General features: G+C 44.9%; 51 protein-coding genes and 1 riboswitch. Of the genes, 10 read left to right on the top strand and 41 right to left on the bottom strand.

The window, feature by feature from the left end:
* Positions 1 to 137 precede the first annotated feature (137 nt).
* From GPK60_RS03140 to GPK60_RS03115, 6 genes are all read right to left on the bottom strand, one after another.
* Complete coding sequence (locus GPK60_RS03140; protein WP_215658837.1) at positions 138 to 1,274, bottom strand: hypothetical protein; 1,137 nt, start codon at positions 1,272 to 1,274, stop codon at positions 138 to 140.
* Between the two features lie 27 nt (positions 1,275 to 1,301).
* Positions 1,302 to 1,793, bottom strand: a complete 492-nt coding sequence (locus GPK60_RS03135) for a sigma-70 family RNA polymerase sigma factor (RefSeq protein WP_215658836.1) — start codon at positions 1,791 to 1,793, stop codon at positions 1,302 to 1,304.
* Between the two features lie 80 nt (positions 1,794 to 1,873).
* On the bottom strand, positions 1,874 to 3,910 hold the full coding sequence (locus GPK60_RS03130; RefSeq protein ID WP_215658835.1) for an ABC transporter permease: 2,037 nt from the start codon (positions 3,908 to 3,910) through the stop codon (positions 1,874 to 1,876).
* A complete protein-coding gene (locus GPK60_RS03125; RefSeq protein WP_215658834.1) occupies positions 3,907 to 4,671 on the bottom strand; it encodes an ABC transporter ATP-binding protein in 765 nt (254 codons plus the stop codon). Before GPK60_RS03125 ends, GPK60_RS03130 begins: the two co-directional genes overlap by 4 nt.
* 190 nt (positions 4,672 to 4,861) lie before the next feature.
* The gene (locus GPK60_RS03120; protein ID WP_215658833.1) at positions 4,862 to 5,827 is read right to left on the bottom strand and encodes a sensor histidine kinase; all 966 of its coding nucleotides are present in this window, start codon (positions 5,825 to 5,827) and stop codon (positions 4,862 to 4,864) included.
* Positions 5,824 to 6,543, bottom strand: a complete 720-nt coding sequence (locus tag GPK60_RS03115) for a response regulator transcription factor (RefSeq protein ID WP_147630959.1) — start codon at positions 6,541 to 6,543, stop codon at positions 5,824 to 5,826. The genes GPK60_RS03120 and GPK60_RS03115 overlap by 4 nt, the downstream gene beginning before the upstream one ends.
* Positions 6,544 to 6,774: 231 nt before the next feature.
* Between GPK60_RS03115 and trxA the strand changes: the two genes are divergently transcribed.
* Positions 6,775 to 7,077, top strand: coding sequence for a thioredoxin (trxA, locus tag GPK60_RS03110; RefSeq protein ID WP_022119129.1), 303 nt, complete (start codon positions 6,775 to 6,777; stop codon positions 7,075 to 7,077).
* Positions 7,078 to 7,127: 50 nt separating this feature from the next.
* On the opposite strand, the gene spoIIR is transcribed toward trxA, so the two are convergent.
* From spoIIR to GPK60_RS03045, 13 genes are all read right to left on the bottom strand, one after another.
* On the bottom strand, positions 7,128 to 8,336 hold the full coding sequence (gene spoIIR, locus GPK60_RS03105; protein WP_215658832.1) for a stage II sporulation protein R: 1,209 nt from the start codon (positions 8,334 to 8,336) through the stop codon (positions 7,128 to 7,130).
* A gap of 77 nt (positions 8,337 to 8,413) precedes the next feature.
* Positions 8,414 to 9,559 carry a GerAB/ArcD/ProY family transporter gene (locus tag GPK60_RS03100; protein ID WP_215658831.1) on the bottom strand — a complete coding sequence of 382 codons (1,146 nt, stop codon included), beginning with the start codon at positions 9,557 to 9,559 and terminating at the stop codon, positions 8,414 to 8,416.
* Positions 9,560 to 9,625: 66 nt separating this feature from the next.
* Entirely contained in the window at positions 9,626 to 11,104 is a 1,479-nt protein-coding gene (locus GPK60_RS03095) for a spore germination protein (protein WP_252191275.1), read from the bottom strand.
* Positions 11,105 to 11,335: 231 nt separating this feature from the next.
* Positions 11,336 to 12,028 carry a GntR family transcriptional regulator gene (locus tag GPK60_RS03090; RefSeq protein ID WP_022118101.1) on the bottom strand — a complete coding sequence of 231 codons (693 nt, stop codon included), beginning with the start codon at positions 12,026 to 12,028 and terminating at the stop codon, positions 11,336 to 11,338.
* Between the two features lie 88 nt (positions 12,029 to 12,116).
* A complete protein-coding gene (ispE, locus tag GPK60_RS03085; RefSeq protein ID WP_346727704.1) occupies positions 12,117 to 13,016 on the bottom strand; it encodes a 4-(cytidine 5'-diphospho)-2-C-methyl-D-erythritol kinase in 900 nt (299 codons plus the stop codon).
* Positions 13,017 to 13,168: 152 nt separating this feature from the next.
* The gene (locus GPK60_RS03080) at positions 13,169 to 14,737 is read right to left on the bottom strand and encodes an SPOCS domain-containing protein (protein WP_022118099.1); all 1,569 of its coding nucleotides are present in this window, start codon (positions 14,735 to 14,737) and stop codon (positions 13,169 to 13,171) included.
* 62 nt (positions 14,738 to 14,799) lie between these two features.
* On the bottom strand, positions 14,800 to 15,216 hold the full coding sequence (locus GPK60_RS03075; protein WP_215658829.1) for a protease complex subunit PrcB family protein: 417 nt from the start codon (positions 15,214 to 15,216) through the stop codon (positions 14,800 to 14,802).
* A gap of 93 nt (positions 15,217 to 15,309) precedes the next feature.
* Positions 15,310 to 16,518 carry a hypothetical protein gene (locus GPK60_RS03070; RefSeq protein WP_215658828.1) on the bottom strand — a complete coding sequence of 403 codons (1,209 nt, stop codon included), beginning with the start codon at positions 16,516 to 16,518 and terminating at the stop codon, positions 15,310 to 15,312.
* The gene (locus GPK60_RS03065; protein WP_215658827.1) at positions 16,493 to 17,050 is read right to left on the bottom strand and encodes a sigma-70 family RNA polymerase sigma factor; all 558 of its coding nucleotides are present in this window, start codon (positions 17,048 to 17,050) and stop codon (positions 16,493 to 16,495) included. Before GPK60_RS03065 ends, GPK60_RS03070 begins: the two co-directional genes overlap by 26 nt.
* Before the next feature lie 235 nt (positions 17,051 to 17,285).
* The gene (locus GPK60_RS03060) at positions 17,286 to 18,053 is read right to left on the bottom strand and encodes an aminotransferase class IV (protein ID WP_215658826.1); all 768 of its coding nucleotides are present in this window, start codon (positions 18,051 to 18,053) and stop codon (positions 17,286 to 17,288) included.
* A 12-nt stretch (positions 18,054 to 18,065) separates the two neighbouring features.
* Positions 18,066 to 18,713: an HAD family hydrolase gene (locus tag GPK60_RS03055; protein WP_022118094.1), complete on the bottom strand. Its 648-nt coding sequence runs from the start codon at positions 18,711 to 18,713 to the stop codon at positions 18,066 to 18,068.
* Positions 18,691 to 20,088, bottom strand: a complete 1,398-nt coding sequence (pabB, locus tag GPK60_RS03050) for an aminodeoxychorismate synthase component I (protein WP_215658825.1) — start codon at positions 20,086 to 20,088, stop codon at positions 18,691 to 18,693. The genes GPK60_RS03055 and pabB overlap by 23 nt, the downstream gene beginning before the upstream one ends.
* The gene (locus tag GPK60_RS03045; protein WP_215658824.1) at positions 20,081 to 20,686 is read right to left on the bottom strand and encodes an aminodeoxychorismate/anthranilate synthase component II; all 606 of its coding nucleotides are present in this window, start codon (positions 20,684 to 20,686) and stop codon (positions 20,081 to 20,083) included. The genes pabB and GPK60_RS03045 overlap by 8 nt, the downstream gene beginning before the upstream one ends.
* Before the next feature lie 439 nt (positions 20,687 to 21,125).
* Here GPK60_RS03045 and malQ point away from each other — a divergent pair, with 439 nt between their 5' ends.
* A complete protein-coding gene (gene malQ / locus GPK60_RS03040) occupies positions 21,126 to 22,643 on the top strand; it encodes a 4-alpha-glucanotransferase (protein WP_215658823.1) in 1,518 nt (505 codons plus the stop codon).
* Complete coding sequence (locus tag GPK60_RS03035) at positions 22,640 to 23,380, top strand: lysophospholipid acyltransferase family protein (RefSeq protein ID WP_215658822.1); 741 nt, start codon at positions 22,640 to 22,642, stop codon at positions 23,378 to 23,380. The genes malQ and GPK60_RS03035 overlap by 4 nt, the downstream gene beginning before the upstream one ends.
* A gap of 76 nt (positions 23,381 to 23,456) precedes the next feature.
* On the opposite strand, the gene murF is transcribed toward GPK60_RS03035, so the two are convergent.
* The 12 genes from murF to GPK60_RS02975 form a co-directional block, all read right to left on the bottom strand.
* Positions 23,457 to 24,827, bottom strand: a complete 1,371-nt coding sequence (murF, locus tag GPK60_RS03030) for a UDP-N-acetylmuramoyl-tripeptide--D-alanyl-D-alanine ligase (protein WP_215658821.1) — start codon at positions 24,825 to 24,827, stop codon at positions 23,457 to 23,459.
* 23 nt (positions 24,828 to 24,850) lie between these two features.
* Positions 24,851 to 25,873 (bottom strand): D-alanine--D-alanine ligase, encoded by a 1,023-nt coding sequence (locus GPK60_RS03025; RefSeq protein ID WP_147630945.1) that lies wholly within the window; start codon positions 25,871 to 25,873, stop codon positions 24,851 to 24,853.
* Positions 25,874 to 25,926: 53 nt separating this feature from the next.
* A complete protein-coding gene (locus GPK60_RS03020) occupies positions 25,927 to 27,732 on the bottom strand; it encodes a L,D-transpeptidase family protein (RefSeq protein WP_215658820.1) in 1,806 nt (601 codons plus the stop codon).
* Positions 27,733 to 27,883: 151 nt separating this feature from the next.
* Positions 27,884 to 28,651: a sulfite exporter TauE/SafE family protein gene (locus GPK60_RS03015; protein ID WP_022118084.1), complete on the bottom strand. Its 768-nt coding sequence runs from the start codon at positions 28,649 to 28,651 to the stop codon at positions 27,884 to 27,886.
* 114 nt (positions 28,652 to 28,765) lie between these two features.
* On the bottom strand, positions 28,766 to 29,329 hold the full coding sequence (locus GPK60_RS03010) for a helix-turn-helix transcriptional regulator (RefSeq protein ID WP_173897556.1): 564 nt from the start codon (positions 29,327 to 29,329) through the stop codon (positions 28,766 to 28,768).
* Positions 29,330 to 29,338: 9 nt separating this feature from the next.
* Positions 29,339 to 30,601, bottom strand: coding sequence for a GGDEF domain-containing protein (locus tag GPK60_RS03005; RefSeq protein WP_215658819.1), 1,263 nt, complete (start codon positions 30,599 to 30,601; stop codon positions 29,339 to 29,341).
* A gap of 10 nt (positions 30,602 to 30,611) precedes the next feature.
* A complete protein-coding gene (locus tag GPK60_RS03000) occupies positions 30,612 to 31,154 on the bottom strand; it encodes a V4R domain-containing protein (protein WP_215658818.1) in 543 nt (180 codons plus the stop codon).
* A 156-nt stretch (positions 31,155 to 31,310) separates the two neighbouring features.
* Positions 31,311 to 32,597: an aminotransferase gene (locus GPK60_RS02995; RefSeq protein WP_147630939.1), complete on the bottom strand. Its 1,287-nt coding sequence runs from the start codon at positions 32,595 to 32,597 to the stop codon at positions 31,311 to 31,313.
* A 117-nt stretch (positions 32,598 to 32,714) separates the two neighbouring features.
* The gene (locus tag GPK60_RS02990) at positions 32,715 to 33,893 is read right to left on the bottom strand and encodes a phosphoribosylaminoimidazolecarboxamide formyltransferase (RefSeq protein WP_173866260.1); all 1,179 of its coding nucleotides are present in this window, start codon (positions 33,891 to 33,893) and stop codon (positions 32,715 to 32,717) included.
* A gap of 99 nt (positions 33,894 to 33,992) precedes the next feature.
* A complete protein-coding gene (locus GPK60_RS02985; protein WP_022118078.1) occupies positions 33,993 to 34,706 on the bottom strand; it encodes an IMP cyclohydrolase in 714 nt (237 codons plus the stop codon).
* A gap of 128 nt (positions 34,707 to 34,834) precedes the next feature.
* Positions 34,835 to 34,914, bottom strand: a riboswitch (ZMP/ZTP riboswitch).
* A 27-nt stretch (positions 34,915 to 34,941) separates the two neighbouring features.
* Entirely contained in the window at positions 34,942 to 35,424 is a 483-nt protein-coding gene (locus tag GPK60_RS02980) for an 8-oxo-dGTP diphosphatase (RefSeq protein WP_173866262.1), read from the bottom strand.
* Positions 35,425 to 35,521: 97 nt separating this feature from the next.
* The gene (locus GPK60_RS02975; protein ID WP_022118076.1) at positions 35,522 to 35,698 is read right to left on the bottom strand and encodes a DUF6472 family protein; all 177 of its coding nucleotides are present in this window, start codon (positions 35,696 to 35,698) and stop codon (positions 35,522 to 35,524) included.
* 408 nt (positions 35,699 to 36,106) lie between these two features.
* Here GPK60_RS02975 and GPK60_RS02970 point away from each other — a divergent pair, with 408 nt between their 5' ends.
* The gene (locus GPK60_RS02970) at positions 36,107 to 36,343 is read left to right on the top strand and encodes a helix-turn-helix transcriptional regulator (protein WP_022118075.1); all 237 of its coding nucleotides are present in this window, start codon (positions 36,107 to 36,109) and stop codon (positions 36,341 to 36,343) included.
* A 162-nt stretch (positions 36,344 to 36,505) separates the two neighbouring features.
* A complete protein-coding gene (locus GPK60_RS02965) occupies positions 36,506 to 36,907 on the top strand; it encodes an amino acid-binding protein (protein ID WP_179966580.1) in 402 nt (133 codons plus the stop codon).
* A gap of 521 nt (positions 36,908 to 37,428) precedes the next feature.
* Here GPK60_RS02965 and GPK60_RS02960 read toward each other — a convergent pair.
* Together GPK60_RS02960 and GPK60_RS02955 are read right to left on the bottom strand one after the other, a co-directional pair.
* On the bottom strand, positions 37,429 to 38,184 hold the full coding sequence (locus GPK60_RS02960; protein ID WP_022118432.1) for a copper homeostasis protein CutC: 756 nt from the start codon (positions 38,182 to 38,184) through the stop codon (positions 37,429 to 37,431).
* Positions 38,181 to 39,590 carry a putative ABC transporter permease gene (locus GPK60_RS02955; RefSeq protein ID WP_173866264.1) on the bottom strand — a complete coding sequence of 470 codons (1,410 nt, stop codon included), beginning with the start codon at positions 39,588 to 39,590 and terminating at the stop codon, positions 38,181 to 38,183. Before GPK60_RS02955 ends, GPK60_RS02960 begins: the two co-directional genes overlap by 4 nt.
* 354 nt (positions 39,591 to 39,944) lie before the next feature.
* Here GPK60_RS02955 and GPK60_RS02950 point away from each other — a divergent pair, with 354 nt between their 5' ends.
* Entirely contained in the window at positions 39,945 to 40,697 is a 753-nt protein-coding gene (locus GPK60_RS02950) for a YoaK family protein (RefSeq protein WP_173866265.1), read from the top strand.
* A 118-nt stretch (positions 40,698 to 40,815) separates the two neighbouring features.
* Here GPK60_RS02950 and GPK60_RS02945 read toward each other — a convergent pair whose 3' ends face one another.
* Positions 40,816 to 41,817 carry an aldo/keto reductase gene (locus GPK60_RS02945; protein WP_022118435.1) on the bottom strand — a complete coding sequence of 334 codons (1,002 nt, stop codon included), beginning with the start codon at positions 41,815 to 41,817 and terminating at the stop codon, positions 40,816 to 40,818.
* A gap of 140 nt (positions 41,818 to 41,957) precedes the next feature.
* On the opposite strand from GPK60_RS02945, the gene GPK60_RS02940 reads away from it, so the two are divergent.
* The 3 genes from GPK60_RS02940 (at position 41,958) to GPK60_RS02930 (ending at position 44,209) form a co-directional block, all read left to right on the top strand.
* Positions 41,958 to 42,386 carry a MerR family transcriptional regulator gene (locus tag GPK60_RS02940; RefSeq protein ID WP_173866266.1) on the top strand — a complete coding sequence of 143 codons (429 nt, stop codon included), beginning with the start codon at positions 41,958 to 41,960 and terminating at the stop codon, positions 42,384 to 42,386.
* Positions 42,387 to 42,435: 49 nt separating this feature from the next.
* Complete coding sequence (locus GPK60_RS02935; protein WP_022118437.1) at positions 42,436 to 42,714, top strand: type II toxin-antitoxin system HicB family antitoxin; 279 nt, start codon at positions 42,436 to 42,438, stop codon at positions 42,712 to 42,714.
* Positions 42,715 to 42,838: 124 nt separating this feature from the next.
* A complete protein-coding gene (locus tag GPK60_RS02930) occupies positions 42,839 to 44,209 on the top strand; it encodes an NCS2 family permease (RefSeq protein ID WP_173866267.1) in 1,371 nt (456 codons plus the stop codon).
* A gap of 148 nt (positions 44,210 to 44,357) precedes the next feature.
* Here GPK60_RS02930 and GPK60_RS02925 read toward each other — a convergent pair whose 3' ends face one another.
* From GPK60_RS02925 to GPK60_RS02895, 7 genes are all read right to left on the bottom strand, one after another.
* Positions 44,358 to 45,065: an HAD family phosphatase gene (locus GPK60_RS02925; RefSeq protein ID WP_022118439.1), complete on the bottom strand. Its 708-nt coding sequence runs from the start codon at positions 45,063 to 45,065 to the stop codon at positions 44,358 to 44,360.
* The gene (locus GPK60_RS02920) at positions 45,062 to 45,613 is read right to left on the bottom strand and encodes a prolyl-tRNA synthetase associated domain-containing protein (protein WP_215658817.1); all 552 of its coding nucleotides are present in this window, start codon (positions 45,611 to 45,613) and stop codon (positions 45,062 to 45,064) included. Before GPK60_RS02920 ends, GPK60_RS02925 begins: the two co-directional genes overlap by 4 nt.
* Positions 45,614 to 45,683: 70 nt before the next feature.
* Positions 45,684 to 46,166, bottom strand: coding sequence for a low molecular weight protein-tyrosine-phosphatase (locus GPK60_RS02915; RefSeq protein WP_173866270.1), 483 nt, complete (start codon positions 46,164 to 46,166; stop codon positions 45,684 to 45,686).
* 181 nt (positions 46,167 to 46,347) lie between these two features.
* Positions 46,348 to 48,480, bottom strand: a complete 2,133-nt coding sequence (locus GPK60_RS02910) for a hypothetical protein (RefSeq protein ID WP_215658816.1) — start codon at positions 48,478 to 48,480, stop codon at positions 46,348 to 46,350.
* Between the two features lie 114 nt (positions 48,481 to 48,594).
* The gene (locus GPK60_RS02905) at positions 48,595 to 49,875 is read right to left on the bottom strand and encodes a site-specific integrase (RefSeq protein WP_215658815.1); all 1,281 of its coding nucleotides are present in this window, start codon (positions 49,873 to 49,875) and stop codon (positions 48,595 to 48,597) included.
* A complete protein-coding gene (locus GPK60_RS02900) occupies positions 49,875 to 50,084 on the bottom strand; it encodes an excisionase (RefSeq protein WP_044941017.1) in 210 nt (69 codons plus the stop codon). Before GPK60_RS02900 ends, GPK60_RS02905 begins: the two co-directional genes overlap by 1 nt.
* A 109-nt stretch (positions 50,085 to 50,193) precedes the next feature.
* Positions 50,194 to 50,403, bottom strand: a complete 210-nt coding sequence (locus GPK60_RS02895; RefSeq protein ID WP_117449272.1) for an excisionase — start codon at positions 50,401 to 50,403, stop codon at positions 50,194 to 50,196.
* 227 nt (positions 50,404 to 50,630) lie between these two features.
* On the opposite strand from GPK60_RS02895, the gene GPK60_RS02890 reads away from it, so the two are divergent.
* Positions 50,631 to 50,851, top strand: a 221-nt coding sequence (locus tag GPK60_RS02890; protein ID WP_215658814.1) for a transposase, incomplete at its 3' end; no start/stop codon positions are given.

The following is a 50,851-nucleotide window of genomic DNA, read 5'->3' as shown; positions in this document are numbered from 1 at the left end:
GCGTGTCAGGAGATTGTTTTCGAATCATCATGGCGTTATATATTTTATAAAATCATTTCTATGGCGTTCATTTGCACATTTACACAAACCTCCGCCACAACTTTTTATTGTTCTTTCTTTGGCATCTCTTTTTTATACTACTGAACCGAAATTTCCACATCATTTACAACAAGCGTCTCCACCTGGCTCCAGTCCACCATGCGGTTAAACACGATCTTGATGGTATCTCCGTTTTCCATTTCGCCGCAGACATAGTTTGTGTTGTCCACATTTTCATCCAGAACGGTGTATTCGCTTCCGTCTTTGTATTTCAGCACCAGTTTTTTCAGATAATATGGATCTACAAAGGTCTGTCCATCTTCTTTCTGGATCTCATCGTCCAGTCCAAATCCATTTGCCAGATTTAGGGAAAGTGAGATTGCTGAATAAGCAAACTGTTCTTTGTTGTTTTCTGGATTCACTGCACTGGTCAGCGGCATTTTTCCGATACCAAGTGCAATGTCTTCTTTCTGCGTAGCCATATCATTATCTTTCAGTTCTGAAACTGGTTTTCCATACTGCTCCAGATGAAATTTAAGATCGGTATTCTTAGCAGAGCAGACATAGCTGGAATAAAGATAATAACAGGTGTCGCTGCTCTTTTTGCTGTCGATCGTCATTTTGTCTGCTACAAGGCTCTCATCTGCACCTTCCAGATAGAAATAGAAGTCACGATCCTGTGTAAAATAAGCACCTTTTGCCTCATTTGTTCCTTCATCTGCATGAATGGCTTTGATTCCGTTTGGATTTTCCAGTTTCAGAGACAGAACACCTGCATTTCCATCCGAAATATTATTGATGATCGTCAGTGTGTAATCTCCGATTTTTCTTGTGATATTTAAATCTTCTACGTAAGGCTCCACCATTTTTTCTGCCTGTGCCTCATCGACTGCCACATATTCTCTTGATGGCATCGTTACGGTCGTGCCGCCTTTTCCATTATCTACGACCGTATCATAAGCTTCTTTTGTCGTACGGCTCTGCTGTCCGAACACATTGCCAAGCAGATCGGTATGTGCACTGATATACGCAGCTCCTGCGGTTGTGCCAGAGATCAGAATCACGGCAAGTGCCACAGCGGCTGCCATACTGGTATGCTTTCTGCCCCGCTTTTTTGATGTTTTTGTATCTCTTCTGATCTGTGCATAAGTTTCCTGCATCCGCTTTTCTGTTTCTTTTGATATCGTAACGTCTTTTTTTAATGTATCCTGTAATTCTTTTTCTGTATATAACATATACTCCCGGCCTCCTTATAAGTATTTTCAAAGTATTAACTGACTTTTCAGACTTTCCCTGCCCCTTCTAAGTCTGCTCTTCACCGTGTTCTCACTGAGATCCAGAATCTCTGCGATCTCCCTTGTTCGAAATCCCTGTCCATAATACAGAAGAAATATATGTTTATATTTCTCCGGCAGACAGGAAAGCATCTCATAAAATTCTGCATCGGTCTTTGCCTGCGGCTCTTCGCCCTGCATGGAAAAATCTTCCGTGGCAATGCAGCGTTTCCGTTCTCTTAACACGTTGTTGCAGTTGTTGATCAGGATTCTGGTCAGCCACGTCTTAAAATAAGCTGCCTTTTTCAGCTCGCCTATGTGTTCCCACGCCGAAAGTGTCGTCTCCTGCATCACATCTGCCACATCTTCTTCATTTTTCAGACAGGCTTTTGCGACTTTGTAGAGATCCATTTTATATTTTTCGATCAGAGCGACAAAGGCATCGGCATCTCCCCTCTGTGCCTGCTTTACCAGAAACATTTCTGTTCCCCCTTTCATTTGCGTCTTTCACTTATTAGACGAGGCTGTATATCATTTGGGTGCATATACAGAAAAGTTTTTTACTCACTTACAATTTTATAGTATTCTCTGGCAGTGAGCAGATACACGATCACATAAAATACGGCAAATGCCAGGAACGTAAGGACTGCACTGAGAACCAGAAGTTTCATATCCCAAAGCCCAAAACCACCCATCAGGATTTCTTTGACCAGATGGAAAGCAAAACAACTGTGGATTCCGGCTAAAACAAGCGGCAGGAAGAACACCATCAGAACCTGGCTGTGGATAGAGGCGTTGATCTCACCCCGTTCCATACCGATCTTTTTAAGGATTGCAAAGCGTTCTTTGTCTTCATAACCTTCGGATATCTGTTTGTAATAGATGATCAGGACGGTTGCCATGACAAAGAGAAGCCCCAGAAAAATTCCAAGGAAAAACAATCCGCCGTACAGGCTGTAAAATTCTGCTCTGCCTTCTGTCCTGTTCTCGATTCCATACACAAAAGCGTGTGGTGCATCTTTTTGTTCTCCAAGATAAGCATGCAGACTGCTTGTCAGTTTCTGTATTTTTTCTTCCGGAAAATCCACATCAAAGCTGTATTCATATTTTACTTTCGATGCGTTTTCTCTGTATACTTCTTTGTTTATTTTCCAGAGTTCCTGCAGCTGTGCAAAATCTTTTACCACGATACGGTATACCGGATTTGCATAAAATTCCAGTCCGGTATCTCCCATCCTGGTATCCTCCGGCAGGTGTTTCACTTTCCACTTCATATTGTTGACAGAGAAAGTGTCCTGCTGCAGTGGGACATCTTCCAGAAATACCAGTGCTTCTCCATCCTTTAATGTCTCGTTCTTTTTTGTTTCCCGGTTATAATCTTCCAGCGTGACTGCCTGCAGCATGCACAGATTTTCAAAATCTTCAGAGCCGTAGATTCTGCTCGATGTAATCTGCACGTTTCCATCCTTCTGCAATGCAGCCACATCGATCACGGTCTGACTTTCTTCGTTTTTTACGTCAATTTTGTTATCTTTCAGGTAATTTTCTGCATAAGTACCGATTTCTTTTAATTCTTTTTCAAACTGTGCACTGTCATCCGGTTCCGTTCCAAGACTGAGTGAAATTCTGAATTCCTTCGGATAATGCATATACAGCGAATGCTCCTGTCCGACATAAAGACTTGTTGTAGAAGAGATCAGGAGCAGGACTCCGGTTGACATGATGCAGATCAGAGAAAGACTGGCCGCATTCTGCTTCATGCGATAAATCATTCCGGAAACCGAAATAAAATGATTTGTTTTATAATAGTAGCGTTTGTTTTTCTGCAGCAGTTTCAGAAAAGCAATGCTCCCTGCCGTAAACAGGGAAAACGTTCCGACGATAACGAGAAGTACTGCCACAAAAAAAGTATTCAGCCCGGTCATAACATTATCTGCCTTCAGTGCAAGGATATAGCCGCCTGCAAGTGTCACGATACCAAGCACTGCCAATGGCCATTTTGTTTTCGGCATTTTTTCACCGATCTGACCTCCTTTTAGCAGTTCAGCCGGCCGTACCATATAGATCAGGCGGACGCTGTTAAAGAAGATCAAAAGAAAGATCACTGTAAAAAGTCCGATGGTTTCTGCCAGCGTAAAAGCACTGACTTCCACACCGATCACAACCTCCATCTTCAGGATTTTCAGAAGTCCCAGAAAAACCAGCTTGGAAAACAGGATTCCGCATGCGATTCCAAACAGGAGCGAGAGTATTGCCGTATAGATTGTTTCCCACAGCATCACACGGCTGATGTGGCGTTTTTCCATACCTAAAATGTAATAAAGACCAAACTCTTTTTTTCTGCGTTTCACAAGAAAACTGTTTGTATAAAATAAAAACAAAACTGCAAAAATCCCAACTATAACGCTTCCAAATATCAGCACAATTTTCATCGTTTCCCCGCCCCGCATTTTATTCAGTGCAGAATTCGTGGAAAGGCTGGACATGATATAAAACATCATGATCGTTGCAATGCAGGTCAGAAGATACGGAAAACAGGTCTGTCTGTTTTTTTTCAGATTTGTCAGTGCTATTTTCACATAAAAGAATCGTTTCATGCCTCTTCCCTCCCTGCTGTGATCAGGGTCAGTGTATCTGAAATCTTCTGCAGCATTTCCCTCTGTCCGGACATTCCGCGGTAGATCTGATGATATACCTCGCCATCTTTGATAAACAAAACCCTGGATGCATGGCTTGCCGCCTGAATGCTGTGCGTTACCAGCAAGATGGTCTGTCCTTCCCGGTTGATGGACTCAAACAGATCCATCACACCTGCCGCCGCTCTGGAATCCAGTGCCCCGGTCGGTTCGTCCGCCAGGATGATCTTCGGTTCTGTGATCAGTGCTCTTGCGATCGCTGCACGCTGTTTCTGACCGCCGGACACTTCATATGGATATTTCTCCAGAAGCTCTTCAATGGACAGTCTGCGTGAAAGTTCCATCATTTTCGGTGCCATTTCACTGTAAGTTTTTCCGGATAAGACCAGCGGAAGCATGATGTTGTCTTTCAGCGAAAACGTATCCAGCAAGTTGAAATCCTGAAAAACAAATCCAAGATTGTTTCTGCGGTACATGGCAAGCTGCTTCTCCGGAATACTGCCCATATCCACTCCAGAAAGCAGAACTTCTCCGGCTGTCGGTTTGTCGAGTGTTGCCAGAATGTTCAGAAGCGTCGTTTTTCCTGAGCCGCTCTCCCCCATGATCGCCACAAATTCTCCTTCTTCGACGGAAAAATTCACATCCGAAAGTGCCTGCACCTGCGTGCCGCCGAATCTTGTGGTATATATTTTTTTCAAGTGTGAAACATTTAGTAATTCCATTTCCAGTCCTCCTGCCATTTTTTACTGTGTCTTATAATACCCTGCGGATCGCTTTGTATTTGATACTCCACCATCCACATGATCGTTTCAGGTTTTCATTCCTGACATCCGTTATTGTATAAAAACAGGAACTGCAAATCCATCGAAATGGCTTACAATTCCTTTTTTAACCTTACATCTGTGTAAGTTTTCAGTAATCCCGGACTGGATCGACTGCAAGATCCAGATAAATACATGTCCCTTTTCCCGGCTCGGATTTTGCCGAAATACGATGTCCCAGCATTTCCATGGTCTGTCTGCACAGGGCCAGTCCGATGCCGGTGGCACGGTTCTTGATCCTTCCGTTGTACCCGGTATATCCCCATTCAAAGATACGCGGCAGATCTTCCGGACGGATTCCCATGCCGGTATCTTCCACGACCAGCGTTTTTTCTTTTTCCGGATCCAGATAAATGGAAATTTTTCCTTTCCTGGTATATTTCACAGCATTGGTAAGTACCTGCTCCAGCACAAAGACCAGCCATTTTTCATCGGTCAGCACATCTGTCTGCAGATTGCCCAGCTCCAGGGCAAGCTTTGTCCGGCTAAAGAGAACGCCTGTTTTTTTCAGGGCTTTTTTGACAATACTTTCCAGGCTGTAATGGGCAAATACCAGATCTTTGTGCCCGCCTTCCAAACGTTGATACTGGAGTGCAAATTCCACATACTGTTCGATCCGGTAGATTTCTCCTTCCATGGCAGCACGATCCGGCTCCTCTTCCTCCAGAAGCAGGCGGAGGGCAGCGATCGGCGTCTTGATCTGATGTGACCACCTTATGTAATAACGATTTGCTTCACTGATCTGACATCTTGCTTCCTGCCTGGCATTTTCCCACTGTCTTCCCAGCATCTCTGCAAGATTCTGATATTCTTTTTCAACAGCGTTTTCCGGCTTTCCAAAATGTTCCGTTTCCAGATAAACTTCTGCTTCTTTTTGGATATTTTTCAGTTGTTTATATTTTTTTCTTTGCTGCACTTCATCCAGAATGATCCATCCGCCAAAAATCAAAAGAATAAACACACTGCTGTAAGCCCATGCCTCCAGCGGCATTTCATAGAGATAAAACAAGAGCGTCTCTATCAGAAACAATATCAGGGCAGCCATAGCCTTTTTCATCTAACCTGCTCCTCCCTGATCTGATAGCCAATCCCTTTTCGCGTCTTAATAAATTCGCAAAGTCCGATTTCTTCCAGTTTTTTTCGAAGTCTTGTCACATTGACCGTCAGCGTATTGTCATCAATAAAATGTTCTGATTCCCACAGCGAACGCATCAGTTCTTCCCTGGAGACGGGTCTTTTTGGATTTTTCATCAATATTTTTAAAATTCCAAATTCATTTCCGGACAGCTTCAGCTCTTTCTCCTTGTAATGCAGAACGGCTTCTGTCAGATCCAATGTCACGTTTCCGACACAGCAGAGTGCTTTTTCCGATACAAATGCATAAGAACGACGAAGCACTGCCTGTATTTTGGCTACAACCACTTCCATGCCGAACGGCTTTGCCAGAAAATCATCTGCTCCCATGTTGATCGCCATGACAAGATTCATGTCATCCCCTGCAGATGAGATCACAATGATCGGTACATCGCTTACTTTTCGTATCTCGCTGCACCAGTAATAGCCATTGAAAAACGGAAGCGTCAGATCCATCAGCACCAGATCCGGTTTCCACCCGGCAAATGCTTCCATCACATGTTCAAAATCCACCGTGTCAAATACTTCATATCCCCATCGCTCCAGCTGCCGTTTCAGAACATGTGTGATCGTCGTATCATCCTCCACCAGCATGATCCGATCATGATTCTTTTTCTCATCTTCTTGAAAATCCTGCATATGCTTTCTTTCCTCTCTTCGAAAAATGCCCATATATTGCTTTATTGCAGCACAATCCCCGCAATTTTCTCTCTGTTTGGTATTTGCATTTTTGTTGCAAAAGTCACTATTATTTTTTACCGATTGTGGTATACTAACCATGAAGATATCGAATTCTTCTTCGCATCTTCCGGCATTTCAAAGCCAGTATAACATGAATTACAGATCTGCAAAAGAAAGGAATGATTTTTTATGTTGATTTTTACAAGCGAAAACTTTGAAAAAGAAGTACTTCAATCAGATAAACCTGTTCTTGTTGATTTTTTTGCCACCTGGTGCGGCCCGTGTAAGGCTATGCATCCGGTTCTGGAAGAGCTTGACCTGGAAGAAGATTTTAAGGTCGGACAGGTCGATATTGATGAGTACCCGGAACTGGTAAGCAAATATCGTATCATGTCCGTCCCGTTTTTTATTGTATTTAAAAATGGAGAAGTTGCCGGAAAAACGATCGGAGTTCAGTCAAAAGAAGAGCTTCTGGCACTGATCCGCGGCTGATAAATATTACCTTGATTTTGAAAAAGAGGATACTTTTCCGGTATCCTCTTTTATGCAAAAAGTTTTCTCCACAATCTCAAAAATCCGGATCGGATCTGATAATCATCTTCCCGCCAGTCAAACAGACTTTCGTATTCTTCTTCGGTGAGGATGTTTTTCAGTTCCTGTTTTTTCTCATCCGGCACGATGACATTTACGCTGTCAGCAAAGCAGAGACCGGGGTAGAGTACACACCACCAGTTTCTGCCTTTTGCTTTCCCGATGCAGACTCGCAGTGCCTCATAAGTTCCTGCCGGAAAGGTGCAGTCCCCATAGGTTTTCATTGGAAAATAGCACTTTTCCAGATTTACACTCACTGGATAAGTATAGCCTCGTTTCTGGATCTCCTGTTCTGCCACAAGACAGATCGTTTCCTGATTTTCTGTGATACGTTTTTTTGTTTCCTTAACATCTTCTGCTCCGTCCAGAAGGTCTTTCATATAATCTACCAGCCGGTCTTTGACTTCCAGTTTCAGTTTCTGGTCTTCTTCGCTGTCGCTGTTTGCCAGCACATGAAAACGCAGGATTTCCTTTGCGATCCCCTGTTGGATCTGATCTGCTGTCTCTTTTGTTGTCTGTTTCTCTATTCCATGGATTGTTTTTGTTGTTTTTGTTTTCTTTGCCGTACTTTCGTTTTCTGTTTTCTTTAAAACATTGAGATAGTTTTGCGGCACAAGTTTGCCATCCTCTTCTTTGAGCTTTAAAATTTTATGTTCCCCGCTTCCGTTGTGCAGACGGTACAAAAGGCTTCCCAGTGTGGCAGCTTCTCTTTTATGGTCTGTGCTTTTCTGATAAAATCCGGTTAAATCCTGCGATTCTTCTTTCTGTTTCTCCTGCTGTTCCAGTGCTTTGCCATCTGCTGTGAAAAAATAGATATTTCTCGAAAAAGCCGGCCGTTTTTCCAGTGCCAGCAATACTTCTCCCAGTTTTTCATCATCCTCTGCCAGATCATCTTCCAGCAGGACACAGCGTACCTGTCCATAATCCAGGTATTTGCTGCTTTTATCCTGCTCTGTCTGCAAAGATTTTTCAAACGGGACCGCACTGTCCCGGATCACTAGTGTATCCGGAAATTCCCGCTCCTCCAGCTCTCTTCCGCAGCTGTTAAGACAAAGGAGCACTAAAACACTCAGAATACCCAGGATTGCTTTCCGGGTTCTGTTTCCGTGCTTCCGGTCTGCTTTTTTGTCTTCTTTTTGTTTTATCCTCTTTTTCTTCATACTCTTTCCCTTCTTTCTTGCTCAAAACGCTATCTGCAACAAAGAGCAATGGTCCTAGATATTATTTTTTACTTTTTTTATTTGCAGTGTATTTTTCTTATAATTTTCAATAACGCCACCAGCATAGTGATCCCAAGAAATCCCAGGCTCACCAGCTCATACAGCTGTACACTTTTTTCATAAGACGGGCTTACGCACGCCGCAGCACTTGCTGCCGCTGCCATCAGCCACCACTTCCACTTCTTCTTTTTTCCGGGCAGAAGTCGTTCACTGCAAGTCCCAAGAACGGTGAATCCTGATACCAATGCCCCACAGACCATGCCAAGAAAGAACACTGCAAATAAAACATCCCACCGCTGCAAAAAAATCCCCTTAATTTTGGAATTGCTCATCGCAGTAATGACAGAAAATGGCAGGGCACGGATGCCGCCGGCTCCAAAAACAGCCTGTAAAAGAAACAAAAGCAACAGACTTCCGATCAGCATGCTACCTGTTGTTTTCTCGAAAACACTTCTGCTTTGCTGCTCTTTGGTTGCCCTTTGCAGAAATACATCAGACCCCAGACCTGCAAAAACAGACAGCATGGCGATACCTGCGATCCATATGCTACCCGGAGCAGATGGCCGCATCATTTCTCCAAGTGTCCCAAACTGTCCGCCTCGGATCGTAAGCACCGCCAGAACCAGAAGAAGCAGCATTACCGGAAAGGTCAGGATCGGACAGAGCACTTCCAGAAATTTTGCCCGGACTTCCAGTCTGTGATCTGCCGCAAAACTGCAGACGGCTGCCGCCGGCAAAATCAGCATCCATATTTTCTGTTCCGGCAGAAGGAAACACTGTGCCACTTCAGCAAACAGACAAAGTAAAAAAAATACATCTGCCAAACCGTAGATCCCATATACAACGGTCAGGATTGCGATTTCCGCCTGGCCTGTGCCATCCTTTCTGTTTTCTGCTGCTTTATTCTCCATTCCTTTTTTTCTGTCTGTGGCAGGATACTCCGGCAGTTTTTTACTAAAATCCAGCATGATTTTCAGATAGAGAAAGGTCAGAGCCGCCGTCAGAATCCATGGCCAGATGGAAAATCCGCCCTCCGGGATCTGTGCCGGCAAAGGCAGCAGTAAACCAATCTTTGCAGCCTGCTCCAGGATCAGGATTCTTCTGATCTGTCTTTTTGAAATTTTTCCATTTCTGCCAAACATAATCCCTTCCCCTTCTGACATTTTCTATATTTTGCATCTGGATATTTTACATCCAAAATGCCAGTGACATTCTTGAATTTCTGTATTTCAGGATTTTCTGCGAAACCGGATGCGATTTCCCCATTTTGCAAAGATCGGTCTGCGTTTCCGTTTCCTCGCTGCTGCCAGAAACATGGAATCTTTTTCATCTGCCCTTTCATTGAGATTGCCGCCCACATAAGGATAAAGCCAGGGAATTCCGTAACTTTCCTGCTCTGCCATCAGCATCAGCAGAAGAAAACAGCCAAGCATCACGCCCAGAATCCCAAAGCAGCTGCCCAAAAGCAGGATTCCATATTTCCAGAGCCGGAATACTTCGGAGAGTTCTTCGTTTGGTATGGAAAAGGAGCCAAGTGCCGTCAGAGCCGCCACCGTCACCGTGATCGGACTGACCAGATTGGCACTGACCGCCGCCTGTCCGACGATCAGGCCGCCTACGATGCCGATCGTATTGCCCGCCGGTCCCGGCATGCGAAGCCCGGCTTCCCGCAGAAGTTCAAAGGACAGTTCCATCAGAAGGACTTCCGCTGCCGTCGGAAACGGCACGCCGCTTCTTGCCTCCGCCATGGAGCGGATCAAATTGCCCGGCAGAAGCTGCGGATGAAACGTTGCCGCCGCCACATAAAGCCCCGGAAGAGCAAGTGCCAGAAAAGCCGCCACGTAACGGATCAGCCGCAGAAAAGTGACGATCCGTTCATTACGGTAGTAATCGTCCGCCGTCTGAAACAGGCTGTTTAACGTTGCCGGAAAGATCAGGGCTTCCGGCGAATTGTCCGTCAGCAGTACCACGCGTCCTTCCAGAATTGCCTGAGCTGCCCTGTCCGGGCGTTCCGTTGTCTGATAAACCGGAAATCGCCCTTCTTTCTTTTTCCTTGTCAGATATTCGATCATTCCGCCATCCTCGATGCCATCCACCTCAAATGCATTCAGCCGCTTTCTCATCTCTTCACAGATCGGCAGATAAACGACACCGTCCAGATACAAAAGTGCCGTTGTAGTGGCAGAGTAACGCCCCACCTGTTTTTCTTCCGCTTTCATTTTTGCATTGCGTATTCGTTTTCTTATCAGTGCCGTATTCATCTTTACAGACTCAGAAAATGCTTCTTTGGAGCCTCGCAGACCTTTTTCTGAATCCGTTTTCTGGACACCGCTTCCCGGATAGCCTTTGCTTCCGATCTTGATCGCCCGGTCGTAACCATCCACAAACAGTACTGCATTCCCGGCAAACATGGCCGCCATCGCTTCTTCCAGCGTAAAAAGCTCTTTTGTATCAGAAATCCCGAGGCTGTTGTTTTCCAGCGTGCCGTAGATTTCTTTTGTATCCATCGAAAGCAGTCGGTTTAAAAGTTTTCCGATGACCGAATCCTCCAGCATCAGATTGCTGACCGCCACCTCGATGTAAATCAGAAAGGCTTCTGTTTTCTCCTTTTCTCCAATCAGCAAAGGGCGAAAAAGGATGTCGGCACAGTTTTCGATCTGCTTTTGCACCTCATTTTGATTTTCCGAAAGATGTAGTGAAATTCGCATCCGCCTATCCTCCTGGCTCATGTTTGACTTCTCTTTTTTCACACAAATTGATGCATATACTATTTTGATGTCCTACAGCAGGCAAGAATGACATTCTGACCTTTCAACCCTGGACATCATATTTGATACCTACGGATTGTTTCGTACTCCGTACTCTCACAATCCTTCCAAAAAAATAGGAAAGAGTGTTTTCCTGTTCACTCTTTCCTATTATTTACCAGTTTTCTTTTTTTATACCTGTTCTGTGATTCTTCCCGCATCTCGAAGGCTGCTGATGATCGAACGTCTCTGGTTTTCGATATGAATACGGATCGCACTGCCCGCCTCTGCCTTGTCGTGCTTTTTAAGTGCACTGTAAATCGCCTCGTGCTCTTTTAAAAGCAATTTATGTGTGCCTGGCTCTTTGAGATATTCCATGCGGTAACGATACATCTGCTCCCTTAAATTATTCAGGATCTGCAAAAGACGTTTGTTGTTGGTCGCACTGTAAATGATCTCATGGAATGCCATATCGGTTTCCGCACATTTTACCAGGTCATCGGATTCCAGAGCTGCCTGAAAGTTATCTGCTGCTTCTTTTAATGCCAGTATCTGCTCTTCTGTGATATTCTCACAGGCATCGCAGACTGCCAGTTCTTCCAGTGCGGCACGCACTTCCAGTACATCTTCCAGATCTTTGATCGTGATCTCTGCAACTTCCGCACCTTTTCGCGGAATCATCAGCACCAGACCTTCCAGCTCCAGCTTGCGGATTGCCTCTCGCACCGGAGTGCGGCTCACGCCCAGTTTCTGTGCCAGCTGGATCTCCATCAGTCGCTCGCCCGGTTTTAGTTCTCCTTTTAAAATCGCCTGCCGCAAAGTCTGGAACACAACATCCCGAAGTGGAAGGTATTCATTCATCTCCAGTTGAAAATCACCTGTCATTTATTTTCCTCCGTATCTTTCTGATTTTTCCATATCTTTTATCTGGATACCCTGCGAATGGTTTCCTGTGCCCACAATCCAGCCATCTTTACATAGCTGTGGTTACGAACATCTGTCGGATCTTGTCTTCTTCACGCAGAAGTTCGGCCGCCTTTTCTGCCTGCTCACGCTCGTTAAAAATGCCGAATACTGTCGGACCGCTGCCGCTCATCATGGCGTTTACCGCACCGCACTGCATCATTTTATCTTTGATTGTCTGGATGATCGGATAAGCCGGTATGGTAACCGTTTCCAGCACATTTCCCATTTTTTTACAGACTGCTTCCAGGTCTCCATCCTGCAAAGCCCGGATCTGTCCGTCGATATCCGGATGACAGGTAAGCTCGTTGGCTCTCAGGTTGGTGTAAACAAACTTCGTGGACACGTTGATCGGCGGTTTTGCGATCAGAACAAAACATTTCGGCAGAGACGGAAGCGGGGTTAAAATCTCACCGATTCCTTCCGCAAGTGCCGTTCCACGCAGCACACAGAACGGTACATCCGCACCGATCGCCACAGAACGCTCCATCAGCTCCCGTTTGGTCAGCCCAAGCTGAAACATACGGTTCACACCGACCAGAACCGCTGCCGCATCCGAACTTCCGCCACCCATTCCGGCTGCAGTCGGAATGAATTTTCGAAGGTCGATCTCCACACCGGAAGTGACCTGAAATTCATCCATCAGAAGCTTCGCTGCTTTGTAAACCAGATTGTCTTCATTGACCGGCAAAAAACTGACATTGGTCTTCACACGAATCTGCGGTTCTTCCAAAGGACTGAGCCTGATCTGGTCATACATGTTAATGCTCTGCATGATCATGCGGACTTCATGGTAGCCATCTTCCCTTTTTCTTGTGACATCCAGTCCAAGATTGATTTTTGCCATTGCTTTCAGTTTGATTTCTTTCATTTGCACCTCTGTATCTCTCTGAATTACTTTTATTTTCATGATGCCAGATTCAAAGGAATGTTCTGTTTTTCCATAAAATGCATATCTGAATTTGATTCTTAGCATCATTTTTTGCATTTTGTATACAATTTCCTCTATATTGTATCACTAAAAATACAAAATCGTCAATAGGATGTTTTGCTGTTCTTTTCTCAGGAGGCCGTATGAAGGACCGCTGATTTCACGATCAGCAGTTTCTGTCCTGCCCGGATTTCTTCTGTCAGATGGTTCATGTTTCTGATATGTTCGGATGTGGTGTAATACTTTTTCGCAATGTCCCACAAGGTATCCTCCGGCTGTACCACATAGCAGACGATCCCCGGGCGTTCCTGCAGTTTTTTCAGATCCAGCTCTTTCTCTTCGATATCCAGAATACAGTTCTGGTGCATGATCCGAACAGCAAACAGATTCAGGCTCAGGGTTCCTTTGATCTCCACTTCTTCCCCTGACATGGATGCGGAAAGCTGCTCGATCTGCGGATGCAGATGGAAACGGCATTCACTGGTGATGCCTTCTGCTTCCATCAGATGTGAAAACGGGATCATACCGGTCACGAGTGCAAAGGGATGCTCGTCGTCCGCTGTGATATACAGAACGGAAATCTCGATGGCTCCCTCCATTTTGATGCCCTGTTCAGTCTTTGCGATTTCATCCACTTTGACCTCTCCGCGGCAATGGCAGATCTGCAGCAGACGTGGACTGTTCTCTGAAATACGGATTCGATCTGAAATTCTGCTCTTTGCATAATTTCGGATCAGCAGGCTTTCATAAGATTCTTCCCCGAAGACCGGCGTCAGCTCTTTTGACGGTGCATAGACATCTTCTAAAATCTGCACGGTATCTTCTTCATAAATGCGGATGTCAAGCTCCAGAACGGCATCGAGCTGCAGGATTCTTTCCTCTCCATCGTAATCCGGCCGCACTTCCAGCGTCCGTTCTGCAAGCGTCACCTCGATATCCGGCACCATCTCCGGCCGACAGCCGGTACAATCAATCTGTCCCTGAAACGGAAGGGCGGATTCGATCCACTGTCTGCTTCCATTTTCATCATCCGCAGCATAAAGTACGAACACGAACAATTCTCCCCGGATATCCAGCACGCCGTCTCCCGGTCTTACATCCCACGATCGAAGCTGCACGCTGTCCCATAAAATCTCACCGATGTTCGGTTTGTTGGAAGATAAGCTGATCTCTTCTTTGATCCGGAAAATGTCTTTTTTCTGTACTGCCATGGAGAGCGGCTCAATCTTCTTTGTACGCACACTGACATCCGGCATCTCTTTCACTTCCACGGCCGCCTGCGTATCATAAAGCTCCTCAACGGATGCTTCAAACGTCACGAGTGCCTGGATACTGATCTTTCTGGAATTGATCAGACTGATCCGAATATCCTCGGTTTTCCATTTCAGACTGACATTATCTCCCGGCTTTGCCCCTTCCAGGTTCAGCTTTTCCGAAAACGGCAGTTTTGCCTGAAGACGGTAAACGGGATGCTGTTCTCCTTCTGCCAGGCAGAGCATCCACACTTCCAGATTTCCGCTTACCAGAATCTGATTTTCCATGATCTTGCTCTCTTCTACCCGGACTTTTGCACGGTGCTGGATGATTCCTGTGACATCTGCTTTACTGTCCGGGACATTCAGATCTTCTTCCAGCGTGATCTGATTCATTGCCTGACTTCTCTGACGGCTCATCCGAATTTTCTTTTTGACGATTTCCATAAAAAACTCCTCTCGCATCATCTCAAATCAATGTATGCGAAAGGAGTTCCCCTTATTACGCTTTATGGTTCAAACGTGACCTCCTGATCCATGTTCTCGATCAACAGGATGATGCATGGATACGATGCCTCCGCTGCCGCCTGCTCTTTCTGTGGCGGGATCAGTGTGGTCGTCACATGCAGCCCGTCGCCCATAAGCTCCACGGCATCGGCACGGATGCTGTATCCGCCGGTCGGCTGCTCGCCGTATCCCCGGATGATGTATCTGCCTTCATCGCCCTCCCAGGTCATTTTGATCTCTTCTTTTTTATGCTCTTCGATGATCTCCTGTAACTTCTGCGGTGCTTTGTCAAAAGCAACCACCTGAAATGCAACGGAAATCCGCTCTTCCTGTGCTCCACCCGAGAGACATCCGCTCATCCCGGCAAAAAGAAGTATCCAGCATAACAATACGATGACCTTTTTTACTGTTCTGATCATTTTTTGCCCTTTTCGCTTCCTTGGAACAGTATACGGTCTGTCTTTTTTATTTATGCCTGAACGAAATATTTCCGCTTTGATCTGCACGGAATATTATTTGCATGCCTCAACTTCGATGGATTCACCGAAAATCTCGATCGCCTTTACCTGACTGATGTCGATCGGCACGCGAAAGTCAAAATCGAGTTCTCTGGAAACTTTCACAGCATCTGCTGCTTCGTCATCACCGGAAAGTTCACAGTCCGCAATCCCCATTTCATAGTATTCTTCGGATAACAGACTGCCGTTTTTCAGGCGGATATGGACGTTGTCAAAATACTTGCCGGAATCTTTCTGCGACTGCGGCAGTGTCATATAAATCGAACATCCCATCGGAGAGAGCACTATGCGATTAATCTTGACGTCATCTTCTCCATCAGAGACGGTCTGATCACAGACCTTCTTATAGGAAATATCCTTTGCCTGATCCATATCCACAGTAAACTTCCAGGTTCCGGAACAGATGGAAACCGGATTCTCCAATATCCCGGAATCTTCCAAAGCAGAATAAGCAGATACTTCATCATCGGTACTTTCTGCCTCGTCTTCTGTCCCATCCTCCTGATAGTAACCGAAATCCTCGAAGGTAAATTCATACTGATCGCTGTCAAACCCGGCTTCTGCCGAATAATTTGTCACATAAACAAACTGGTTTGAGGCAAGACTCTTATCGTCCTCCTGATAATAATAAGCACCACTTGCCATCAGATCCTGCTCTGCATTCACATCGGTATTCAGAAAGCCGTAAGCATGTTCCTCCTGCGGTCCGCCTGCTGTCACAATCTGATCCTGCTGCTTTAACGTCCCCTCCACGATCATGGAAAAACGGTTGCCGCTCTTGATCAGCCCTTTCAGATCCAGACGGATATTATCGTCCTCGTAGACTGTACCTGCGGTTGTCACAGCCATGTCTGTCAGCTGTTCCAGATCCATCACCGCACTGTCTGCGACATGGTATTCTTTTGCATGTTTTTTAAAGAATGCTTTGAAATTCTCCGCTCCCATAAGTGCATAAGCAGCCGCTCCGACCGTACCGAAGGTAAACAGCAGAAAGCTTGCCGCAACTGCCCCATAGCGTACAAAGCGATATTGCCACCGGCGTTTCTGTTTTTTAACCAGCCCGTCCATTTTCCGGTAAAAATCATCGGACAGCTGAATATCCTGTAACTCTTCTTCTGAAGGCAGAGCATCCATCTCCTCTTTATGGTAGCTGCAAACTGCTTCTTTTAATAATTTCTCAAATTTTCTGTCGCTCTCTTTCATATTGCAGCACCTCCTTCATTTTCTTTTTGGCACGATACAGGCGAATCTCCACGTTCTTTTTGCTGATATCCAGAATCTTTGCAATCTCGCCGTTGCTGTATTCATGAAAATAGCGAAGCTCCAGCACCAGACGAAGCTTCTCCGGCAGAATCTTCATTGCCTCTAAAAGCTCCTTTTCTCCCTCTTCCTGTATCACATTTTCCAGCGGCTGATCCTTCTCGCCATGGAGTGCATAATCCACTTTCTCCAAATCGGACTGGAGACCGCTTTTGGATACACGCAGCATATCCAGACATTTGTTTTTTACAATGATCACACACAAGCTTGTCATCTCCTGCGATGTCAGATGCCGATAAGTGTCATATTTCTCTGCGAGTTTTACAAATGCACCGTGAACGGCATCCTCCGCTTCTTCTTTGTTTTTCAGAATTTTCAGAGCTACATAATACATGGTGCGGTAATTCTTCTCATAAATCTGCCCAAACTCCAGTTTTGTGTTTTCGTCACCAAGCCCGCTTATCAGTAGTAACATTTTTTCTCCCCTTGCAGCCACGCTGCTTCTTATTATTCAAGAGTGCCTCTGGCATTCTTACTGCGAGGTGCACGTCATGCATCGCATGAGATATTCTTCTGTGCACCTCTGCAATCCGCCGGAGGCTATATCAGATGGGAGATGGATTCCCGTTACTGATACAAGCTTGCTACCCGCCGCCGACAGAAACGGGAGTCATCTTTCATCTGATATAACGATCCCTGTTCTTATTTTGCTACAAAATTTGTTCTATAAAGTGTAAAACTTTCGCTGTGTCAAACTTTTGTTCTCCAAAACTTGCTGCCGGCATCATGCCAAGCAGTGAATTTGTCACAAAGCATCCGTTAAACTTACTGATTTCCTCCGGATACAGTTCTTTTTCTTCCAGAAGTACTCCCCTTCTTCCGGCTTCTTTTATAACATATCTCCGCATCACTCCCGGCAGCATCCCGCTGCTGACGGGCGGTGTGACCAGTTTATCATCCTGAATAAAAAAGATGTTTGTCGTACAGCCCTCGCTGATCTGCCCTTTCTGATTGAGAAAAATCTTTTCATCCAGCCCGCTTTTTTTTGCATTTCGCTTTTCCATAATGTTGTCTGCAATCCCAAGCGTCTTATGGTATGTGAGCGGTGAAGTCTCATTTCGTCTGATTTCGGAAAATCCAAGCCGAAATCCTTTCTGATACTGTTCTTCTGAGTAAGTGTTTTTTCTCAGTCCAAACAACTTATTCTGTGCCGTCACTGTGATCTTGAGTGCTCCGTGCTGCTTTTCTTCCGACTGTGGACAGGCATTCAGATAAGCAAGCACTTCCTGATCCTCTACGCTCTGGTCAATTCCGAAAAATGCAAGGCTGTCACGCAGCCGCTCCAGATGCCAGGCAAGAAGCTGCGGTATGCCTTCTTCCACAGCGATCGTCTCAAAGGCTCCGATGCCAAAGTAAAACCCGTCATCCGCCAGAACCGTTGATCCGCCACTTTTCTTTTCTTCTGTTTTATTCTGCATTTCCTGCCCCTTTCAGATACGCTCCAGAAAAGCTTCGAGGTCTTCGACCGTATCCACGATCCATTTTGCACCGCACGTTTCCAGTTCTTCCCTGCTGCCGTATCCATAGAGTACACCGACACAGGAAATCCCGAATTTGCCGGAGCCGAGGACATCGTGTTTGCGATCCCCGATCATCAGCACTTCCTGCATATCCGTGATCTGATTGTCCGAAAGTGCCGACTGTATCACATCTTCTTTGTGGATTTTGCTTCCATCCATGGAACTTCCCTGAATATCATCAAAATACTCTGCCAGTTCAAAATGCTTAAGTATCTGTTTTGCGTAAATCTGCGGCTTGGAGGTCGCCAGAATCACTTTTTTGCCCTGTTCTCTGCATTTTTTCAGCAAATGCGTGATTCCCGGATAAACTTTATTTTCGAAAATACCTTTCACGGCATAATATTCACGGTAAAGACGCACGCCTTCCTCTGCTTTTTTTTCATCAAACCCATAAAATTCTTTAAAAGAATCTACAAGAGGAGGACCCACGAAACGGTAAAGATTGCTCTTTTCTTCGGAAATCCCCAGATTTCCAAGTGCATAGGAAACGGAATTCGTGATCCCGTCTGCGGAGTCCGTGATCGTTCCGTCCAGGTCAAACAACAGATATTTTATCACTTTCTTTTCTCCCTTCCAACGCCTGCAGAACAGCTTTTGCTTTCTGAAGCGTCTCTTCGTATTCAAACTCTGTCTCCGATTCGCAGGTGATGCCGCCTCCGACTCCGAGATAGTACTTTCCGTTTTTATGTACTGCTGTGCGGATCACAATATTGAAATCGCAGTCACCGTCGAGCGTCAGATAACCGATCGAGCCGGTATAAAGATTGCGTCGGCTGTGCTCCAGTTCTTCAATGATCTCCATCGCACGCAGTTTCGGTGCCCCGGTGATGGATCCGCCCGGAAAGGCTGCTTCCAGAAGATCCACAACATTTTTATCTTCCGCAAGTCTTCCCTGAACTTCCGATACCAGATGAAAGACCGTCGCATACGTCTCGATGCTGTACATTTCCGTCACTTTGACGCTGCCCGGCATACAGACACGGTTCAGATCATTTCGCTCCAGATCAACGATCATAAGAAGTTCGCTCTTATCCTTATCGGACTCTTCCAGTTCTTTTCTCATCGCCGCATCTTCTTCTCTGGTGGCTCCGCGTTTTCTGGTACCTTTGATTGGTCTGGTCGCCACAACACCGTCACGCATCTGCAAGAAACGCTCCGGAGATGCACTGACGATCTGCAGATCCCCATAATTTAAATAGCCGCCAAACGGAGAAGGATTGTCTCTGCGAAGTGAGCAGAAAACATCGTAAGGTGTACGAGTACTTTCCACAGTAAGATGCTGCGTCATATTTGCAATATAGATATCACCCTCGACGATATAGTCGATCATATCCTGCACCGCCTGCTTATAGTCTTCTTTTGTGAAATTTGGCGTGACTCTGATCTCACTGTGATCATCCTTTGTTCCCGGAATCTGACCGTTTTTCCACAGAGTATACGTTTCTGCAACTGTGTTTTCCACATCGTCAAGCAGCGTATCCACCTCTTTGGTCTGACCGTTTGCCACAAGATAAAAACGTTTTTCCTGATGATCCTCAATGATAAAATTACCATAAAAACAGAGGATCACATCTGGCATATCCACCTCTTTTGGATGTCTGGCCGCTACGTTTTCTTTCTCTCTTCCGTAATCATATGAAACATAGCCCATCGCACCGGAAACGATCGGCAGGTCACTCTCATTGCTGTCCGGATGTTCCTTCAAATAAGTGCGAAGATAATTCTCAAAAGTCATTTTCTGCTTTTCGTCATTCACACAAAAGCTATCTCCGTCCTGTACCAGCTTCTGATATGGCAGACGCCCGATGATGGAGTAGCGCCCCAGCCTATTTTCCAGAGAAGAATCCAAAAAAACGATGTCCTTTTCCTCTTTCCATCTGGAAAATAAAACATGGATTGGCGGATATTCTCTGATTTCCCGGATCTTATGCATAACACACCTCCGTTCTTTCCTGCTGCCACAGCTGACAGATGCAGTGGAAATTCTCCAGAAGTTCGTGACCGTACTGTGTCAGCACCGCCTCCGGATGAAACTGCACGCCGTAGATCGGATACGTGCGGTGAGAAATCGCCATCACAGCCTGATCTTCTGTCCTTGCATCCACCTGGTACTCCTGCGGCAGCGTCGCCTCATCGATCACCAGCGAATGATATCTTGTCACCAGGAAATCCTGCGGCAGTCCCCGAAAAAGCCCCTCCCCTGAGTGTGTCAGAGGGCTTAATTTGCCGTGCATCGGGCGTGTCCCCTTTTTCACAGTCGCACCTGCCACGTAGCCGATCGTCTGATGACCGAGACAGACGCCAAGGATCGGGATCTCACCTGCAAACTTTCGGATCACCTCTGCTGAAATGCCCGCATCCTTCGGTGTTTTCGGTCCCGGGGAGATGATGATCCCCTCCGGTTTCATCTGACGGATCTGACCAATCGTAATGCCGTCATTTTCCACAACAAGAATCTCATGTCCAGCCTCCTCAAAATAGGCTCTGAGATTGTACACAAAAGAATCATAATTATCAATCATTAAGTACATAGACCTTACCTGCTTTCCGCGCAGTCGTTATCCCCGCCGAAAAGGAGAGGTCCGTAACTCGCTGTTAATTTTTATTTTCTATATTTCTGATGTCCGTCCAGTATATCATATCTCCCCCTAAAAGAAAAGAATCCTTTGTGCATTTTCACAAATTCTACCTTGCACTTCTCTATACCATACGGTATACTGGATACATAGGTCTGAAAACACAGACACTGTTCCTGCTTGCAGGATAAAGTGGCTGTATTGGCAGACCGTGAAAACATGAGGAAGTAACGATTTACGCAGTAAATCCGTGGATTCCGAATGTTTGCAGGATTGCGAAAGCTGCATGGCAGCGGAGCAATCCGTATGTATCCAGTATTCAAGATGCCAGAAGTAAAAGCTGCATGGCATCTTTTTATAAAAAACTATTATATCTTAAAGAGAGGGCATACCAATGAATACACTGCACACAAGACTTTCGGGTGTACTTGTTCACCCGACTTCCTTCCCTTCCCCATATGGTATCGGAGATCTCGGCCAGGGGGCTTATGACTTTATCGACTTTCTGAAAGCTTCCGGTCAGAGTTTATGGCAGGTTCTGCCGCTTGGACCGACCGGTTTCGGCGATTCTCCTTATCAGAGCTTTTCTGCCTTTGCCGGACAGTCTCTGCTGATCAGCCCGGATGACCTGGTTGATCTGGAACTGATCACAAAGGACGATCTCTATCCGATCCCGGAGTTTGATGCAGCGAAAGTCGATTACGGTGCTGTACTGAACTACAAGAACGGTCTGTTTAAAAAGGCTTTCCAGACCTTCCATCACACACCGAACAAATTCCTGCTGGAAGAGTTCGATGATTTCTGTCTGGAAAACAAAAAATGGCTGAACGATTATGCCGTATTTATGGCATGTAAAGATGCTCATGAGGGAAGATCCTGGCAGGAATGGGATGACGAGATGACCACTCCGACCGCAAAGGTGCGTCTTGCTTTTGAGACAGAATACAAAGAACAGATCAAATACTATAAATTCATCCAGTTCCTGTTTTTCCGTGAATGGATGAAACTGAAAAAATATGCAAATGAAGCTGACATCGAGATCATCGGCGATATTCCGTTTTTCGTATCTTTCGACAGTGCCGATGTCTGGGCAAACAAAGAGCTCTATCAGCTCGATACAAAAGGTCATCCTCTTCAGGTTTCCGGAGTTCCGCCAGACTATTTCAGTGCAACCGGACAGCTCTGGGGCAATCCGCTCTACGACTGGAAACACCATGAAGCTGACGGCTATTCCTGGTGGATCGACCGTATCAAAATGCAGATGAAGCTGACTGACTACCTGCGTATCGACCATTTCCGCGGCTTCGAAGCTTACTGGTCCGTACCGGCTGATGAAGAGACTGCTGTAAACGGTAAATGGAAAAAAGGCCCGGGCAAAAAACTGTTCGAGGCTATCCAGAAAGAGCTCGGCGAGGATCTTCCGATCTGGGCAGAAGATCTTGGTGTGATCACTCCGGAAGTGGAAGAACTGCGTGATGAGTTTTCTTTCCCTGGTATGAAGATCCTTCAGTTTGCTTTTGAGGGACTGGATGAGAGTGATTATCATCCGCACAATCTTACAACAACCAACTGTATCTGCTACACCGGAACACATGACAACGACACGACAACCGGCTGGTATCAGAATCTTCCAGAACCGCAGAAAGACAAAATCCGCCGCTACTGCAACTGCGACGGCGGCATCATCAGTCTGGATTTCATCCGGATGTGCATGGGCAGCATTGCAAAATATGCGATTTTCCCAATCCAGGATCTGTTTATGCAGGATTCTTCCTGCCGCATGAACACACCGGGTTCTGCTTTCGCAAACTGGGCTTATCGCTATGAAGCATCCGCTCTTACGCAGGATCGTGTGAACTGGCTGAAGAGTACTACTGAATTATTCGGTCGCGGAAGGAGCAAAAGTTTATGATCCGTTCTCTGCTCATTGTAATTCTGATCGTTGCCTTTCTGATCCTGTCCATCCCGATTCTGATCGTTGAGTGGATCATTGGAAAGTTCAACCCTTACGCCCGTGATATTTCTTCACTGCGTATTGTTCAGTTTATGTTTAAACTGATCTTATTTGTTTCCGGTACGAAAGTAACTGTGATCGGCGAAGATCGTATTCCAAAAGATACACCTGTTCTGTACGTTGGCAACCACAGAAGCTATTTTGACGTGGTTCTGACTTACGCAAGATGCCCGGGACTGACCGGTTACGTTGCAAAAGACAGTATGAAAAAAATCCCGCTTCTTTCCAGCTGGATGAAACGGCTGCATTGTTTATTCCTGAACAGATCTGATATCAAAGAAGGGCTGAAGACGATCTTACAAGGAATCGATCAGATGAAAAATGGTGTTTCCATGTGTATCTTCCCGGAAGGCACACGCAACGAAGCATCGGATGATACACTGCTTCTTCCATTTAAAGAAGGAAGTCTGAAAATGGCAGAAAAGACCGGATATCCGATCATTCCAATGTCAATCAACAATACGAGAAATATTTTCGAAGCCCATAGACCGTTTATCCGTTCTGCACATGTGGTTCTGGAATACGGCGAGCCGATCTATCCGAAGGATCTGCCAAAGGAACAGAAAAAATTCCTCGGTGCCCACTGTCAGGAGATCATTCAGAATACCATATCCAAAAATCAGTCACTGGTATAACAACAAACATAAGCCAAAAAAGCTCCGGCGAGAATGTAATCACATTCCGCCGGAGCTTTTTCTGTTTTATTTGTTTCTATATTTCCTGTAATTTTTCCACTACTTTTTCAAAATGCATGAAATGCGATGCCTTTACCAGCACGGTATCCCCGCTCTGGATCAGAGACGGCAGACAGGTCAGCAGTGCCTCCATCGTCGGAACCTGCAGCACTTCGCCACAGCCGCCGCTTGCCATGGCTGCTTCTGCCATATGGCTGCTGATTTTTCCGGTGCAGATCAGAAGATCGATCTTGTTCTTTGCCGCATGGTATCCGACTTCTGCATGCATCTGTTCTTCGTTTTCTCCAAGCTCCCCCATGTCACCAAGGATCGCCACTTTACGGCCTTTTGCATCTCGCAGCACGTCCAGAGATGCTTTCATGGAAACCGGATTTGCATTGTAGCAGTCATCGATGATCTGGATATCTCCATGGTTAATGATATGGAATCTTCCGCCAACCGGCTCCAGTGCCTCGATGCCGGCTTTGATCTCCTGCATGGTCAGTCCCAGTGCCCTGCCGACAGCCGTCGCTGCCAGTGCATTGAGTACCATGTGCCATCCCGGGATCGGAACGGTAACACGGATGCTCTCTCCGTCTGCATGGATCGTGCAGGCAATACCGGAAAGCCCCAGGCTCTCGATCTCATCGGCATAGACCGGCTTCTGTCCTTCCACACCGAAAAATATCGGTTTGATGCCTTTTACTTCCTCGATCGTATCCAGCTTGTCATCGTCCCCATTTAAAATGATGCAGCCGTCTTCTTTCAGAAAATCAAAGATTTCCGTCTTTGCTCTTAAAATACCGTCGCGGTCTTTTAAAAACTCCAGATGACACTGTCCGATATTGGTGATCACGCAGATATCCGGTCTGGCTACTTTGGCAAGACGATGCATCTCTCCAAAATGGCTGATGCCCATCTCAAGGACTGCGATCTGATGTTCATCTCGCAGACGGAAAACGGTAAGCGGCAGCCCCAGCTCGTTATTGAAATTGCCAAGGGTCTTCAGCACATTGTATTTCTGAGCTAAAACCGATGCGATCACTTCTTTTGTGCTGGTCTTTCCGACACTTCCGGTGATACCGACTACTTTGATATCGAGCTGCTGCCGGTAGTACTCGGCGATCCCTTTGACTGCCTCCAGAGAAGATGCAACCTGAATGTACGGTCCTGCCGGGTTTTCCAGCTCTTTTTCACTTAAAACAGCCAGTGCACCTTTCTCAAAAACAGATGGGATAAAGTCGTGTCCGTCTACACGCTCTCCCGGAATTGCCACAAACAGGCAGCCCTTTGCTGCCTGCCTGCTGTCTGTGGTAATACTCTCTACAATACTCTGTTTCATCTCTTCGCTTCCGTGGTAAACACCTCCGCAAGCCTGAGCTATTTTTTCAAGGGACATATTTTTCATGTTAAAAATACCTCTCTGTTCTTTTATTTTGCTGATACAGCGATCAGTTTCTCGCAGAGGTCTGCAAAATCCATGCCAAGTGCCTGTGCTTCCTGCGGCAGAAGGCTGGTCGGTGTCATGCCCGGAAGTGTATTGGCTTCCAGACAGTACATTTTGCCGTCCTTGGACATCATAAAGTCCAGTCTTCCGTAATTGTCAAGCTGCAGTGCCTTAAACCCTTTCACCGCATACGCCTGCATCTGCTCTGTCTGTTCTTTCGTCAAAACGGCCGGACAGGTCTCAACGGTGCTTCCGGCTTTGTATTTGTTCGTGTAATCATAAAAGCCTTCAATCGGTGCGATCTCAATGATCGGATAAGCTATTCCGTCCACGACACCGACTGAAAATTCACGACCTTTGATATATTCTTCCACAACGATCACATCTTCATAAGAAAATGCATCTGCAACTGCTGCTTCGTATTCTTCCTGTGTTTTCGGAATCGTAACGCCGACGCTGGAACCTCCGCAACACGGTTTTACAACACACGGAAGTGTCATGCCATGTGCCTCAAGCGAAATATCCTCGCCTTTTCTCAGGATAAATCCTGCCGGTGTCGGAACTTCATTCTGCCAGAAAAGCTGTTTGGAAAGTCCCTTATCCATGGCAATCGCACTTCCCAGATAACCACTTCCCGTATAACGGATACCAAGCAGGTCAAAAGCTGCCTGTACTTTTCCGTTCTCACCGTTCTCGCCGTGCAGTGCCAGGAACACAACATCTGCTGCCTGACACAGTGCGATCACATTGGTGCCAAAGAATGCTTTTCCTTCCTGAATGCTCTTCTCTACCTGACCGTCAAAACTTCTCGCATAAGCGGCTGCGGCATCGACATCGTACTCATCGGTAAATGCCTGCATCGGATCTGCATCTTCTCTTCCGAAATAGACATCCACCAGGATAGCCTGATGACCTCTGCTTCGAAGTGCCTTGCATACCTGTGTACCGGATACGATCGATATCTCACGCTCGGTACTGATACCTCCTGCTAAAACAACAATTTTCATAATGTTCCTCCTCATGCCGCAGTTCTGCGGTCTTTTTCTTTCTATATAGCTCATCACTGCCCATCTATGGCTGTATACGACGTCGGATCACTCATGGTATCGGTTGTGGTGCCTGTCGTTGTATCAGCCGCACTGCTCTCCGGGGTGACTTCCACTCCCTGCTCGTTGATCACACGGGTCTCAGCCGGCTGTGAGATTGCCACAGAGCCGGTGCCCTGATTGATCGAAGACTTATAAACAACGATCGGTGTTCCGATCTCGATATTGTCAAAAATAATACCTGCCTGATCCCACGGTGTATTGACACATCCATGCGAACCATTTCCCTGATAAAGCGTTCCGCCAAAGCTTGCACGCCATTTTGCATCGTGGATACCGACACCGCCGTTGAACGGCATCCAGTAATCAACCGGTGTATTGTAGCTCTTGCCGGTCAGGTTGTCGGCTCCCCGAAGGATCGCCTTTGCTTCCTTGTCAAACAGGCAATAAAGTCCTAGCGGAGTCTCGTAACCGTCTTTTGTCGCATCGCCGGTAACGACCGGAGTATCAACCAGACACTGTCCGTCTTTGTAGAACCACATACGCTGGTTGGTGATATCAATCTCCACATAGGTATCGCCGATATCGTTTTCTTCCCCTCTTGCCATGGCACTTTCCAGCCACTGTGGCTGTCTTGTCGCAGATTCGCCTGATTTAAGTGTCTCATCCAGCCATGCCGCCTCGGTCTCCTCATCCATCTTCCAGCCGTAATTCATGCTGGTTACGGTCACGGTCTCTCCAAGTGAGGTATGGAATGTCTCATCGGTACCGAATGTATCGTACTTGTCTGCCAGCTGTCCGATCCAGTCTGCGATATGATTCCAGTCAAAAGAAACATTTCCGCTGGAATCTACTGTCATCCAGTCTTTGAATGTCTGGTAATCCAGCACATCGGAAGCATCTCCGATCTCATATGTAACCGTCATATCCCAGTATTTCTGCAAAGATGCCAGTTTCTTTTTCAGTTTTTTATTGTCACTGGTCTTCTTTGGTTTCAGATAGCAGTCGCTCTCTTCCAGATTTACTTCGGTCTTGCCGTCCGTCACTGCCTGACAGAGCAGCTCATAGACTTTATCTTCATCCAGCTGATTGCCTTCCACTTCCTCCACAATCTCAAATCCGGAAGACGTTTCATCAATATAGGCATCTTTCGGTTCGGTAACTTTATCGCTGTCAAAAGCATCCAGTTTTTCCATCGCTTCTTTGAGCTTTGCCTTATTGTAAACCGTCGGAGTCGTCATCGTATACTCCTGCGGATGGAAGTATGCATTGATCCATAAAAAAGAGTTCTGTGAATATTTCAGCTGCTGTGCCGCACCGTCTGATACATACTCAAACTGAATATCCGCACCGTCGATCTGTTCGGTCTTGTTGTCTTTTTCATGCACCCGCAGTACATAATCCTGCACCTGGTTTGCAACCAGATTTTCTACTTCTTTTACGGTCTTGCCGGACACATCAATGCCGTTTACCGTCGTCCCCGGAAAGAAACGGTCCATATAGTAAACGCCAAATCCCAGATAAACAGCAACCATGATCAGGACAACAATGCCGGCCACGATAAGAGGTGTTCTGGAATGTTTCTTTTTCGGCAGTTCCGGTTTTACCGGATGCTGCTCATATCTTCCTGGTCTTCCCTGGCTTCCCTGGCTTCCTTCTCTCCGGCTTCTTTCTGATCCCGGTGTTCTCTGCGGCTGTTCCAGTCCTTCGGCTCTTCTGTGCCGTTCTTCTCTTGAGCCTTCCCGTCTTGAACCTTCTGTTCTTGAACGGTCTCTTCTTCTTTTTCTTTTTGGTCCATCGTTTAATGTGATTTCCTTCATATACTTTTCCTTTGCCTCTTAAAAATACTGTTATCATCCCCGGTATTTTGCAGCAGAGCAGACATTTGCGTTCCGCTTTCAAAATACATTCCTATTTTAGCACGTATCCAAAAAAAGTAAACACCTACCTGTCAAGAAAAACAGACCGAAATTACAACATTTTAAATGCGATCAGTACAATCCCCAGAATCACAAGTACCACTCCGGTTGCACGGTTTAACGTTTCCGGTTTTGCCCTGTTTGCAAAACGTGCCGCAATCCTTGCCCACAGGAACGTGAACAGCACGCACAGCACCAGACAGGTGATATCCGGCATGCCGCCGATCGCAAAATGAGAAGCCGCACCGGTAAATGCCGTAAACGCCATGATAAACACGCTCGTTCCGACTGCGGTCTTCAATTCATAGCCAAGCACACTTGTCAGGATCAGAAGCATCATCAGTCCGCCGCCCGCTCCGACAAAGCCGCAGATAAATCCGATCAGCATGCCGCAGATCACAGACTGGATAAAACGCTTCTTTTTTGAGACTGCCTGCATGGCTTCTTTGGTCGTCATAACCGGTTTTACGATAAATTTGACACCAAGCAACAGTGTCATGACCATCGAAAATCCGCCCATGGTCCTACTCGGGAGCAGACTTGCGATATAGCTGCCCACCAGCGTAAATAAAAGTACCGTGACCATCATCACGATTCCGTTTGCCACATCCAGGTTTTTGTTTTTGCCGTAAGTATAAGCTGAGACCGCACTGGCGAGCACATCGCTGGCAAGTGCGATACCGACTGCCTGATACGGATCCATGCCAAGAAAAGTGATCAGCATCGGACTGATCACAGCTGCCGCACTCATGCCGGCAAACCCGGTTCCGATGCCGGCTCCCATTCCGGCAAAGAAACAGACTAAAATCGTAAAAATCATATTTTGCCCTCTTTTCTTTTTTTGTGTTAAAGCCCATTATAAAACATCTTCTCCACAAAAATCAATACCGCAGGAAACGCTTCTTTCGCTTCCTGCGGTATTTTATCTTTTCTTTCAATATCTTTTATGGCAGTCCGGAAAAAAACAGATCAGACTGATCCGTTTTGCCGTGTCGTTACGGTAACTGTGCTGCCGGTCCATCTCCAGGCAAAACACATCCTCTTTTCCGACCAGGTATGCTTCCTCGCCGCACCGGATCTTTACTTCGCCTTCCAGCACAGAAATGTATGCTCTTGTCTTTTTCCCCTGACTGCTGCCGGTATATTCTGCCCCCGGTTCCATATCAATCCGGTAAATCTTTGCCACACAGTTATTTTCATAAGGAAAACAGTTCCATATTTTATATTCGCCCCTTACTTCCTTTGTCGGCTCCATTTCTTTTATATGCACCAGTCTGGACCCTGGAGACACATCCTCTATCAACTCCTGAAATTCAATGTGAAGTCCGCCGATAATCTTTCCGATCACACCAAGAGAAGGGTTTGCAATCCCTTTTTCGATCTGAGCCAGCATACTTTTGCTCACCCCGGTCTGTTCAGCCATTCCCTCAAGACTCATCCCTTTTTCCCTGCGGATCCGCTTTAAATTAACTGCAACGTTATAATTCAGATCGTCCATAACTGCTCCCTAGTCCTCCGATATACTGATCACACTCAGTTCTTTCCGGTACTTTTTTTTATGTTCTTTTTTCTGGAGGTACATTTCATGATCTGCCTGTTTTATAATATCCCTGACCTGCAGCTCCTCATTTCCGCCCTCTACTTCTACGATACCGCAACTGAAACTCTTCGGATATTCCTTTGTCTGCCCGGATGAAAATTCTTTCTGTATTTTCCTTATTTTCCGCTCTGCCATCTCGTAGGGACAGTTATACAGAATCACGCAGAACTCATCTCCTCCAATCCTTGCAAACACATCTTCTTTTCGGATGTGTTTTTGGATCGTCTCAACAAAAAACGTGATATACCAGTCCCCTTCTGTGTGTCCGTATTGATCATTGATATATTTCAGATGATCCAGATCGCAGTAACAGAAAGTCAGACTGCTCTCTTCTTTCAGCATATCCCCTGCCTTCTCCAGGAAATAGTGACGGTTTCCGATCTGTGTCAGCCCATCTCGGTTCGCTTCCATCCTCAGACGTTCTTCCCGCAGCTTCTCTTTCGTCACGTCCCGGATAATATAAAGAAAGGCCTGTTCCCCCTGCCACTGCATATATCCGGTAATGATCCTATAAAAATGATGTCTTGAATCCTCTGCTTCCCATATCCATTCAAAAGAATCTCTGCTCTCTTCCGACCGGTGTTTTTGTGCGAACCGAATACACATCTGGTAAACTTCATTCCGGTCAATACTTCTGTCATTCCTCTTTTTACAGTACAGAATCCTCCTGCCGTCGGCACTGGTCACGAAAATCTCCTCTTCGCTGCGGTCGATCATCTCTACCAGAAGCTGATTGTAAGTTTCTACCATCCCGGCATGTATTTTTTCCCGCTCTGCTTCCTGTTTCAGTTTTAATTCCCGCTCCTTCAGCTGCTGCGTCATCGTATTGAATGCCTCTGAAAATTCCCCGAGATAAGATACTGTCTGAGAATAGTCACCCTTTGCCACCTGTTTTGCCTGCCAGGTCAGATGATTTAGATTTGCATGGATATTTTTTAAATTTTCGCACAAAAAATTCTCCCGCGGAGGCGGCTGCACCGACAGATTTCCTCTCGAAAGGGCTGCTGCGTACTGTTTTGTTTCTGTAAACGTCTCTGCAAAATACTGCAGTCCCCTGCCAAGCTTCCGAAAAGGCTCATCGAGTTGTTCCACATCAAGCGGCTGAATTTTTTTATCATACAGGATGCTTCTGAGGTATTCAAACAATAATTCGCTGTTTTTATCCTCCATGACTATGCTCCTATTTTTCGTCTTCTATATTTGCATGAAATCTGCACACGCGGTCACCGGTTGCCCAGCAGTCTACCTCTACTGCCGTATAGAACTTTCCAGAATACATGCTTAAAATACCGCCGATAAATCCTTCGTCGTAATTGCATACCGTCTCGCCAAGGATCGGAAGTCCGGAACAGTCCGCATCCTCTGACACATTGAGAATGATCTTTCCGCTCTCCTCATCTACCTTTTCGATACGCAGCACACCGATCTTTAATTCCTGCATTTTACTCTGAAGCTCACTTACAAACTGATCCAGCGGCTGATCCAGATTCAGCATTTTCTTTGCAAAATATTCTCCCGCCTTGCGTCCGGCATTGCGGAAAATCTCAATCTGCTTTTCCTTTCCAAACTGTCCGATCAGCTCCTCTTTCAGGGAATATTCCAGCAGACGGTAAACCATCACCGGAAGCTCTTCTCCGAGATTGCCTCTGCTGCCCGCATCATACTGCAGATAATCCTCCAGTGTAAGAACTTTCCCTCCCGTCATAAAAACATTTTCTTCCATTGTATTCTCCTCTGCCCGTGTCCATTTATTCCTTGACTCATCATTCTATGTATTTCAGTATAACATCTCTTTTTTCTCAGTTCAACCAATTTTCCGATAAAAAGAGCCATAACCAACTTCATTTAAAGTCAGCCATGGCTCTGTTTTCTCAAATTTTTATTTATCTTCCAGAATCTTATCGATACTTACCAGTTTTACGCTCAGTACAAAGATTTCTGTTGCCGTTTTCAGCTCTTCCGGTGTCGGGTAAGACGGTGCGATACGAATATTGGAATCCTGCGGATCTTTTCCATACGGGAATGTTGCACCGGCATCGGTCATAACAACACCCGCTTCTTTTGCTTTGGCTACGATTGCTTTTGCACAGCCAGGCAGTGAATCAAAGGAAATGAAGTATCCTCCGCGCGGTTCAAGCCAGCTTCCGATCTCCAGTCCGCCCAGCTCATTTTTCAGTCCGCTCAATACAGTTTCAAATTTCGGACGCAGGATGTCTGCATGCTTTCTCATATGCAGCACCATGCCGTGGATATCTTTGAAGAATCTTACGTGACGCAGCTGGTTCAGCTTGTCATGACCGATGGTCTGGATGGTCATCTGCTTTTTAATATCTGCAATGTTTGCTTTGGAAGTACCGATTGCAGCTACACCGGAACCCGGGAAGCTTACTTTGGATGTAGAGCAGAATTTGTAAACCATGTCCGGATTACCTTCTTTTTTACATTCCATCAGGATCTCAACCAGGTTGTCCTGTTTATCCTCATATAAATGATGGATACCATATGCATTGTCCCAGTAAATACGGAAGTCTTCTGCTGCCGGTTTCAGTCTTGCGAAACGACGTACTGTCTCATCAGAATAGGTGATACCCTGTGGGTTGGAATATTTCGGCACACACCAGATACCTTTGACTGCCGGATCGTTGTTGACATATTCTTCAACCATATCCATATCCGGTCCATCTTCATGCATCGGAATGTTGATCATCTCAATACCGAAGTGCTCTGTAATCTTGAAGTGACGGTCATATCCAGGAACCGGGCACAGGAATTTTACTTTATCCAGTTTGCACCACGGAGTGCTGCCCATTACACCATGAGTCATGGAACGTGCCACCGTATCGTACATAACGTTCAGACTTGAGTTTCCATAAATAATAATATTGTCCGGAGATACCTCTGTCATATCAGCCAGAAGCTCTTTTGCTTCTTTAATACCATCAAGTACGCCATAGTTTCTGCAGTCAACGCCTTCTTCACATACCAGATCTGCATTGCTGTCCAGTACATCCATCATTCCCATTGACAGATTCAGCTGTGCGGTAGAAGGTTTTCCTCTGGACATATCCAGCTTCAATCCTTTGGCCTTTATCTCTGCGAACTGCTGTTCCAGGTTCTCTTTTTCCTTAAGCAGCTCTTCTCTGCTCAAATCCTTGTACGGTGTCATAGTAATCCTCCTCATCTTTCATGTCCATACGCAAAATACACTTGTTTGCCCTGCACGTATCCTGCTCTATCAGCTATTTTATTACGCACCTTGGGTTTCGTCAAGCTTTTTTCGATTTTAGTGATGGAACAGACGGATTCCTGTAAATGCCATTGCCATATTATATTTATCGCATGTCTCGATCACCAGGTCATCTCTTACGGATCCGCCCGGCTCTGCAATATATTTTACACCGCTCTTATGAGCACGCTCGATGTTGTCGCTGAACGGGAAGAATGCATCAGAACCAAGTGTTACGTCCTGCATCTGATCCAGCCATGCACGTTTCTCTTCTTTTGTGAATACTTCCGGTTTTTCGGTAAATACTTTCTGCCATGCTCCGTCAGCCAGTACATCCATATACTCGTCTCCGATGTAAACGTCGATCGCATTGTCACGGTCTGCACGGCGGATGCCTTCGATGAACGGCAGGTTCAGAACTTTCGGGCACTGACGCAGCCACCAGTTGTCAGCCTTCTGTCCGGCAAGGCGTGTGCAGTGTACACGGGACTGCTGTCCGGCACCGATACCGATCGCCTGTCCGTCTTTTACATAGCATACGGAGTTGGACTGTGTGTATTTCAGTGTGATCAGAGAAATCTTCAGGTCATTTAATGCATTCTGCGGAATGTCTTTGTTTTTTGTCACGATGTTGGAGAGCAGCTCATCGTCAATCTTCAGATCCTGACGTCCCTGCTCAAAGGTAACACCAAATACCTGTTTGTGCTCCAGTTTTGCCGGCACATAATTTTCGTCGATCTGGATTACGTTGTAATTTCCTTTTTTCTTCTGTGCCAGGATCTCCAGTGCTTCTTCGCTATAACCCGGAGCGATCACGCCGTCGGATACTTCACGTTTGATCAGCATGGCAGTGTCTTTGTCGCAGACATCGGACAGTGCAATAAAATCTCCGAAAGAAGACATACGGTCTGCACCTCTTGCTCTTGCATAAGCACATGCCAGCGGTGAAAGATCACCCATGTCATCTACCCAGTAGATTTTTTTCAGGACATCAGACATCGGCAGACCGATTGCTGCACCTGCCGGTGAAACATGTTTAAAAGAAGTCGCTGCCGGCAGTCCGGTTGCCTCTTTCAATTCTCTTACCAGCTGCCAGCCGTTAAATGCATCCAGGAAATTGATGTATCCAGGTCTTCCCATCAGCACTTTGATCGGAAGGTCACTGCCGTCTGCCATATAGATCTTAGATGGTTTCTGATTCGGGTTACAGCCATATTTCAGTTCTAATTCTTTCATTCTGATTTCCTCCTGACGTTTCATAATATACGTTAATTCATAAGAGTTAATTCATAAGATGCCATACGAATTGTTCCGTACTTCGTACTCTCACAATTCTTATCTGTTTTTATTTACGATCTTTGTCTCATATTTTCCGGTTGCGATGTCGATGTAACGTACAAACAGGGAGACTTTGTTATCCTCATTCAGACTGTTCCACAGGGTTTCGGTAAATGCTTCCATATCATCCGGAATTGCGATCAGTTTCGGTTCTCCTTCGAAACTTGGCAGCGGATTGCCGTCGCACTTATAAGTATGGATGAAATGTCCTTCGCCTGCCACACAGTTTTCATATGCAAACGTGTAGCGGTTGCAGGAATCCGGATTTCCGTTATTGCTCTTTAAAATCGACATTGCATAGCTGTATTTTCCGTTTTCGATGTGCATGATACCGGAGATACGCGGTGTATAGTTCGGTGCATCCGGCTCAAACTCACGGCTTCGAAGAGACTGTTCAAATGTAAGCTGACGATCCATGCCTTCGTAGATGGTATCGGTCTGATCTCCGTTTGTAACGATCGTCTTGTTTCCCAGCACACGTACCGGTGCGTAGATGATCAGGCTCGGGTCAACCAGCTTGGAAGGATCAAATGCCTGTGTTCGGATGCCTTCTCCATCCTCCACAAAGATACGGTTGCGGCTGTTCTCGCTTCTTCCCATGATAAAATAAGCGGTCACTGCCTTTGTACCATCCTTGGATCTTCCAATGATGATACCTCTTCCCGGATAAGAATTTTCCTGAAGTTCTTTTTCAATCGATAACATTTCCATGTTTGCATTCTCCTTTTCTTTTCACTCTCAACCTGCTTTAAAGCACTGTGCCAATCCACAGAACATTTCATTTTGCCAAAAATCCGAATTCAGACCAAGGCAAAAAAAATGTGCCGCACACTCCAAGCAAGATCTGCCCAGACGGTCGACACTTTTACCCTTATACTCCCTGTGGTCTATTCCACTTCCGTCAGTCGTATAATTATTTAAACCTTACCATTTCCCTGAAAAAAAGTCAACCTTGATTTTCGGTTTTCAGCCTTTTTCCATCCAGCACTGCCTCGGTCAGCACATCGCCCCGGTATTTCAGTTTCAGAGAAAAAAACGGATGCTCTTCTTTTAAAAGTTTAAAAAAGATTTTATCGCCTTCCCAGAGGTTCAGCCTTTCAAGCTCACTTTTCTTTACCCACTCCAGCGTTCCTTCATCGCAGGTGATCATATCCCCTTCAAAGCCATCCGCCGTGTAAAGACACATATATTCCGTTTCCCATGCATCTGAAAGAAACGTGACCAGTCCCCGGAAACGCCAGGAAGTGAGCGTAAGCCCTGTTTCTTCCTTTACTTCACGGAGCAGACATTCTTCCGGCGTCTCGTCCTTCTCAAAATGCCCGCCGACCCCGATCCACTTGTCTTTATTGACATCCACCTCTTTTTTGATGCGGTGCAGCATCAGATAGCGGTCATCCTTTTCCAGATAACAAAGTGTTGTAAGTCCCATTTTCTGTCTTTTCCTCCCTTTCCCGGTGCATGACGTGCACCTCGCAGCAAGAATGCCAGAGGCATTCTTGAATTAAGTTTCATACCTGCATATTTCCCTACATCTGCTTGCGGACAACTGCATATTCATCATCCAGCCGATAATATGGGCAACAATAGTGGCTGTCCTCCATAAAACGCACCAGCTCATCCTCATCAAGATTCACTGTACAGATGGATTCTTCACAGTCCTCGTCATATACATAATTCACACAGGTTTCACAGTCATTACGCATCGCTTTCTCCCTTTCTCAATTTCCGTAAAACTGATACAGGCATCCCGTCTGATTTTTATACTTTCTGTTCTCGGTTCTGGAATTGCCTGCTCTGTGTTCATCTTATCTTTTTTTCTTTTTTCTGTCAATGCCAGGAATCCAGGGTATCATGTTTCTGCTTTTTGGCTCTTTTACGACATATTTTGTCCTGTAAAGGCACATGCTGTCCTTTAACGGGACAGCCCTTTTTCAATTTTCGTTTACCATGTGTTTGACCAAACAATTTCCGCATGAATTCAAGTCGAACGCACGTGAGACTTGGCACGCGATTCTGGTCAGCCTGGCTGACATTTGCCTGACAGAATCGCTGTGCAATAAAGGGTTCAAGGAGACCTTATGAATTGTTTTACCAAAAAAAGGAGGACTTATATGCCGCGAATTATAGAAGGAAAAGAAATGAACCTGATCGGCGACCGACTCCGGGTTCTGCGAAAAAAACATCACTTAAGCCAGCAACAGCTTTCCGAACGTCTGGAAACACAGGCTGTTTATATCTGCCGCGGTTCCATTTCAAGAATTGAGGACAAAAGTCGAACCGTCACTGACATTGAACTAATGGGACTTGCAAAAGTACTTGGTGTAAAAATTCAGGATCTGTTTGAATAGTGTTATTTTCCCACTGCAAAGCATTAACTTATTGACTTATTGTGCAGAAACTCTTACAATGGATAGATGAGCAGGATGCGAATTTTTCTTTACTCGAGAGCCATTCGCATACATCAAAACTACGATATATTCATTTATTCTTGAATTAGGAGGATTTTTATTATGCAGCAAGTATCTGTATTTGCAGAAAACCAAAGAGGTATGATGGAAAAGATCACAGGTGTTCTTCGCAGTGAAGATATCAATATCCTGGGATCGGTAACAAATGACAGTGCCGAATACGGTATCGTCCGCATGGTCGTATCCAATCCGGCAGCAGCCGTAGATGCTCTGACAAAAGCCGGTCTTCTGTGCCATCTTACGGAAGTAGTCGGCGTGGAACTGATGGATGAAGTCGGAAATCTGAACCAGCTGCTCCAGGCACTTTCCGAGAGCAATATCAATGTAAATTACCTGTACCTTTCCTTTAACCGCGAGACAGGCATGCCGATCATGGTATTCCATTCCGAGGATATTATGGAAGTGAAAGCCTGTATCGAACGCAAAGGGTATACAGTATTGTAAAGATTTACCGTTGGTTTCCTGGCAGATGTAAAGAATTGAAATGCCGGGTGTTTTAAAATACTGTTTGCAAATGAATAGTATTGCATATGCAAATGAACGAATTCCCCGAAGGGCACGTAAAAGTGCCTTCTTGGGAATTGTTCATTTTGCACATTGCCGTACATTTTTGAACAGCCATAGTTTTTAAAATCATAGCGTTCCGCTTCAGAAACAGCGGTCAGGCCAGGAGCTTTTGGCAATGTGCAGACGAACTGCATTGCAAAATATAGTGCATAAAATAATATAGCCATGATGAATTCGAAAACAAATCGCTCTGACGGTAGCGAGGCTTCCGTCGTGAGGTTTGCGATGCTGCCGCCCCAAGGAGCCGCTGTCTGAGCCTCGAAGAGGCGAGTTTAGGCGAAGGGCGGCTAACAGGCGAGCGAACAGAACAGGAAACGCAGCGTGTCAGGAGATTGTTTTTGGATCATCATGGCGTTATATATTTTATAAAATCATTTCTATGGCGTTCATTTGCACATTTAAAAACTCGCCGTAAATTGATCCAGCACTTCTCTGGCTTCTTCCACCTTCTTTTCATCAGTTCTCCAGATTTCGAATTCACTCATCGACGGCAGTCCCATATTGATCCCTTCTTTTCGATAAACCATACGGCTGTCCAGTGTCATTTTCCCAGACATATGGAAGGTCGTGATCCCGGTCTTTGGTGCCAGATAGCGAATCGCATCTGCATCGATTCCGGCTCCTGCCATGATATCAACTTTTCCGTCTGCTTTCAGGGCAAGCTGTTTTAAGATTTCTACGCCTTCTTTTGCACTTTTTCTCTGACCGGATGTAAGAATGGTATTTACACCCAGTTCTTTTGCCGTCTCCAGAGCTTCAAACGGATCACGGCACACATCAAATGCACGATGCAGTGTGATGCTCATATCTCCTGCTGCATCGATCATGCGTTTCATCGCTTCGACATCCAGTGTTCCATCCGGCTTTAAAGCTCCGATCACGGCCGCATCTGCACCAAGCTTTCGGAAAGTACGGATATCTTCGCATAAAATATCAATTTCATGTCTGGTGTAACAGAAATCTCCAAAACGCGGACGCATCAGTGCATGGATGCGAATATCCATCTGATTTTTAATTTCCTGAAACAGGGCTGTCCCCGGAGTCACTCCGCCGATCACAAGTCCCTGACAGAGTTCCAGTCTGTCTGCTCCGCCGTTTTTTGCTGCGATTGCAGATTCTACGCTGTCTACACAGCACTCTAAAATACCCTTCATGACGATTTCCTCTTTTCTTTCATATCTTTCTGTGATACCGGTTTACCATCTACCACGGTCTTTGCATTCGGATAAATCTGCTCCATTCGTTTATCCGGGAAATGTTTGTCTAAAAATTTTTCCAGATCCGTACGGCTGTCCTCTACCGCCGCTGTCATCTGCGGCGTTTTCTGAAGACTCCCCTGCTGTCTTTGATTGTAACGGTTTAGAGCCAACGTTGACATGCCGGCATTGAAGATCATAAACAGGATCAGTATCCAGGTCAGAATATTTCCTGTTTTTATCGGAATTTTTTCGATCAGATTCGAAAGTTTCGGATAGATGATCTTCAGCCAGACTACTGCGGCAATCCCCCAGAAAAAGCAGAACAGCAGATTGATCCTGCCGCCAAGATTAAAAGGCAGCTTACTGTAATCCCAAAAAACCGTCCCGAAAACCAGCTCGGTAAATACGCTGCAGGCATATTCATAAGCCCCGCCAAGCACCGTTCCAAGCATAAAAATATAACGGTCACTTTTCTCTTTATATTTATAAAGCAATGCCGTGAACATCGCACAGCCAAGTCCCCATACAATACTGAATGGACCATAGACCACGCTGCTTCTGCTCATCCATCGCCCCATGGAATAACGGCAGAAAAGCGTCTCCACAAGATCTCCGATAAAAGCCCCGATCAGAAACAGCCAGAAAATCTTGAAAAAGCAGCAGCCTTCCGCAAATACCGTCTTTTCTTTTTTCGTATTTTTCCTGACGGATTCTTTGATATTCTCTGTCTTAATATTCGGATATGCCCGCATCATACGCTTCTGTATCCGGACAGTTATGGCATTGCCAACGTTTTCCGATACTTTTTGCATATTTTCATTGAGCTGCATGATCCTTCGAAGTTTGATCTTCAGCTGTAAAACAGCGATCACAGAACCAAGGAAATCAATCCCCATCAGAATATACGCTACGATCAGGATAATCCTTCCAATAAAATGCGGGATCTGTTTTAAAATCTGCAGGATCAGAGGATTGGCAAATTTCATCGTCACAACGATCGCCGCACCGAAGATCAGCAGATGCCAGATTCCAAAATATCCCTCGTACTGAAAACGATTCTTACTGTAATCCCACCATTTCCGATGAAAAATATGCTCCAGGATCAGCCCTGTCATAATGGACACGAACGCTGCCAGAAGTGCTCCTCCTATAAACAAGAAAAAAATCCGATGCCGCAGTTCCGGCAGGAAAATACAGCACAGTACGGCACAGACACCATACGACAGGCAGAACGGCATGTTCATAAAACCGGTATTTACAAATTTTCGGTTACGTACGGCATTTGCCACAACGCCTGCACACCAGCCGGCAAAAGAATAAATCAGAAAGAACCAGCAAAGTTCGTAAAATGTATAGACCAATTTATTTTCCCCTTTTCTCTTTTTCTTATGTGTGTTACTATATAAAGATGCCAGGGTCAAAATGTCGTTCTTTTTTATAACGAAACAATTCACAGGCATCATTGATGTCAAAAGATTTTTGACTCTGACAGACAGTATACCTGTAAACAGGATTGCTTGCAAGAGAAAAACCGATTCGTTTTATTTTTATATAAAAATAATATAACTGTTATTTTAAATATACATTTTACATTTTTCTATTTCTCTGTATACTAAGGGACGGACTTTGAAGCGATGTCCCTGAATCCTGATGATCCCAACACAGATGCGTGAGCATCTTTATACCCCCGAACCAAGAAAGGATGGCGGCAGCTTATGTTTGATAAGTTATTTTTTACAAAAAACGGTCAAATATCGGAATCACTGGCTTTAGGAATTTTTCTGACTCTGGCAGGCGGTTTCCAGGATGCGTATTCTTACAACGTGCGTGATCACGTGTTTGCAAATGCTCAGACTGGAAACATTGTATTGCTCGGACAGAATATCGCTTCCGGAAACCTGATGCATGCCCTGCGTTATCTTCTGCCGCTTGCCGCTTTTTTTCTTGGTGTATACCTTACGGAATGGATCAAGCATTTTTATAAAACCAGCGTCAAGATCCATTGGAGGCAGATTGTTCTGATCATAGAAATCCTGATCCTCGGGATCACCGGATTTCTGCCGAATGAACCTACCCTCAATGTGATCGCGAACATCATGCTTTCTTTCGCCTGTGCCATGCAGGTCGATACCTTCCGCAAATTCCGCAGTATTCCATGTGCAACAACCATGTGCATCGGAAATATGCGAAGTGCGACCGAATATCTCTGCCTGTACCATATCAGCAAAGATCCGGCGATGAAATACAAAAGCATACACTGTGGATTTATTATTCTGGTTTTTGCGATCGGTGCCGCTTTCGGTGCCTCCTGCTCCGCCTGGTTTGGCGTAAAGGCAATCTGGATCGCCATGGCCATGCAGGTAGTCGGATTCTTTATGATGTTTGCACATCAGGATATAGAAGCATTCGAGAAATTCGAAGAAGAAGAAAAAGAAAAGATCCGTCAGACACACGCCAGAAAAAAATAAACATGAAACTATGTTTATTGCTTACCTGCATATATGTTTACTACTTACTCACACGAAAAAAGGAACTGCCGACTGTAGTTCCTTTTTTCGTTTTCAAACTTTCTACCTTCCCGGTATTTTATTTTGCGTGAGGCAGACTCAGCTCATCGATCTTCTTCCGTTCTTCTTCTGTGAAATCTGCACTTTCCAGAACTTTCAGATTATCAAGGATCTGTGTTGTCTTGGATGCACCGATCAGCACGCTGGTCACTACATGGTCTTTTAATACCCATTTCAGTGCCATCTGTGCCAGGCTCTCACCTCTCTGTTTTGCCAGTTCGTTCAGTCCACGGATACTTGCCAGTTTTTCTTCCGTCAGCTGATCTGCTTTTAAAAATCTTCCGTCCGTTGCAATACGGCTGTCAGCCGGGATACCGTTCAGGTAACGGTCTGTCAGAGTTCCCTGTGCCAGAGGGCTGAATGCGATGATCCCTTTCTTTGCTTCTGCTGCTGCCTGTTTCAGTCCGTTCTTCTCGATCGTACGGTCAAAGATGGAATAACGGTTCTGGTTGATGATATACGGGCAGTGCAGGTCTTTCAGAATTGCTTCTGCCTGCTTCATATGCTCTCCGTCATAATTGGAAATGCCTGCATAGAGTGCTTTTCCGCTGCGGACGATCTGTGCCAGTGTCTCCATGGTCTCCTCAAGCGGTGTCTCCGGATCCATGCGATGATGATAGAAGATATCAACGTATTCCAGCCCCATTCTTTTAAGGCTCTGATCCAGACTTGCGATCAGATACTTTTTGCTTCCCCAGTTTCCGTAAGGGCCATCCCACATCACATAACCGGCTTTTGTACTTACCAGGATCTCATCACGGTAAGCACCGAGATCTTCTTTTAAAATTCTTCCGAAATTGCGTTCTGCACTTCCCGGTTCCGGTCCGTAATTGTTTGCAAGGTCAAAATGTGTGATTCCATGGTCAAATGCAGTAAAACACAGTGCTTTCATATTTTTGTAATCGCAGTGTGTTCCAAAATTGTGCCACAGTCCGAGAGACAGCTCCGGAAGCAGCAGTCCGCTGTTGCCGCATCGGTTATACTGCATGGTTTCATAACGTTTTTCGTCTGCCTGATACATAGTAATTTCCTCCTTATGATCTCATGGCAATGTCTGCCAGTTCTTTGCAATCTTTCTTTTTACTCTTTACAAACGATAACACTTCAAGTACACTTGAAGTCAAGAACTTTTTCTATATTTTTGCATAAAGGAGACGCGTCATGGATACCTATACAATAAAAGAAGTTTCTGAAATGTTCCATCTGCCTTCTTCTACCCTTCGCTATTACGAAGATCTTGGCATCCTTACAAACGTCGGACGCAGCAAATCCGGCCAGCGTGTCTATATACAGGGACATATCAACCGTCTGAAGACCATCTGCTGCTTTAAGAAAACCGGCATGTCGATTGCCAAACTGCAGCAGTTTTTTGCCTGCGAAGAAGACGAATCTGCTCATATCGATGAGATTTTAAGTCTGCTGAATGACCAGCAGGAACACATTCTGAATGAGATCAGCCAATATCAGGCTTCTCTTACACATCTGCAGCGAAAACTTCATTATTATACAGACATCAAGACAAGTCTGGAAAATGGAACTCCGCTGCCAAAATGGGCAGATTACCGAGAGTATGCAGAACAGGCAAAATAACGGCTTGACCTTAACATTATTAAATTTATTTATCCGGAGGTATTTTACTATGAAATTTATTTATCCTGCTATTTTCAGCAAAACAACCGAAGGCACCTTCGAGGCCCGTTTCCCGGACCTGGAATGCTGCACGGCAACCGGCGAGACACTTGACGACTGCATTGAAAATGCAAATCAGGCTGCCTATGACTGGATCTATGTCGAACTGACCGAGTTTGATTCTGAGCTTCCGCCGATCACCGACCCGGATGATCTGGTGCTCTCTGACAACGAAACATTGCGAAATATTTCCGTAAATATTCGCCTCACCGATGGCTGGGACGAATAAATACTCTGACAGTTCCATACTATTTATAAAACAGTTGACATAACTTCTTGCAAAATCTTTCCCTATCCATTAAGATAAAAAGGTATGTTAATTCAAACCTGAGGAAAGGAAAGGTAGAAAACACATGGAAAAGTTCTTCAAACTGAAGGAAAATGGTACAAATGTCAGTACCGAAATCATGGCCGGAATCACAACATTCATGACGATGGCCTACATTCTCGCAGTAAATCCTAACATCCTGTCTGCATCCGGCATGGATCGCGGTGCGGTATTTACTGCAACGGCATTATCAGCTTTCATCGCCACCTGCCTGATGGCACTGCTGTCAAACTATCCGTTTGTTCTGGCTCCTGGTATGGGACTGAATGCTTACTTTGCCTACACCGTTGTCCTTGGTATGGGATATACCTGGCAGGCAGCACTCGCAGCCGTATTTGTAGAGGGTATTATTTTCATCGTTCTCTCTCTTACAAACGTACGTGAAGCGATCTTCAATGCAATCCCGATGAATCTGAAACACGCCGTATCGGTAGGTATCGGTCTGTTTATCGCATTTATCGGTCTGCAGAATGCAAAAATCGTTGTAAACAATGACTCCACACTGCTTGGTCTGTTCTCTTTCAAGGGTTCTGTTCAGGCCGGAACTTTCAATTACGAAGGTATCACCGTCTTGCTTGCTCTGATCGGTATTCTGATCACTGCGATCTTCCTGATCAAGAACGTAAAAGGCGGTATTCTCTGGGGTATTTTGATCACCTGGGGACTTGGAATCATCTGTCAGTTCACCGGACTTTATGTTCCGAATGCAGACGCTGGTTTTTACAGCCTGCTGCCTGACTTCTCAAGCGGTTTTTCCATTCCGGCTCTGACACCAACCCTGATGAAAATGGACTTTTCCATTGTATTCTCCCTTGACTTTGTTGTCATCATGTTTGCATTCTTGTTTGTAGATATGTTTGACACTCTTGGAACCCTGATCGGTGTTGCTTCCAAAGCAGATATGCTGGATAAAGACGGAAAGCTGCCGAACATCCGCGGTGCCCTGCTCGCTGATGCCGTTGGTACTTCCGTAGGTGCTATGTTCGGTACTTCTACCGTTACCACATTCGTAGAAAGTGCATCCGGTGTAGCAGAAGGCGGACGTACCGGTCTGACTTCCCTGACAGCAGCGATCCTGTTCGGACTGTCCCTGTTCCTGTCCCCGATCTTCCTAGCAATCCCGTCTTTCGCAACGGCTCCTGCCCTGATCATGGTTGGATTCTTAATGCTGACCTCTATCACGAAGATTGATTTTTCTGACTACACAGAGGCTATTCCATGCTTTATCGCAATCATTGCCATGCCGTTCATGTACAGTATTTCAGAAGGTATCGCTATGGGCGTTATCTCCTACGTTGTACTGAATATTGCGACCGGAAAGGCAAAAGAAAAGAAGATCAGTATTCTGATGTATGTTCTGGCTGTGCTGTTCATACTGAAGTATGTTGTTCTGTAATGTAAATGATGTTGGGATCAAAAGTCCCAAACTATGATGCCTGCGGATTGTTCCGTGCGTCGCACTCCCACAATCTTTCTACGCTCCGCTTCGGCCGGCACAAAACCATTGTCCACCGGACAATGTGTGCCCTCGCGGAGCGTTTATCTTAGTCGGAGATTGCACTCCCACTAAGACAAATTTGTTGCTCGCCACTTATATCTTCTCCGACTAAGATAAACTGTTTTAGATCCGTCAGTGTCGGCACACATGCATACAGCATATCTTTGATCTCTTCATCCGGCTGTGTCAGATCCGGAACCATAACCACTTTACATCCGGCCGCACAGGCACTTTTGATGCCGTTTGGTGAATCCTCAACCGCCATACATTCTTCCGGGGCAAGTCCGATCTGACTGCATGCATATTCATAGACATCCGGTGCCGGTTTTCCGTGTTCCACCATCGGTGCACAGACAATCTTGTCAAAATACTCATACAGTCCAAACTGTTTCAGATAACGTGTCGTTCTCTCCAGATCACTGGCCGTTGCAACTGCACGGTGTATATTCTTATCTTTCAGATAAGTAAGAATCTCAACTGCCCCCGGTTTTATATCCACTTTGACTGTCTTCAGATATTCTTCCATAATTTTTCTTCGGTAACTTCTTACTGCTTCATAATCCAGGTTCGGATCATTCACCATTTTTTTCAAATACTCGGGTGCATATGGCCTCCCCAGAGACCTCAGTGTCAGAACCTGTTCCCTCGTAACCTTATATCCGAAATGTTCCAGAGCCTTTGGCCAGAACATAATATAATATTTCTCCGTGTCCAGTAACGTGCCGTCCATATCAAAAATAACTGCTTTTATCATTTGTTCTCTTCCCCCGTCAGTTTTACGACCGTCATCTTATGATGCATCGCTTTCATCACTGTATCAAACATATCTTTTGTTTTCACACGGATACTGGAAGTATTCACACACGGATGACATCCGATCCATTCTTCCTTGAGCAGATCCTCATCCACCAGAAGACGTACTGCATTGTCTTTGTCATTCATCAGTCCCATAATGCTGACCGATCCCGGCGTAATATCCAGATATTTTTCCATATATTCCGCCCCCGCAAACGAAAGTCTCGCACTCCCGATCTGTTTTGAGAGTTCTTTCGTCTTGAACACCTTGTCCCCCGGTATCAAAAGCAGATAAAAATCCGTCTTCTGCCGGTTGCACAGAAACAGATTTTTGCACATTTCCACGCCAAGTGCCTCATCGACCTCTTTGCATGCTTCCATTGTAAAAGCTGCCTCATGATCCATCCTCTGATAATCTACACCAAGACCATCCAGAAAATCATAAGTACGGATCTCCTTGTCCATTCTGCCTGCTGCATCGGCAGGTCTTCCATTCTGTAATTCCATGTTGTTGTCTCCTGTTATTCCTCTGTATACCTCCGCGATCCGCCGGAGGATACAGCAATCCTGTGAAAAATCAAATCCCTCCACTGATATAAGCTAAAAGTCCCCTGCATCCACGCAGAATATCATCGTAAGTTGCATCAAAATCCCCTGTATACCACGGATCTGCCACGTCACGTGCCGCTGACAGCTGATGCGTCTTCTCATAATCCGCAAAAGAAAGCATCTTATAAATCTTATGCTCCTCATCACCGCCCACAATCCGTGTCATGTTTCTTATATTAGCAGAATCCATTCCAATAAGAAAGTCAAAATTTTCATAATCCTGCCGCGTCATCTGCCTCGCATGATGTGCAATCAGCGGAATCTGCACCTGTCGCAGCTTGTTTCTCGTTCCATAATGCGGCGGATTGCCGATCTCCTCACGGCTGGTCGCCGCAGAATCAATCTCAAAGCAGTCTTCAAGCCCTGCCTGACGGACCAGGTAAGTGAAGACACTCTGGGACATTGTGCTGCGGCAGATGTTGCCGTGGCAAACAAATAGTACTTTTATCATTGTTTTGTTTCTCCTTGTTTTGCCCCGGAATGCCCTGTTTTGCAAGGGATTCTGAGAATTTGTAAAATGTGTGTTTTAGCTGGCATCTTGGCAAAACAGAGCAAGATGGAGCAAGTTATTGCGGGCTGTTAGTAGTAAAGTTGGTAATAAAACGAGGTATACTCACTACTAAGGATTATTTTCAATCTAATAATAATTCTCCTTCTGGATAATATGCACTGCGATTTGTCCAAGTCATACCTATTTGCTCGTATTCAATATGATTCTCCGAAACATCCTCATCAATAAATTTAACACACTTGCATCTCAAATAGTCGGCACCACATTTAGTACACTTACTATTTTTTACCCACTTAATCGGTGCACAAATTATCTTATTATCTTTAAGATATGATGCTTCTTCCTTAGAAACAGCTAATTCTACTATTTCCTCTTTCCCTTCCCACCTAGTTCCAGAAATATATTTTGGATGAACTACATATCTATCAAAGCAAACTACATCTCCATAAATCAATGTGAATTTATTAGGTCTATCCCCTGCGTTTCCAAAATTATTATTTTCAGTGTATAGTCTTTCTACCAAATCATTAAAAGTATCTTTTCTCTCTTCCAATGAATCTTTCAAAGTAGAAACATAATCTGACACATGCCCCGCAAATGATAATTGTACAGCTTCATCATGCTCGTTAAGCATAATTCCAACCGATAGTAATCTGTTGTCGCCATTTTTGTTCCAAGCATTACATAAATCATATATTGCTTCCAACACTGTATATATAGTTTCCAGAGTTCCACAACATATCGTGGGAAAATTAGTTACTGTATCCCCAAACTCTATCATTGTAGTAAATGGCATTCTTAGCTTAATTCCCTTTCTTATAAGTAGCTTAAAAAAGGTAATTGAATCTGCTTCTAATATCTTTACTCGTTTTTCCTCATTACATATAAACTCATCCTTGTTTATAATTCGTACATCATAACTATCTGAAATATCTATTTTGGGTGAATATCTAAAGAAAATTCTCAATCCATCTCCTTTATTCAAATCAACTGGAATAAACTTGTTTGATCTATCTACTATAGAATTTCTTTGTGCACTCTCTTTTTTTATTTGTTCATATTTCTCATCTATTCCACCAAAATACTGGCCAATCAATGAATTTTCTCTATAAAAGCTACTAATCAATTCTTTCCATAGTGATACCGAAAAATCATTGTCAATTCTCCAAAGTTTAATATACTTCGAATTTTTTCCACATTTACTAATATCATTTTTTTTATCAATACGTTCAAGAATATTTTCTTCATTATATAATCTTATTGCACCATCAAGATGCGTAGGTAATCCTGTACTTGGATTCAACATGCTATGAACATATCTACACCCCCAAAGCATAGTATTTCCACCGTCAAATGAAACATTTTCTCTATCACATAATTCCTCACATTCAAAAGTTCTAGTTCCATCTTGCTTATGCCAATAAAATTGTGTTCCCACAATGTTCGAAAAAAGATTGTCATAATGTTCATTTTCATAACAAGTCACACCCTCTGGTATTAATTTCAAATCTTCACTAAAATAAGGCCCCCTAATATATTGATATTCTATTTCAGGATGCTCTGTTCCCGGAAGTCCTACCATATCCATATCTAGTGCAACTTTAACATTTAGGTTAGGAATATCTCTTAACTTCTCAAATGAAACAAAAAATTCTTCATTGGTAGAATTTAATATCGATAATGTTCTTCTAAAAAACTGATGTGCAAACAACAGATACCCATCTTTAAAATATACACCTGGAATCAAAACTCCTTTTTCTCCATCCGTTGTGGTTGAATATACAGATTCCAATTCATTAATATCCGTAAGACCATCTTTAAAGTTATTTATCCACTCTGGAAATAATCTTTTTACTATATCATTATCTTTTATTGCTACCGCTTGTCCTATAGGAGCTACCCGGAACGAATCCGTAATTACATCTTTTAACTTTCCAACTAATGAATCAATTTCATCTCTATGAGCCTCGCAAAACTGTTGATAATCATTTACCTCTATCATTTTTCGTAACATCTCATGTTCTTCAGTCGTTTCCATGATAGCACCTTCATTAGTAACATACGCTTTACCTGGTTCCATATAAACTCCAGTTAGCCTTGTATATCCTATAGGTTTCGTTCTATCGTGTCCTATATTCATAGGTATCGTTCTATCCCAAGTATCGCGATATGCTTTTAAAATTGTACTTAATGGAATAAAATGGTTTTTTCTATTAAGTCCATCTGTCATAGCAACTCCCTGATACACTTCCATTTATCACCATCTCTTTTCATATAATTATCTAAATTATATTATATCGTCATTTTCACTTCTTTTCCACAGAAAAATAACGCCCTAGCCTAAGCCAGAGCGTCATCCTTTTCCATATTAAACTACCTTAAACATTTTCTGCGACATTGGTTTCTCTTTCTTCTGCTCAACCTCCGGCTGTGCTTTCCTAAACTCTTCCATCCGTTTCAATTCTTCCTCAGCGTCATCGAATCCGATATGCGTGTACACATTCATTGTGACTGATATATCCGAATGCCCCATGAGGTACTGCAGCGTCTTTGGATTCATTCCCGATTTTGCCATATTCGAGCAATAGGTATGTCGGCATACATGAGGCGTAATGTTTGGCATCTGCACCCGGTAAATGTCATTGTACCTTCCAACCATATGATTAAAACGATGTTGCCAGTGCATTGCCACAAGTGGCATTCCATTATCATCGTAAAACAGGAATCCGCTATATCCATCTATGGACTTCTCCACTTTCGGTGCATTTCTGTCCTCGATGATTGCCTGAAACATCTGTGCCACATCCTCCGTGATTGGTAATACTCTTGTTCCGGCATCCGTCTTTGTAGTTTCTATGATGTATCGCATATCCGATGTTCGTTGCAACTGGTGGTCAATATTTACAGTTCTGTTCTCAAGATCAATGTCCTTCAGCGTCAAGCCACAAAATTCTGATATTCGCATTCCCGTATGAAATAATATGTACACCACTTCATAATATTTACAGTACACCACATCGTCATGCACAAACTTTAAGAACTTTCTCATCTGATCTTTTATGATTGCCTCTCTTGTAACTGCATCATTTACCAATACTCCGGCAAGCTGAAATCCGAATGGATTCTTTACCAGAATGTCATCATCCACCGCCATCTGAAAGGCCGGGCGCAGCACTCCTCGGATGGTATGAATGGAACTGTAGCTTTTCCTATCTTCCTGCTGCAATTTAATAAGGAATAGCTTTGCATCGGAAGTTTTCACACTTCGTATCGCCTTTTTGCCAAATGCTTCCTTCGCAAGTAATCTCTGCACTATTACATATCCCTGTTTTGTGCTTTGCCTTACTCCGGTCTTTGTTTTCAAATATCGGTCTACCAGTTCACATACTGTCATCTGTCCGTCTACGATATTTACAAGCAAATCCAAGTCTGTATTTACCTGTTTTTCCAATTCACGAAGGGAAAGGCATGGTTTCTTGCCCTTTGGAAGTTTGTCCGTAGGCTCTAGTTTCCAACTGTATACAAAATGTGGTTTTCCATCAATGTGATATTTATATTGATATTTTCCGTCTGCTCTTATGCTTTCTCCCGGTCTTAATACTCTGCGTTTGGAGTCCCGCCTTGTCTGTCCTCTTCCTGCCTTTGCCATTATACCCGCCTCCTTAGTTCTGGATGGTTACGCAGATACCTTTCAAAGGCTACACGAAGAATCAGCTTGCGTTCTCCGTAGTATGCTAGAAAATCTTCCCCATCCGTATTATTCAATAAATCATAAAATTTTCTCCGGCTCAGAACAAAATATTCAATTGCCTCAGAAGGATTCAAAATATCCTTTTCTGCTAAACTTGGTCTTGCCATAAAAGTACTTCCTTTCTGCCAAAAGTGGCTGTTTTCAAGGGTTTTCGGGGTCATCCTATGTTCGCTCTTACGCCCTGTAATAGCAACTACTTTCGGCAGATAAAAGGAACTATATTTCTGAAGAATTAAGAATAAATTCTTCGAACTTCGGGCGGATAATGAGGAATCGGTTTCCACAGTACACCGCCACCGTTCCAAGGTTATCCTCTGCAATTCTTCTCAGTTTCTTTATACCAATATTAAAATAAGCTGCTGCCTCCTTGATGGTGAGCATATACTTCTCACTAACAGGAAGCGTTTCATTGCTTTCTGCATTCATAGTATCTCTCCTTCCGACAAGGTGGTCACACAGCTGACTCCTTTGTACTATTTTTCCTTTTTTGTCATTTTTACTCTGATTCTGTGATATTTGCCCCCAGGGGCGGTCTGAATCTCTGTCACCTTTTATGCAGGGCAACGGTGCCGCCCCTTCACGCACAAAAACTGCGAATTTAAACGGGGTATTAACCCCCAATACAGCTAAATACCATACAAGGGGTGTTTATTATGTTAAGGCGATATGAGTTGAACGATGATGAATGGAACCGCATTGTGAATCTACTTCCCCCCGAAAATACAGGCAAGCGGGGACGTCCACGAAAGTGTAATCGCACAATCTTAAATGGAATGGTTTGGATTGCACGCAGCGGTGCACCCTGGCGTGACCTTCCGGAACGTTATGGACCATGGGAAACCGTTTACAGTCGCTTTCGTAAATGGATTGAAGA

Origin of the sequence: Ruminococcus sp. MCC718, assembly GCF_018783905.1 — a bacterium.
In the GTDB taxonomy this organism is placed as follows: Bacteria; Bacillota; Clostridia; order Lachnospirales; family Lachnospiraceae; genus Hominisplanchenecus; species Hominisplanchenecus faecis.
This window is presented reverse-complemented; position numbering and strand designations above follow the sequence as displayed.

Excerpts from the sequence above, each read along its gene's own strand:
- GPK60_RS03140 (WP_215658837.1), bottom strand. The coding sequence starts at position 1,274 with ATGTTATATACAGAAAAAGAATTACAGGATACATTAAAAAAAGACGTT.
- GPK60_RS03135 (WP_215658836.1), bottom strand. The coding sequence starts at position 1,793 with ATGTTTCTGGTAAAGCAGGCACAGAGGGGAGATGCCGATGCCTTTGTC.
- GPK60_RS03130 (WP_215658835.1), bottom strand. The coding sequence starts at position 3,910 with ATGAAACGATTCTTTTATGTGAAAATAGCACTGACAAATCTGAAAAAA.
- GPK60_RS03125 (WP_215658834.1), bottom strand. The coding sequence starts at position 4,671 with ATGGAATTACTAAATGTTTCACACTTGAAAAAAATATATACCACAAGA.
- GPK60_RS03120 (WP_215658833.1), bottom strand. The coding sequence starts at position 5,827 with ATGAAAAAGGCTATGGCTGCCCTGATATTGTTTCTGATAGAGACGCTC.
- GPK60_RS03115 (WP_147630959.1), bottom strand. The coding sequence starts at position 6,543 with ATGCAGGATTTTCAAGAAGATGAGAAAAAGAATCATGATCGGATCATG.
- trxA (WP_022119129.1), top strand. The coding sequence starts at position 6,775 with ATGTTGATTTTTACAAGCGAAAACTTTGAAAAAGAAGTACTTCAATCA.
- spoIIR (WP_215658832.1), bottom strand. The coding sequence starts at position 8,336 with ATGAAGAAAAAGAGGATAAAACAAAAAGAAGACAAAAAAGCAGACCGG.
- GPK60_RS03100 (WP_215658831.1), bottom strand. The coding sequence starts at position 9,559 with ATGTCAGAAGGGGAAGGGATTATGTTTGGCAGAAATGGAAAAATTTCA.
- GPK60_RS03095 (WP_252191275.1), bottom strand. The coding sequence starts at position 11,104 with ATGCGAATTTCACTACATCTTTCGGAAAATCAAAATGAGGTGCAAAAG.
- GPK60_RS03090 (WP_022118101.1), bottom strand. The coding sequence starts at position 12,028 with ATGACAGGTGATTTTCAACTGGAGATGAATGAATACCTTCCACTTCGG.
- ispE (WP_346727704.1), bottom strand. The coding sequence starts at position 13,016 with ATGAAAATAAAAGTAATTCAGAGAGATACAGAGGTGCAAATGAAAGAA.
- GPK60_RS03080 (WP_022118099.1), bottom strand. The coding sequence starts at position 14,737 with ATGGAAATCGTCAAAAAGAAAATTCGGATGAGCCGTCAGAGAAGTCAG.
- GPK60_RS03075 (WP_215658829.1), bottom strand. The coding sequence starts at position 15,216 with ATGATCAGAACAGTAAAAAAGGTCATCGTATTGTTATGCTGGATACTT.
- GPK60_RS03070 (WP_215658828.1), bottom strand. The coding sequence starts at position 16,518 with ATGAAAGAGAGCGACAGAAAATTTGAGAAATTATTAAAAGAAGCAGTT.
- GPK60_RS03065 (WP_215658827.1), bottom strand. The coding sequence starts at position 17,050 with ATGTTACTACTGATAAGCGGGCTTGGTGACGAAAACACAAAACTGGAG.
- GPK60_RS03060 (WP_215658826.1), bottom strand. The coding sequence starts at position 18,053 with ATGCAGAATAAAACAGAAGAAAAGAAAAGTGGCGGATCAACGGTTCTG.
- pabB (WP_215658825.1), bottom strand. The coding sequence starts at position 20,088 with ATGCATAAGATCCGGGAAATCAGAGAATATCCGCCAATCCATGTTTTA.
- GPK60_RS03045 (WP_215658824.1), bottom strand. The coding sequence starts at position 20,686 with ATGTACTTAATGATTGATAATTATGATTCTTTTGTGTACAATCTCAGA.
- malQ (WP_215658823.1), top strand. The coding sequence starts at position 21,126 with ATGAATACACTGCACACAAGACTTTCGGGTGTACTTGTTCACCCGACT.
- GPK60_RS03035 (WP_215658822.1), top strand. The coding sequence starts at position 22,640 with ATGATCCGTTCTCTGCTCATTGTAATTCTGATCGTTGCCTTTCTGATC.
- murF (WP_215658821.1), bottom strand. The coding sequence starts at position 24,827 with ATGAAAAATATGTCCCTTGAAAAAATAGCTCAGGCTTGCGGAGGTGTT.
- GPK60_RS03025 (WP_147630945.1), bottom strand. The coding sequence starts at position 25,873 with ATGAAAATTGTTGTTTTAGCAGGAGGTATCAGTACCGAGCGTGAGATA.
- GPK60_RS03020 (WP_215658820.1), bottom strand. The coding sequence starts at position 27,732 with ATGAAGGAAATCACATTAAACGATGGACCAAAAAGAAAAAGAAGAAGA.
- GPK60_RS03015 (WP_022118084.1), bottom strand. The coding sequence starts at position 28,651 with ATGATTTTTACGATTTTAGTCTGTTTCTTTGCCGGAATGGGAGCCGGC.
- GPK60_RS03010 (WP_173897556.1), bottom strand. The coding sequence starts at position 29,329 with ATGGACGATCTGAATTATAACGTTGCAGTTAATTTAAAGCGGATCCGC.
- GPK60_RS03005 (WP_215658819.1), bottom strand. The coding sequence starts at position 30,601 with ATGGAGGATAAAAACAGCGAATTATTGTTTGAATACCTCAGAAGCATC.
- GPK60_RS03000 (WP_215658818.1), bottom strand. The coding sequence starts at position 31,154 with ATGGAAGAAAATGTTTTTATGACGGGAGGGAAAGTTCTTACACTGGAG.
- GPK60_RS02995 (WP_147630939.1), bottom strand. The coding sequence starts at position 32,597 with ATGACACCGTACAAGGATTTGAGCAGAGAAGAGCTGCTTAAGGAAAAA.
- GPK60_RS02990 (WP_173866260.1), bottom strand. The coding sequence starts at position 33,893 with ATGAAAGAATTAGAACTGAAATATGGCTGTAACCCGAATCAGAAACCA.
- GPK60_RS02985 (WP_022118078.1), bottom strand. The coding sequence starts at position 34,706 with ATGGAAATGTTATCGATTGAAAAAGAACTTCAGGAAAATTCTTATCCG.
- GPK60_RS02980 (WP_173866262.1), bottom strand. The coding sequence starts at position 35,424 with ATGGGACTTACAACACTTTGTTATCTGGAAAAGGATGACCGCTATCTG.
- GPK60_RS02975 (WP_022118076.1), bottom strand. The coding sequence starts at position 35,698 with ATGCGTAATGACTGTGAAACCTGTGTGAATTATGTATATGACGAGGAC.
- GPK60_RS02970 (WP_022118075.1), top strand. The coding sequence starts at position 36,107 with ATGCCGCGAATTATAGAAGGAAAAGAAATGAACCTGATCGGCGACCGA.
- GPK60_RS02965 (WP_179966580.1), top strand. The coding sequence starts at position 36,506 with ATGCAGCAAGTATCTGTATTTGCAGAAAACCAAAGAGGTATGATGGAA.
- GPK60_RS02960 (WP_022118432.1), bottom strand. The coding sequence starts at position 38,184 with ATGAAGGGTATTTTAGAGTGCTGTGTAGACAGCGTAGAATCTGCAATC.
- GPK60_RS02950 (WP_173866265.1), top strand. The coding sequence starts at position 39,945 with ATGTTTGATAAGTTATTTTTTACAAAAAACGGTCAAATATCGGAATCA.
- GPK60_RS02945 (WP_022118435.1), bottom strand. The coding sequence starts at position 41,817 with ATGTATCAGGCAGACGAAAAACGTTATGAAACCATGCAGTATAACCGA.
- GPK60_RS02940 (WP_173866266.1), top strand. The coding sequence starts at position 41,958 with ATGGATACCTATACAATAAAAGAAGTTTCTGAAATGTTCCATCTGCCT.
- GPK60_RS02935 (WP_022118437.1), top strand. The coding sequence starts at position 42,436 with ATGAAATTTATTTATCCTGCTATTTTCAGCAAAACAACCGAAGGCACC.
- GPK60_RS02930 (WP_173866267.1), top strand. The coding sequence starts at position 42,839 with ATGGAAAAGTTCTTCAAACTGAAGGAAAATGGTACAAATGTCAGTACC.
- GPK60_RS02925 (WP_022118439.1), bottom strand. The coding sequence starts at position 45,065 with ATGATAAAAGCAGTTATTTTTGATATGGACGGCACGTTACTGGACACG.
- GPK60_RS02920 (WP_215658817.1), bottom strand. The coding sequence starts at position 45,613 with ATGGAATTACAGAATGGAAGACCTGCCGATGCAGCAGGCAGAATGGAC.
- GPK60_RS02915 (WP_173866270.1), bottom strand. The coding sequence starts at position 46,166 with ATGATAAAAGTACTATTTGTTTGCCACGGCAACATCTGCCGCAGCACA.
- GPK60_RS02910 (WP_215658816.1), bottom strand. The coding sequence starts at position 48,480 with ATGGAAGTGTATCAGGGAGTTGCTATGACAGATGGACTTAATAGAAAA.
- GPK60_RS02905 (WP_215658815.1), bottom strand. The coding sequence starts at position 49,875 with ATGGCAAAGGCAGGAAGAGGACAGACAAGGCGGGACTCCAAACGCAGA.
- GPK60_RS02900 (WP_044941017.1), bottom strand. The coding sequence starts at position 50,084 with ATGGCAAGACCAAGTTTAGCAGAAAAGGATATTTTGAATCCTTCTGAG.
- GPK60_RS02895 (WP_117449272.1), bottom strand. The coding sequence starts at position 50,403 with ATGAATGCAGAAAGCAATGAAACGCTTCCTGTTAGTGAGAAGTATATG.